Annotated in this window: 47 protein-coding genes and 1 pseudogene (2 of these 48 cut by a window edge); 29 read left to right on the top strand and 19 right to left on the bottom strand. The window is 60.0% G+C overall.

Features of this window, described 5'->3' with window-relative positions:
* Window positions 1-610: the beginning of a sodium/proline symporter PutP gene (gene putP, locus QMK58_RS02825; protein WP_320395844.1), read on the bottom strand. 875 nt of this gene lie to the left of the window's left edge; only the first 610 of its 1485 coding nucleotides appear in the window; its start codon is at window positions 608-610; its stop codon lies off the left edge, out of view.
* Window positions 611-888: 278 nt separating this feature from the next.
* On the opposite strand from putP, the gene QMK58_RS02820 reads away from it, so the two are divergent.
* The 3 genes from QMK58_RS02820 to QMK58_RS02810 all read left to right on the top strand — a co-directional run bounded on the left by QMK58_RS02820 (window position 889) and on the right by QMK58_RS02810 (window position 7060).
* Window positions 889-1020, top strand: coding sequence for a hypothetical protein (locus QMK58_RS02820; protein WP_256220552.1), 132 nt, complete (start codon window positions 889-891; stop codon window positions 1018-1020).
* Between the two features lie 51 nt (window positions 1021-1071).
* On the top strand, window positions 1072-5022 hold the full coding sequence (gene putA, locus QMK58_RS02815) for a trifunctional transcriptional regulator/proline dehydrogenase/L-glutamate gamma-semialdehyde dehydrogenase (RefSeq protein WP_320395843.1): 3951 nt from the start codon (window positions 1072-1074) through the stop codon (window positions 5020-5022).
* 235 nt (window positions 5023-5257) lie between these two features.
* Window positions 5258-7060, top strand: coding sequence for an acyl-CoA dehydrogenase (locus QMK58_RS02810; RefSeq protein WP_320395842.1), 1803 nt, complete (start codon window positions 5258-5260; stop codon window positions 7058-7060).
* Between the two features lie 139 nt (window positions 7061-7199).
* Here QMK58_RS02810 and QMK58_RS28860 read toward each other — a convergent pair whose 3' ends face one another.
* From QMK58_RS28860 to QMK58_RS02795, 4 genes and pseudogenes are all read right to left on the bottom strand, one after another.
* Window positions 7200-7931, bottom strand: a complete 732-nt coding sequence (locus QMK58_RS28860; protein WP_371259750.1) for a methyl-accepting chemotaxis protein — start codon at window positions 7929-7931, stop codon at window positions 7200-7202.
* 132 nt (window positions 7932-8063) lie between these two features.
* A pseudogene (locus tag QMK58_RS28855) lies at window positions 8064-9092 on the bottom strand (cache domain-containing protein); the annotation flags it as partial.
* A gap of 145 nt (window positions 9093-9237) precedes the next feature.
* Entirely contained in the window at window positions 9238-9537 is a 300-nt protein-coding gene (locus tag QMK58_RS02800) for a cell division protein ZapA (RefSeq protein WP_053153502.1), read from the bottom strand.
* Window positions 9534-9764, bottom strand: a complete 231-nt coding sequence (locus QMK58_RS02795; RefSeq protein ID WP_053153499.1) for a hypothetical protein — start codon at window positions 9762-9764, stop codon at window positions 9534-9536. Before QMK58_RS02795 ends, QMK58_RS02800 begins: the two co-directional genes overlap by 4 nt.
* A 528-nt stretch (window positions 9765-10292) precedes the next feature.
* Between QMK58_RS02795 and QMK58_RS02790 the strand changes: the two genes are divergently transcribed.
* From QMK58_RS02790 to trxC, 5 genes are all read left to right on the top strand, one after another.
* The gene (locus tag QMK58_RS02790; protein ID WP_156322295.1) at window positions 10293-10697 is read left to right on the top strand and encodes a hypothetical protein; all 405 of its coding nucleotides are present in this window, start codon (window positions 10293-10295) and stop codon (window positions 10695-10697) included.
* Between the two features lie 261 nt (window positions 10698-10958).
* The gene (locus QMK58_RS02785) at window positions 10959-12701 is read left to right on the top strand and encodes a potassium/proton antiporter (protein WP_053153494.1); all 1743 of its coding nucleotides are present in this window, start codon (window positions 10959-10961) and stop codon (window positions 12699-12701) included.
* Between the two features lie 34 nt (window positions 12702-12735).
* A complete protein-coding gene (gene mscK / locus QMK58_RS02780) occupies window positions 12736-16086 on the top strand; it encodes a mechanosensitive channel MscK (protein WP_053153491.1) in 3351 nt (1116 codons plus the stop codon).
* A 48-nt stretch (window positions 16087-16134) separates the two neighbouring features.
* Entirely contained in the window at window positions 16135-17598 is a 1464-nt protein-coding gene (selO, locus tag QMK58_RS02775) for a protein adenylyltransferase SelO (RefSeq protein ID WP_320395841.1), read from the top strand.
* Window positions 17599-17671: 73 nt separating this feature from the next.
* A complete protein-coding gene (gene trxC, locus QMK58_RS02770; protein ID WP_053153485.1) occupies window positions 17672-18106 on the top strand; it encodes a thioredoxin TrxC in 435 nt (144 codons plus the stop codon).
* A gap of 17 nt (window positions 18107-18123) precedes the next feature.
* Here the strand turns inward: trxC and QMK58_RS02765 are convergent, their stop codons facing one another.
* Window positions 18124-18894, bottom strand: coding sequence for a ParA family protein (locus QMK58_RS02765; protein ID WP_053153482.1), 771 nt, complete (start codon window positions 18892-18894; stop codon window positions 18124-18126).
* Between the two features lie 356 nt (window positions 18895-19250).
* On the opposite strand from QMK58_RS02765, the gene QMK58_RS02760 reads away from it, so the two are divergent.
* The 19 genes from QMK58_RS02760 (at window position 19251) to QMK58_RS02670 (ending at window position 36792) form a co-directional block, all read left to right on the top strand.
* Window positions 19251-19976, top strand: coding sequence for a beta-ketoacyl synthase chain length factor (locus tag QMK58_RS02760; RefSeq protein ID WP_320395840.1), 726 nt, complete (start codon window positions 19251-19253; stop codon window positions 19974-19976).
* Window positions 19952-20761, top strand: coding sequence for a lysophospholipid acyltransferase family protein (locus QMK58_RS02755; RefSeq protein ID WP_053153475.1), 810 nt, complete (start codon window positions 19952-19954; stop codon window positions 20759-20761). Before QMK58_RS02760 ends, QMK58_RS02755 begins: the two co-directional genes overlap by 25 nt.
* A complete protein-coding gene (locus QMK58_RS02750; RefSeq protein WP_053153472.1) occupies window positions 20742-21002 on the top strand; it encodes a phosphopantetheine-binding protein in 261 nt (86 codons plus the stop codon). Before QMK58_RS02755 ends, QMK58_RS02750 begins: the two co-directional genes overlap by 20 nt.
* A gap of 9 nt (window positions 21003-21011) precedes the next feature.
* Window positions 21012-21266, top strand: a complete 255-nt coding sequence (locus tag QMK58_RS02745) for an acyl carrier protein (protein WP_007992314.1) — start codon at window positions 21012-21014, stop codon at window positions 21264-21266.
* Window positions 21263-21808, top strand: a complete 546-nt coding sequence (locus tag QMK58_RS02740) for a hypothetical protein (RefSeq protein ID WP_053153469.1) — start codon at window positions 21263-21265, stop codon at window positions 21806-21808. The genes QMK58_RS02745 and QMK58_RS02740 overlap by 4 nt, the downstream gene beginning before the upstream one ends.
* Window positions 21805-23484, top strand: coding sequence for an AMP-binding protein (locus tag QMK58_RS02735; protein WP_320395839.1), 1680 nt, complete (start codon window positions 21805-21807; stop codon window positions 23482-23484). Before QMK58_RS02740 ends, QMK58_RS02735 begins: the two co-directional genes overlap by 4 nt.
* A gap of 137 nt (window positions 23485-23621) precedes the next feature.
* Window positions 23622-24356 carry a glycosyltransferase family 2 protein gene (locus QMK58_RS02730; protein WP_320395838.1) on the top strand — a complete coding sequence of 245 codons (735 nt, stop codon included), beginning with the start codon at window positions 23622-23624 and terminating at the stop codon, window positions 24354-24356.
* Window positions 24353-25294 carry a glycosyl transferase gene (locus tag QMK58_RS02725; protein ID WP_053153460.1) on the top strand — a complete coding sequence of 314 codons (942 nt, stop codon included), beginning with the start codon at window positions 24353-24355 and terminating at the stop codon, window positions 25292-25294. Before QMK58_RS02730 ends, QMK58_RS02725 begins: the two co-directional genes overlap by 4 nt.
* On the top strand, window positions 25275-26819 hold the full coding sequence (locus QMK58_RS02720) for an HAL/PAL/TAL family ammonia-lyase (RefSeq protein WP_053153457.1): 1545 nt from the start codon (window positions 25275-25277) through the stop codon (window positions 26817-26819). Before QMK58_RS02725 ends, QMK58_RS02720 begins: the two co-directional genes overlap by 20 nt.
* Window positions 26812-27237 (top strand): acyl-CoA thioesterase, encoded by a 426-nt coding sequence (locus tag QMK58_RS02715; RefSeq protein ID WP_053153454.1) that lies wholly within the window; start codon window positions 26812-26814, stop codon window positions 27235-27237. The genes QMK58_RS02720 and QMK58_RS02715 overlap by 8 nt, the downstream gene beginning before the upstream one ends.
* A complete protein-coding gene (locus tag QMK58_RS02710; protein WP_053153451.1) occupies window positions 27234-27938 on the top strand; it encodes an outer membrane lipoprotein carrier protein LolA in 705 nt (234 codons plus the stop codon). The genes QMK58_RS02715 and QMK58_RS02710 overlap by 4 nt, the downstream gene beginning before the upstream one ends.
* Complete coding sequence (locus tag QMK58_RS02705; protein WP_053153448.1) at window positions 27922-30261, top strand: MMPL family transporter; 2340 nt, start codon at window positions 27922-27924, stop codon at window positions 30259-30261. Before QMK58_RS02710 ends, QMK58_RS02705 begins: the two co-directional genes overlap by 17 nt.
* The gene (locus QMK58_RS02700) at window positions 30261-31418 is read left to right on the top strand and encodes a sodium:proton antiporter (protein ID WP_320396515.1); all 1158 of its coding nucleotides are present in this window, start codon (window positions 30261-30263) and stop codon (window positions 31416-31418) included. Before QMK58_RS02705 ends, QMK58_RS02700 begins: the two co-directional genes overlap by 1 nt.
* Entirely contained in the window at window positions 31405-32652 is a 1248-nt protein-coding gene (locus QMK58_RS02695) for an NAD(P)/FAD-dependent oxidoreductase (RefSeq protein WP_320395837.1), read from the top strand. The genes QMK58_RS02700 and QMK58_RS02695 overlap by 14 nt, the downstream gene beginning before the upstream one ends.
* Window positions 32649-33191, top strand: a complete 543-nt coding sequence (locus QMK58_RS02690; protein ID WP_082344398.1) for a hypothetical protein — start codon at window positions 32649-32651, stop codon at window positions 33189-33191. Before QMK58_RS02695 ends, QMK58_RS02690 begins: the two co-directional genes overlap by 4 nt.
* Complete coding sequence (locus tag QMK58_RS02685; RefSeq protein ID WP_053153437.1) at window positions 33188-34384, top strand: beta-ketoacyl-[acyl-carrier-protein] synthase family protein; 1197 nt, start codon at window positions 33188-33190, stop codon at window positions 34382-34384. The genes QMK58_RS02690 and QMK58_RS02685 overlap by 4 nt, the downstream gene beginning before the upstream one ends.
* On the top strand, window positions 34381-34845 hold the full coding sequence (locus tag QMK58_RS02680; RefSeq protein WP_053153434.1) for a hotdog family protein: 465 nt from the start codon (window positions 34381-34383) through the stop codon (window positions 34843-34845). The genes QMK58_RS02685 and QMK58_RS02680 overlap by 4 nt, the downstream gene beginning before the upstream one ends.
* Entirely contained in the window at window positions 34838-35566 is a 729-nt protein-coding gene (gene fabG, locus QMK58_RS02675; RefSeq protein WP_320395836.1) for a 3-oxoacyl-ACP reductase FabG, read from the top strand. Before QMK58_RS02680 ends, fabG begins: the two co-directional genes overlap by 8 nt.
* A complete protein-coding gene (locus tag QMK58_RS02670; RefSeq protein WP_053153424.1) occupies window positions 35566-36792 on the top strand; it encodes a beta-ketoacyl-ACP synthase in 1227 nt (408 codons plus the stop codon). Before fabG ends, QMK58_RS02670 begins: the two co-directional genes overlap by 1 nt.
* Before the next feature lie 94 nt (window positions 36793-36886).
* Here QMK58_RS02670 and QMK58_RS02665 read toward each other — a convergent pair whose 3' ends face one another.
* Window positions 36887-37150 (bottom strand): DUF6124 family protein, encoded by a 264-nt coding sequence (locus QMK58_RS02665; protein ID WP_320395835.1) that lies wholly within the window; start codon window positions 37148-37150, stop codon window positions 36887-36889.
* Window positions 37151-37659: 509 nt separating this feature from the next.
* Entirely contained in the window at window positions 37660-38562 is a 903-nt protein-coding gene (locus tag QMK58_RS02660) for a LysR family transcriptional regulator (protein ID WP_053153418.1), read from the bottom strand.
* Window positions 38563-38680: 118 nt separating this feature from the next.
* Between QMK58_RS02660 and QMK58_RS02655 the strand changes: the two genes are divergently transcribed.
* Window positions 38681-39955 (top strand): MFS transporter, encoded by a 1275-nt coding sequence (locus QMK58_RS02655; protein WP_053153415.1) that lies wholly within the window; start codon window positions 38681-38683, stop codon window positions 39953-39955.
* A gap of 131 nt (window positions 39956-40086) precedes the next feature.
* On the opposite strand, the gene hemE is transcribed toward QMK58_RS02655, so the two are convergent.
* From hemE to QMK58_RS02600, 11 genes are all read right to left on the bottom strand, one after another.
* On the bottom strand, window positions 40087-41154 hold the full coding sequence (gene hemE / locus QMK58_RS02650; protein ID WP_053153412.1) for a uroporphyrinogen decarboxylase: 1068 nt from the start codon (window positions 41152-41154) through the stop codon (window positions 40087-40089).
* 230 nt (window positions 41155-41384) lie between these two features.
* The gene (locus QMK58_RS02645) at window positions 41385-42803 is read right to left on the bottom strand and encodes an FAD-dependent oxidoreductase (protein WP_007975602.1); all 1419 of its coding nucleotides are present in this window, start codon (window positions 42801-42803) and stop codon (window positions 41385-41387) included.
* Between the two features lie 32 nt (window positions 42804-42835).
* Window positions 42836-47281, bottom strand: coding sequence for a glutamate synthase large subunit (gene gltB, locus QMK58_RS02640; RefSeq protein WP_320395834.1), 4446 nt, complete (start codon window positions 47279-47281; stop codon window positions 42836-42838).
* A gap of 349 nt (window positions 47282-47630) precedes the next feature.
* Window positions 47631-49223, bottom strand: coding sequence for an AAA family ATPase (locus tag QMK58_RS02635; protein WP_320395833.1), 1593 nt, complete (start codon window positions 49221-49223; stop codon window positions 47631-47633).
* A 10-nt stretch (window positions 49224-49233) separates the two neighbouring features.
* Window positions 49234-50334 carry a 3-dehydroquinate synthase gene (aroB, locus tag QMK58_RS02630; protein WP_320395832.1) on the bottom strand — a complete coding sequence of 367 codons (1101 nt, stop codon included), beginning with the start codon at window positions 50332-50334 and terminating at the stop codon, window positions 49234-49236.
* A 152-nt stretch (window positions 50335-50486) separates the two neighbouring features.
* A complete protein-coding gene (gene aroK / locus QMK58_RS02625) occupies window positions 50487-51005 on the bottom strand; it encodes a shikimate kinase AroK (protein WP_053153402.1) in 519 nt (172 codons plus the stop codon).
* Between the two features lie 4 nt (window positions 51006-51009).
* Complete coding sequence (gene pilQ / locus QMK58_RS02620) at window positions 51010-53058, bottom strand: type IV pilus secretin PilQ (RefSeq protein WP_320396514.1); 2049 nt, start codon at window positions 53056-53058, stop codon at window positions 51010-51012.
* A 13-nt stretch (window positions 53059-53071) separates the two neighbouring features.
* Window positions 53072-53596 carry a pilus assembly protein PilP gene (locus tag QMK58_RS02615; RefSeq protein ID WP_053153396.1) on the bottom strand — a complete coding sequence of 175 codons (525 nt, stop codon included), beginning with the start codon at window positions 53594-53596 and terminating at the stop codon, window positions 53072-53074.
* A complete protein-coding gene (locus QMK58_RS02610; RefSeq protein ID WP_053153393.1) occupies window positions 53593-54216 on the bottom strand; it encodes a type 4a pilus biogenesis protein PilO in 624 nt (207 codons plus the stop codon). Before QMK58_RS02610 ends, QMK58_RS02615 begins: the two co-directional genes overlap by 4 nt.
* Complete coding sequence (locus QMK58_RS02605) at window positions 54213-54779, bottom strand: PilN domain-containing protein (protein WP_053153391.1); 567 nt, start codon at window positions 54777-54779, stop codon at window positions 54213-54215. Before QMK58_RS02605 ends, QMK58_RS02610 begins: the two co-directional genes overlap by 4 nt.
* Window positions 54779-55843, bottom strand: a complete 1065-nt coding sequence (locus QMK58_RS02600; protein ID WP_053153387.1) for a pilus assembly protein PilM — start codon at window positions 55841-55843, stop codon at window positions 54779-54781. Before QMK58_RS02600 ends, QMK58_RS02605 begins: the two co-directional genes overlap by 1 nt.
* A 215-nt stretch (window positions 55844-56058) precedes the next feature.
* Between QMK58_RS02600 and QMK58_RS02595 the strand changes: the two genes are divergently transcribed.
* On the top strand, window positions 56059-57671 hold the 5' portion of the coding sequence (locus tag QMK58_RS02595; RefSeq protein WP_413817420.1) for a penicillin-binding protein 1A. The gene runs 826 nt beyond the window's last position; only the first 1613 of its 2439 coding nucleotides appear in the window; it begins with the start codon at window positions 56059-56061; its stop codon lies beyond the right edge, outside the window.

Raw genomic sequence — 57671 nt, 5'->3', positions numbered from 1 at the left:
TGATCGGCGTGAGCAGCAGGGCAAAGATCATCAATGTGGCTTGTACGGTGTCGGTCCAGCTCACTGCCAGGAAACCGCCTACGAAGGTGTAGGCAATCGTTGCCGCAGCACCGGCCCACAGCGCGGTCTCGTAGGACATGCCGAAGGTGCTCTCGAACAGACGGGCGCCAGCCACAATGCCGGAAGCACAGTAGATGGTGAAGAACACCAGGATCACCACGGCGGAGATGATCCGCAGCAGGCCGCTTTTGTCTTCGAAACGGCTGGAGAAGTAGTCCGGCAGGGTCAGGGCATCGCCGTTGTGCTCGGTCTGCACGCGCAGACGGCCGGCAACGAACAGCCAGTTCAGGTACGCACCGACGATCAGGCCGATGGCGATCCAGCTCTCGGACAGGCCAGACATGTAGATGGCGCCCGGCAGGCCCATCAACAGCCAGCCGCTCATGTCGGAAGCACCGGCAGACAGCGCAGTCACGACGCTGCCCAGGCTACGGCCGCCCAGAATGTAATCGGAAAGGTTGTTGGTGGAGCGATAGGCCATGAAGCCGATCAGCACCATTGCTGCGATGTAGATCACAAACGTGATCAGGGTTGGATTGCTTACGCTCATTGAGTTACGCCCTGGCTTTGTTTTTATGTAGCGGCGGCTGGTGAACCGCTCGCAAACGGTGACGTTTGACAGACGATCCGGGATGCCGCGCATTTATGACCGATGTTTCCCCAGGAAAGCCATCAGCCGGAGCACCTGCATTCGTTGCCGGTTGCACCTTGGGCGCGAATGCTATTCAACAAAGCAAATAAGGTGCAACCAGTTTCGCGAGAATAAGTTGCACCTAGTCGGAAATAAACTTCAAACCCTTGTTTTTGCTCCTTTTAGGAGCAAGAACCGTGACCAACCAAGCTAAAAAGCACCAAGCAGATGCAGCACCGACGTACCAGAATTTATTTCCTGACGAGCTGCTTATTATTCCGACAAAAAAAGGGTTGCACCAGGTTGCACCTCGCCAGTTGCACGGCTAATCTTGCCGCCAGCTGATGCCACGCAGTCGTGGCAAACATGAGGATAAAAACATGGCTACCACCACCCTTGGGGTCAAACTTGACGACCCAACCCGCGAACGCCTCAAGGCCGCCGCGACCTCGATTGATCGCACGCCACACTGGCTGATCAAGCAGGCAATCTTCAATTACCTGGAAAAACTCGAGGGTGGTGCAACCCTGTCCGAGCTGAACGGTTTGACCAAGGATTCCGACGATTCCGTCGACGCGCCTCTGGATCATGCCCACCAGTGCTTCCTCGAATTCGCCGAAAGCATCCTGCCGCAATCGGTCCTGCGCGCATCGATCACCGCCGCCTACCGTCGCCCTGAGCCGGAAGTGGTACCGATGCTGATCGAGCAGGCGCGCCTGCCGGCACCGATGGCCGAAGCGACCAACAAACTCGCGGCCTCGATTGCCGAAAAACTGCGCAACCAGAAGAGCGCTGGCGGCCGTGCCGGCATCGTTCAAGGCCTGCTGCAGGAGTTTTCTCTGTCGTCCCAGGAAGGCGTGGCGCTGATGTGCCTGGCCGAAGCGCTGCTGCGCATCCCGGACAAAGGCACTCGCGACGCACTGATCCGCGACAAGATCAGCACCGGTAACTGGCATCCGCACTTGGGCAACAGCCCGTCGCTGTTCGTCAACGCCGCGACCTGGGGCCTGCTGCTGACCGGCAAGTTGGTGTCCACGCACAACGAAGCAGGCCTGACGTCCTCCCTGAGCCGCATCATCGGCAAGAGCGGCGAGCCGATGATCCGCAAGGGCGTCGACATGGCCATGCGCCTGATGGGCGAACAATTCGTGACCGGTGAAACCATCGCCGAAGCGTTGGCCAACGCCAGCAAGTTCGAAGCCAAGGGCTTCCGCTATTCCTACGACATGCTGGGTGAAGCCGCACTCACCGAGCACGACGCCCAGAAGTACCTGGCTTCGTACGAACAAGCCATTCACTCGATCGGCAAAGCGTCCCACGGCCGTGGGATTTATGAAGGCCCGGGCATCTCCATCAAACTGTCCGCCCTGCACCCGCGCTACAGTCGCGCCCAGTACGAGCGCGTGATGGACGAGCTGTACCCGCGCCTGTTGTCGCTGACCCTGCTGGCCAAGCAATACGACATCGGCCTGAACATTGACGCCGAAGAAGCCGACCGCCTCGAGCTGTCGCTGGATCTGCTCGAGCGCCTGTGCTTCGAGCCGCAACTGACTGGCTGGAACGGCATCGGTTTCGTCATCCAGGCTTATCAGAAGCGTTGCCCGTACGTAATCGACTACGTGATCGACCTGGCTCGCCGCAGCCGTCATCGCCTGATGATCCGCCTGGTGAAAGGCGCGTACTGGGACAGCGAAATCAAGCGCGCCCAGGTCGAAGGCCTGGAAGGCTACCCGGTCTACACCCGCAAGGTGTACACCGACGTTTCCTACATCGCTTGCGCACGCAAACTGCTGTCGGTGCCGGAAGTCATCTACCCGCAGTTCGCCACGCACAACGCCCACACTCTGTCGGCCATTTACCACATCGCCGGCCAGAACTATTACCCGGGCCAGTACGAGTTCCAATGCCTGCACGGCATGGGTGAACCGCTGTACGAACAGGTTGTAGGCAAGGTTTCCGAAGGCAAGCTGAACCGTCCGTGCCGCGTCTACGCTCCAGTCGGCACCCACGAAACCCTGCTGGCGTATCTGGTACGTCGCCTGCTGGAAAATGGCGCGAACACCTCGTTCGTCAACCGCATTGCCGACCAGTCGATTTCCATCCAGGAACTGGTAGCCGATCCGGTAGCCAGCATCGAGCAAATGGCAACCGTCGAGGGTGGTTTTGGCCTACCGCACCCACGCATTCCGCTGCCGCGTGACCTGTATGGTTCGGAACGCGCCAACTCCAGCGGCATCGACATGGCCAACGAACATCGTTTGGCGTCCCTGTCCTGCGCCCTGCTCGCCACCGCGCACAACCACTGGAAAGCCGCGCCGATGCTCGGCTGCGCTTCCAGCAGCGAAGCGCCGGCACCGGTCTTGAACCCATCCGATCTGCGTGACGTGGTCGGCCATGTGCAGGAAGCGACCGTCGAAGACGTCGACAACGCGATCCAGTGCGCCCTGAACGCTGCACCGATCTGGCAGGCCACCCCGCCAGCCGAACGCGCCGCGATCCTGGAACGTGCCGCTGACTTGATGGAAGCCGAGATCCAGCCGCTGATGGGTCTGCTGGCTCGTGAAGCCGGCAAGACCTTCGCCAACGCCATCGCCGAAGTGCGTGAAGCCGTGGACTTCCTGCGCTACTACGCAGTGCAGGCTCGCAACGATTTCACCAATGACGCTCACCGTCCGTTGGGTCCAGTAGTGTGCATCAGCCCGTGGAACTTCCCGCTGGCGATCTTCAGTGGTCAAGTGGCTGCAGCCCTCGCCGCCGGTAACCCGGTATTGGCCAAACCTGCGGAACAGACGCCACTGGTCGCCGCTCAAGCCGTGCGCCTGCTGCTCGAAGCCGGCATCCCGGAAGGCGTGCTGCAACTGCTGCCGGGCCGTGGCGAAACCGTCGGCGCAGGCCTGGTTGGCGATGATCGCGTCAAAGGCGTGATGTTCACCGGCTCGACCGAAGTCGCTCGCCTGCTGCAACGCAACATTGCCGGCCGCCTGGACAGCCAGGGCCGTCCGATCCCGCTGATCGCCGAAACCGGTGGCCAGAACGCGATGATCGTCGACTCTTCGGCACTGACCGAACAAGTTGTGATCGACGTGGTGTCCTCGGCCTTCGACAGCGCCGGCCAGCGTTGCTCGGCCCTGCGCGTCCTGTGCTTGCAGGAAGATTCCGCTGACCGCGTGATCGAAATGCTCAAAGGCGCCATGGCTGAAAGCCGCCTCGGCAACCCTGAGCGCCTGTCCGTGGACATCGGCCCGGTGATCGACGCCGAAGCCAAGGCCGGCATCGAGAAGCACATCCAGGCCATGCGCGACAAAGGTCGCAGCGTGTACCAGGTGGCCATCGCCGACGCCGAAGAAGTCAAACGCGGCACCTTCGTGATGCCGACGCTGATCGAACTGGAAAGCTTCGACGAACTGCAACGGGAGATCTTCGGCCCGGTACTGCACGTGGTTCGCTACAAGCGCAAAGACATCGATCAACTGATCGCTCAGATCAACGCTTCCGGCTACGGCCTGACGCTGGGCGTGCACACCCGCATCGACGAAACCATCGCCAAGGTGATCGACAACGTCAACGCCGGCAACGTCTACGTCAACCGCAACATCGTGGGTGCCGTGGTCGGCGTTCAACCATTCGGTGGCGAAGGCCTGTCGGGTACTGGCCCGAAAGCCGGCGGCCCGCTGTACCTGTACCGCCTGTTGTCGACGCGTCCTACAGATGCAATCGAACAATCCTTCGCTCGCGGTGATGCCGAGGTTGCACCGGATGTGCGCTTGCGCGATGCCATGAGCAAGCCGCTGACTGCCCTGAAAGCCTGGGCCGACAGCAACAAGTTCGCCGACCTGAGCACTTTGTGCGCGCAGTTCGCCGCGCAATCGCAAAGCGGTATCACCCGCGTGCTGGCTGGCCCGACCGGCGAGCGCAACAGCTATGCAATCCTGCCGCGTGAACACGTGCTGTGCCTGGCGGAAGTCGAAGGCGATTTGCTGACTCAACTGGCAGCGGTGTTGGCTGTCGGCGGTTCGGCGGTCTGGCCGGAAGCTGACATGACCAAGGCCTTGTTCGCACGCTTGCCGAAGGAGATTCAGGCGCGCATCAAACTGGTTTCCGACTGGAACAAGGATGAAGTGGTGTTTGATGCGGTTCTGCATCACGGCCATTCCGATCAGTTGCGTGCGGTGTGCCAGCAGGTGGCCAAGCGTGCTGGTGCGATCGTTGGGGTTCAGGGCCTGTCGCAGGGCGAATCCAACATTGCGCTGGAGCGACTGGTTATTGAGCGTGCATTGAGCGTCAACACTGCAGCGGCGGGTGGTAATGCCAGCTTGATGACCATCGGCTAAATAGCGATGCAGTCACTGTAAAAATGGGCGCCCTCATCGGCGCCCATTTTTTTTGCCTTGTAGGAGCCGGCTTGCTGGCGATCAATACACTACGGTGCGTCTGATGCACCGCCATCGCCAGCAAGCCGACTCCTACAGGTCGGTGTTTTGCCCCTTTATCACCGACATCAATCATCCTGTTCAGCCTCTATTCCCCATCTTAGACTCGGCCCATTCCAACAAAAGGTAGGCCGCCATGTCAGAGACGTTGCTCAGTTCCCGCAATCTGGCTTTCGAGCTGTATGAAGTCCTTGATGCCGAGGGCCTGACCCAGCGTGAGCGTTTCGCCGAGCACAACCGCGAAACCTTCGATGCCGCCATTGGCACCGCCCGCAGCATCGCCGAGAAGCTCTTCGCCCCGCACAACCGCAAGGGCGACGAGAATGAGCCGCGCTATGAGAACGGTCAGGCGATTCTGATTCCGGAAGTAAAACCGGCAGTGGAAGCCTTCCTCGAAGCCGGTTTCCTCAACGCCGCTCGCAGTTTCGATGCTGGCGGCATGCAACTTCCTACATTGCTGTCCCAAGCCTGTTTTTCGCACTTCCAGTCAGCCAACGCCGCTTCGACGTCTTATCCGTTCCTGACCATGGGCGCGGCAAACCTGATCGAAAGCTTCGGCACTGACGAACAGAAGCAGCGCTTCCTGCAACCGATGATCGACGGCCGCTTTTTCGGCACCATGGCCCTCACCGAACCGCACGCCGGCTCATCGTTGTCGGATATTCGTACCCGCGCAGAACCTGCGTCTGACGGCACCTATCGCCTCAAGGGCAACAAAATCTTCATTTCCGGCGGTGATCACTCGCTGTCGGAAAACATTGTGCACATGGTCCTGGCCAAGCTGCCGGACGCGCCGGCCGGGGTGAAAGGCATCTCGCTGTTCATCGTGCCAAAAATCCTGGTCAACGATGACGGCAGCCTCGGCAAGCGCAATGACGTGTTGCTCGCCGGTCTGTTCCACAAGATGGGCTGGCGCGGCACCACGTCCACCGCGCTCAACTTCGGCGATAACGGTGACTGTGTCGGCTATCTGGTGGGCAAGCCGCATCAGGGCTTGAGCTACATGTTCCAGATGATGAACGAGGCGCGGATCGGCGTCGGCATGGGCGCGGTGATGCTCGGCTACGCCGGTTACCTGTACTCGCTGGAATACGCCCGCGAGCGCCCGCAAGGCCGCGTGCCGGACAGCAAAGACCCGAACACTGCTCCGGTGGCAATCATCAACCACGCCGACGTCAAGCGCATGCTGCTGACACAAAAGGCCTACGTCGAAGGCTCATTCGACCTCGGCCTGTATGCGGCGCGCCTGTTCGATGACACCACCACACTTGCGACCGAAGCCGAGCGCAAGCAGGCCCATGAGCTGCTGGACCTGCTGACGCCGATCGTTAAATCCTGGCCGTCTGAGTTCTGCCTGAAGGCCAATGAGCTGGCGATCCAGATCCTCGGCGGCCATGGCTACACCCGCGAGTATCCGGTCGAGCAGTATTACCGCGACAACCGCCTGAACCCGATCCACGAAGGCACCCACGGTATTCAATCGCTGGACCTGCTGGGGCGCAAACTGGCGCAGAACGGTGGTGCAGGACTGAAACAACTGATCCGCCTGATCGCCGACACTGGCGAGCGAGCACAGGCGTTTGATTCATTGACGCCACTGCGTGAACCGCTGGAAAAACTGGTGGCCCGACTGCAAGCCGTGACCATCGGCCTGCTGACCGATCTGGCCCAGGGCAAGGTCAACAGCAGCCTGGCGAACTCGGCGCTGTACCTGAAAGTGTTTGGTCACACGGTGATCGGCTGGCGCTGGCTGGAACAGGCGATCCGCGCCGAGGAAGGCTTGACCAAGGGGAATGCGGCGGATGTGAGCTTCTACAAAGGCAAGCTGCAGGCGGCGCGGTACTTCCTGACGTGGGAAGTGCCGGGTTGCCATCATGAGCTGGCGATTCTTGAGGCGCGGGATGATGTGTGCCTGGGGATGCAGGATGAGTGGTTTTGATCCGGGGCTTTTGCCGCCCTTGAGATCCAATCGCCGGCAAGCCGGCTCCTACAGGGATCCGGTCGTTCACGAATAATGTGTTCGACACAAAACCTGTAGGAGCGAGCTTGCTCGCGATGGCGTCAGAACAAACAACACATCACTTCAACTTGAACCCACCCATCTGCCGCGCCAGATCATCTGCCAACCGTTGCAACGTCTGACAATCATCCCGACAGCCCCTGACCTCTCCCGCCGTCGCCCGCGCCAGGTCGGAAATACCCTGCACGTTGCGATTGATTTCCTCGGTCACCGCCGATTGCTCTTCCGTCGCCGTCGCCACCTGGTGATTCATGTCGCTGATGCGTTCGACCTGTCCGGTAATGGCGGTCAACGAGGCTCCCGTGCGCTGGCTCGATTCGACGCCTGTCCCTGTCGCCGCTTGACCGCTATGCATCGAGGAAACGGCGTTCTCCGCGCCCTGCTTGAGACTACCAATCATCTGCTGGATCTCATCAGTGGACGACTGCGTACGTCTTGCCAAGGTGCGCACTTCATCGGCAACCACCGCAAACCCGCGCCCCATGTCCCCGGCCCGCGCTGCTTCAATGGCAGCGTTGAGCGCCAGCAGGTTGGTTTGCTCGGATATGCCGCGAATCACCGCCAGCACCTGATCGATGGATGCCACTTGATGGGCCAATTCGCCCACTGCGCTGGCGGCGACGCCTATTTCGTCAGACATGCTTTCGATATGCCGAATCGAGCCACCGACCGCTTCCCGCGCCTGCATCGCCTCATCCCGCGCCGTTTGCGACGCGACCGCCGCATTGCCTGCGTTCTGCGCGATTTCCTGAACCGTCAGGCCCATTTCGTGAACCGCCGTGGCGACCATGTCGGTCATCTCCTGCTGGCGTCCAGAGCGTTCAGCAGTGTTATCCACAACCTTGGCCACTTGCCCCACCGCCGTGCGCAGGCGTTCGCTGGTGGTGAGCACTTCGCCGATCATGTCGCGCTGACTGTCGAGGAAGCGATTGAACCCACGCGCCAGATCACCCAGCTCATCGGCGCGACTGGAATCTAACCGGTGGGTCAAATCTCCACCACCGCTACCGATGGCCACCAGCGCCGCTGTTACCTGACGAATCGGTCTTACCAACCCTCGTGCCAACAAGACGACCAGCAACAGGCACACCATTGCCACCGCCAGGCCAATGCCGCTGCTCATCCACATGGCGCGGCGGGCCTCGGCGTAGATTTGTGACTGCGGCACTTCGGCAACCAACGTCCAGCCGAGATCGCGCAGTGGCAGGCTCAACGCAAGAAAATCTTCGCCATCACGCTGGAAGCTATTGCTGGTGGCAGATTTTTGACCCATGACGGCGCGCGCCGCGACATCGCCGATCTGCTCGGTGAGGGTGCGTTTACCGCTGAATTGCGCCTCGGGATGAACCTGGATCAAACCGTCGGAACGCACGAGATAGACCTTGCCGCGCTCACCAAAACTGAAATTGTGGATAATCTCCGACAGCTCTTTCATGCTCAATCCAAGCCCTGCAACACCCACGACTTTACCGGCCTGTTCGACTTTGATGTCGATGAAAAGCGCCAATTCTCCGGTGGCCGTGTCGTTATCGATATTGAGGGTGCGCGGCTGGTGGCTGTCGAGAAATGCATAAAACCAGGCGTCTTTTGGATTGGAGCGGCTGAGGGTGCGGTCCAGGCCTTTTTCGCTGAAGTAATGGTTGGAGGCAGTGCCGACAATCAGCGCAGTAAAGGCTTTGTGCTCGCCTCGAATGCCTTCCAGATAAGTGGTGAAGGCACCGACCTGGGCACTGTCTTCACCTGCGGCCAGCCAGTCACGCACCATGCTGTTGCTGGCGATGTCCTTGGCGGCGGTGAGGGGTTGGACAAGGATGCGCTCGATGTCGTTGCGCATCGCTTCGATGCTCGACGGCAAGGCTTGCTCGACCAGGTAGCTCTGGGCGAGGCGGTTGACCACGAGGGTATAAATGCCAACCACAATCAGGATACTGACCAACAGGGCGCTGCCCATGCTCAGGATCAATTGCCATTGAATACTGCGTCGCCAGAACTGCATGGAGCACCCCCAAAGAATAAGAGGCTGAAACACTGCAACAGCCGTGCCGATTGTATACATCAAAATCGACAATTTATTCTTTGGTTGTGCGCAAAGCCGATCAGGCCTGATTGATCGTCTTGGAAATCACTTCAACCGTGGCGCTGACTTGCTCTTGGTAACGGTCGAGTTCGAGCTTGTGCTGCTTTTTCATTTCGATCTGCTGAGAGCACAGATTCATTGCGGCCAGCACCAGCAGTCGGTCACCGATCAGCGTCGGGTACTTCCTTTTGGTGTCGTCCAGGGCAGCTTTCAACATCATCGCAGCGTCGAGCAGGGTTTGTTCTTCCCCGGCCGGCGCCTTGATCGAATAGTCCTCCCCCAGAATCGAGACGACTTTCACCCCCGGACCGTAACTCATGCGCTGACAGGGCCAGCGCTGACGCGCTCAACCAGTGCCTGGATGCGAGCGGCGGTGGCGCCTTGCTTCTCTTCCTGTTCCATCAGGCTCAATTGCAGGCTTTCGTTTTCGTCTTTGGCCTGGGCCAGTTCTGCAGTCAGGGTCTGGTTGGTGCCGAGCAAAGCCTGGTTCTGTTGCACCAGGTCGCTGACCAGTTGTTCCAATTGGCTTAGGGATGCTTCCAACATTTTGATTTTCCGGGCATTTTCAAAGGGCGCGTACGATAAAGAAAAGTCACCCTGGATGCCAGGGTTATACCGGCGCAAAGCCTTGATTTTCCTGCCGGGCGACCTTCCTCGCGAGTTTTAAAGACTGTGAATGGCCGATCTGGTTCCTGCACTTCGTCGCCGAAGGGTGCAACTGGCTGAATGACAGAGGGTTCAATCGCTCAGATCGGCAACGCACAGGGCATTCATCTTCTATCGGCCGCCCGAGGTGCACTCCCTGATGGTAAGCACGGACGTTTACACGCCCCCCGAACAAACGCTATCAAACCACTCCATGTCTAAACCCAATAATGTGCAAGTGGCTAAAACTCGACAAACTCGATAAATCCAAAACACCACTTACACTTATTAAAAACAAGCGAAACACTCAGAACCAAACTCTCGCTCGCAAACATAATTACAACCATGGAATAATTTTAATTGCCGCCAATCTGCGGCCAACATTAAAACCCACCAGAATTTATTTATATAAAAGCGAGAACAACTACCATGTCAAACAATCAAGAAACACCGGCCTCCATGTCCGAACCCCGGAGCACTGCCACAACAAGCCAGAGCATCACCCTGACAACTAACGACAGGGGCGGCGTTACCTATGGCATTGAAGATTCCCTTGCAGCAATCAGCGAAGTGCAATACATCGCCAGTTTTGAAACGGGCAAAGACCGCATCGACATGTTGAAAGCATTGAAAAACCTCGGCGTGAACACGCTAAACTTCAATCTTTCCGACCCCTCCGAACTGAGGAACCCAGGCGATGCTTTTGTAAACTACACGCCTCACAACAACCAAAGCCAAATCATAGTAAAAATCCTCCACACCAAAACATTATTAGCCGTTACCGTAACAGGTTTTGTGCGCTTGGGAGATATCGCAGGCTCAGGCTGGTCTTGAGCCTTCAGATAAATTTGTTTGCACTTTCAAACCCATCTGAAAACCCGGCAAGACAAGAGCATCCTGTTCAAAACAAAATCTGATTATCATCCGTTGAATCTCTAATTGACTCAACAGTTAGCAAATCAGCAGGCACCACCAAAAACAGTCATCTTCAAAAGCTTTTTTGACAGCGACTCAATTCAACAGGTTAGAATCGCTGGCACGCAGACTGCATGGTCAGTCTGCGCCCCGCCTTTCAGCTTTTCTGGAGTACTGCCTTTGAATGCGACAACCATCAACAGCCTGTTCTTGATCGGCGCGTTGCTGGTGGGTGCTAGCATTCTGGTGAGTTCTCTCTCGTCCCGCCTCGGCATCCCGATTCTGGTGATCATCCTGGCCGTGGGCATGTCGGCCGGCGTCGATGGCGCCGGCATTATTTTCGATAACTATCCCACGGCTTATCTGGTCGGCAACCTCGCATTGGCCGTGATCCTGCTCGACGGCGGCTTGCGTACACGGGTCTCGAGCTTCCGTGTGGCGTTATGGCCAGCGTTGTCGCTGGCGACGGTCGGAGTGTTGATAACCACCGGGCTGACCGGTATGGCGGCCGCATGGCTGTTCGACCTGAACCTGATTCAAGGCCTGCTGATCGGCGCCATCGTCGGCTCCACCGATGCCGCGGCAGTATTCTCGCTGCTGGGGGGCAAGGGTCTGAACGAACGGGTGACCGCCAGCCTGGAAATCGAATCCGGCAGCAACGACCCGATGGCGGTGTTTCTCACCGTCACCCTGATCGATATGCTCGCCAGCGGCCAGACAGGCCTGCACTGGAGCCTGCTGACTCATCTGTTGCGCGAATTCGGCATCGGCGGCGTCATCGGACTCGGTGGCGGCTGGCTCATGCTGCAACTGGTCAACCGCATCAATCTGGCCACCGGTTTGTATCCGATCCTGGTCATCGCTGGCGGGCTGGTCGTCTTTGCCCTGACCAACGCCCTGCACGGCAGCGGCTTCCTGGCGGTGTACATCTGCGGTCTGGTGATCGGTAACCGCCCGGTACGCAGCCGTCACGGCATCCTGCACATGCTCGACGGCATGGCATGGCTGGCGCAGATCGGCATGTTCCTGGTGCTGGGCCTGCTGGTCACACCCCACGACCTGCTGCCGATTGCGCTGCCCGCACTGGCACTGGCGCTGTGGATGATTCTGTTTGCCCGGCCGCTGTCGGTGGTCGTTGGCTTGCTGCCGTTCAAGGCCTTCCATGGCCGGGAAAAAGCGTTCATTTCCTGGGTCGGCCTGCGGGGCGCGGTCCCGATCATTCTGGCGGTGTTCCCGCTGATGGCCGGCCTGCCTAACGCCCAGCTGTATTTCAACCTCGCGTTCTTCATCGTGCTGGTGTCGCTACTGGTGCAGGGCACGAGTTTGCCGTGGGTCGCCAAACTGTTGAAAGTGACGGTACCGCCGGAGCCCGCGCCGATCTCACGCTCTGCCCTGGAAGTACACGTCACCAGTGAGTGGGAGCTTTTCGTTTATCGACTCGGCGCGGAAAAATGGTGCATCGGTTCACCACTTCGTGAACTGAAAATGCCCGAAGGCACCCGCATTGCCGCCCTGTTTCGTGGCCAGCAATTGCTCCATCCGTCGGGTAGTACGGTGCTGGAAGTCGATGATTTACTGTGTGTTATCGGCCATGAACACAACCTGCCGGCCCTCGGAAAACTCTTCAGCCAGGCGCCGCAACGGGGCCTCGATTTGCGTTTCTTCGGCGACTTCGTACTCGAAGGAGACGCCCAGCTGGCGGCGGTTGCCGCCCTGTATGGCCTGAAAGTCGAAGGCATCGACCCGGACATGTCCCTGGGCCACTTCATTGCCCAGAAAGTGGGGGGCGCGCCGGTGGTTGGCGACCAGGTGGAATGGAACAACACCATCTGGACCGTTGCCGTCATGGAGGGGAACAAGATCGGCAAAGTGGGCGTCAGATTCCCCGAAGGAAGTCGCCCGGGTCCGGGACTCTTCCTCTAAACTCCATTTCTCGTCAGCTTTTTAATCGGTCTCTATGTCAAGCCTGCGCACCTTTTTCATCATGGCCCTGCTGGGCCTGAGTCTCTCCGTCGGCCCCTTGCAAGCCGCCGAACCGCCCACCCGCGAAGCCGTGCAGACGAGTCTGGACAAGATCGCTGATCGTAAACTGCCGGAGGCGGACCAAAAGGCTCTGCAATCCGTTCTGCAAGGCACGCTGACTCATCTCAACAATCAGCGTGATTACGAGCAGAAACTGGCCGAACTCAAGCAACAGCTGAGCAGCGCACCCAAACAGACCATCGAGAACCAGCGTGAGCTGACGCGGCTCAAAGCCACCAGTGTGGTGCCGGTGGCACAGCGTTTCGCCAAAGAAAACATCCAGCAGCTGGAGCAATTGCTCACCGAGCGCTCGACACAGCAAAGCGATCTGCAAAAAGCCCTTGCCGACGCCAACAGTCTGATCATCACCGCCCAGACCCGTCCGGAGCGCGCGCAGGCTGAAATCTCCACCAGCCAGACACGCATCCAGCAGATCAACAACATCCTCAAGGCCGGCAAAGACGCCGGCAAGACCTTGAGCGCCGAGCAACGCGACCAGCTCAATGCCGAACTCGCGGCGCTCAACGCCCTGATCCCGCTGCGTCGCCAGGAACTGGCCGGCAACACTCAACTGCAGGATCTGGGCAACAGTCAGCATGACCTGTTGTCGGAACGGTCCGATCGCCTGGATCATGAAATTCAGGAACTGCAGAACCTGATCAACCAGAAGCGCCTGGCGCAGTCTCAGGAGACCGTCACCCAACAGTCGATCGAAGCGCAGAAATCCGGCGGCAGCAGCCTGCTGGCGACCGAAAGCACGGCCAACCTGAAGCTCTCGGACTACCTGCTCAAAAGCACTGACCGCCTCAACGAAGTCACTCAGAAAAATCTGCAGACCAAGCAGCAACTCGACAGCGTGACCCAAAGCGACTCGGCTTTGGATGAACAGATCAACGTGCTCAAAGGCAGCCTGCTGCTTTCGAAGATTCTCTATAAGCAAAAGCAGGCCCTGCCGCGCCTCAAGGTCGACCGCGACCTGGCCGACCAGATCGCCGACATTCGCCTCTATCAGTTCGAAGTCAGCCAGCAACGGGAGTTGCTCAGCAACCCGGCCACCTACGTCGATAACCTGCTGTCGACCCAGCCGCCCGAGCAAGTCACCCCGCAGCTGCGCAAGAGCCTGCTGGAGCTGGCCACCACCCGTGCCGACCTGTTGGAACGTCTGAACCGGGAACTGAGTGCGGTCCTCAACGAATCCATCACCCTGCAGTTGAACCAGAAGCAATTGCTCAGTACCGCGCAAAGCCTGCGGGCCACGCTCGATGAGCAGATGTTCTGGATTCCCAGCAACAAGCCACTGGACCTGGAATGGATCCACAGCGTGCCGGATCGCCTGCAACGTCAGATCGACACACTGCCCCTGGCCTCAAGCCTGAGCGAACTGACCGATGGCCTGACCCAGCGACCGCTGCTGTTCCTGCCACTGGCTCTGTTGATCGGCGCCCTGCTGTGGCGCCGCAAGCAACTGTATGCCCGACTGAACAAGGTTCACCAGGATATCGGCCACTTCAAGCGCGACAGCCAGTGGCACACACCACAAGCCATTCTGATCAACATTTTGCTGGCGATGCCGGTGTCCCTTGGCCTCGCCTTGTGCGGGCTGGCCCTGCAAATCGATGCCCGCGGGCAAAACGCCAATATGGGCGCGGCGCTGCTGCAAATGGCTCAGGCATGGCTGGTGTTCTACACCGCCTATCGGATCCTCGCGCCGGGTGGCGTGGCCGAACTGCATTTCCGTTGGGAAAAGCCTCAGGTCGAATTCCTTCGCGGCTGGGTCCGCCGTCTCGGCATGGTCGTGATGGCGCTGGTCGCGGTGGTGGCCGTTGCCGAACTGCAACCGGCGGGGCTGGCCGACGACGTAATCGGCATGCCGGTGGTGCTCACCTGCTACGCCTTGATGACTTTGCTGCTCAGCCGCTTGCTGATCAGCAGCCCGACCCACGAAAACGCCTCGCTGTTCCGCAAGGTCGTGGGCATCCTGTTTACCGCCCTGCCGGTCGCGCTGTTCGTCGCGGTGTGCTTCGGCTACTACTACACCGCACTGAAACTCAGCGACCGCTTGATCAACACCCTGTACCTGCTGATGTTCTGGCTGGTAATCGAAGCCACCTTCGTCCGCGGCCTCAGCGTTGCAGCCCGACGCCTGGCCTATCAGCGTGCCCTGACCAAACGTCAGGCGGCGAAAGAGGCCGGCGACGGCGAAGCGGTCATTGAAGAGCCGACCCTGGACATCGAAAAGGTCAACGAACAGTCGCTGCGACTGATCCGCCTGGCCTTGCTCGGTGGTTTCATGGCGTTGCTGTACTGGGTCTGGGCTGACCTTATCACGGTGTTTTCGTACCTCGACAACATCACCCTTTACGAATACACCAGCGGCACCGGCGCCAACATGAGCATGGTGCCGATCAGCATCGGCGACATGCTGGGCGCACTGATCATCATCGGCATCACCTTCGCCCTCGCGCGAAACTTGCCGGGTCTGCTTGAAGTCTTCGTGTTGTCCAAGCTCAACCTCGCCCAAGGCAGCGCCTATGCCACGACTACGCTGCTGTCCTACGTGATTGCCGGTGTCGGTTTTGTCTCGACCCTGTCGACCCTCGGTGTGAGTTGGGACAAGTTGCAATGGCTGGTGGCGGCGCTGTCGGTCGGACTCGGTTTCGGCATGCAAGAGATCTTCGCCAACTTCATCTCCGGCATCATGATCCTGTTCGAGCGTCCGGTACGGATCGGTGACACCATCACCATCGGCAACCTGTCGGGCACGGTGAGCAAGATCCGCATCCGCGCCACGACCATCACCGACTTCGACCGCAAAGACATCATCGTTCCGAACAAGACGTTCATTACCGGGCAACTGATCAACTGGTCCCTCACCGACACCATCACCCGGGTAACACTCAAGCTCGGCGTCGACTACGGCTCGGATCTCGATCTGGTGAAAGAACTGCTGCTGAAAGCTGCCCGCGATAACCCGCGTGTGCTGAAAGACCCCGAACCTCATGTGTATTTCCTGAACTTCGGCGAAAGCACCCTCGATCACGAGTTGCGCATGCACGTGCGCGACCTCGGCGACCGCAACCCGGTGCTCGACGAGGTCAACCGCTTCATCAACCGCGAGTTCAAGAAGCAGCACATCAACATCTCGTTCCGGCAGATGGAGGTCTACCTCAAGAACCTTCATGGCCAGGAGTACAAGATGGTGCCCATCGAGCCGGAAGCGAAAACCATTGTGCCGATCGTTGATGGCCAGCCTCCGCAACAACCGCCGGCGGCCAAACTCGACTAACAGGCCATTCCCCAGCAGAATGCTCGGACATTCTGCTGGAGCCGGCACTTGAAAGCCCTCGACGAACTGACCTTCGATAATCGCTTCGACCGCCTGGGCGACACCTTTTCCGCCCATGTGCTGCCTGAGCCCATCGACAATCCGCGCCTGGTAGTCGCCAGCCCTGCTGCCATGGCGCTGCTGAACCTCGACCCGACCGTGGCCGAAACACCGGAGTTCGCCGAACTGTTCAGCGGCCACAAGTTGTGGGCCGATGCGGTGCCTCGGGCAATGGTTTATTCCGGCCATCAGTTCGGTTCGTACAACCCGCAACTGGGTGATGGTCGCGGCCTGTTGCTGGGTGAGGTGTACAACGAGGCGGGCGAGCACTGGGACCTGCATCTCAAGGGCGCCGGCCAGACACCGTTTTCACGCATGGGCGATGGTCGCGCCGTGCTGCGCTCCTCGATCCGCGAATTTCTTGCCTCCGAAGCCCTGCACGCGCTGAACATCCCGACCACCCGGGCGCTGTGCGTCATCGGCTCCGATACACCGGTGTGGCGCGAAAAACAGGAGCGTGCCGCCATGGTCCTGCGCCTGGCGCCGAGCCATGTGCGTTTCGGGCACTTCGAATACTTCTACTACACCAAACGCCCCGAGCAACAGAAAGTACTCGGCGATCATGTGCTGGCCATGCATTTCCCGGAATGCCTTGAGCAACCGGAACCGTACCTGGCGATGTTCCGCGAGATCGTCGAGCGCAACGCCGAACTGATCGCCAAATGGCAGGCCTACGGTTTTTGCCACGGCGTGATGAACACCGACAACATGTCGATCCTCGGCATCACTTTCGACTTCGGCCCATTCGCCTTCCTCGACGACTTCGACGCCAATTTCATTTGCAACCATTCCGATGACCAAGGCCGTTACTCCTTCAGCAACCAGGTGCCCATCGGCCAGTGGAACCTCAGCGCCCTGGCCCAGGCCCTGACGCCGTTCATCAGCGTTGAAGCCCTGCGTGAAACTCTCGGCCTGTACCTGCCGCTGTTCCAGGCCCATTACCTGGACCTGATGCGCCGCCGCCTCGGCTTGACAACGGCCGAAGAGGATGACCAGAAACTGCTGGAGCAGTTGCTGCAACTGATGCAGAACAGCGGCGTCGATTACAGCCTGTTTTTCCGGCGTTTGGGTGAAGAGGCGCCACAAGCTGCCACCGCTCGATTGCGCGATGACTTCGTCGACCTCAAAGGTTTTGATGCTTGGGCCGAGCTTTATCTTGCCCGGGTTACCCGCGATGGTGAGCTAGACCAGGAAAAACGACGTCAGCGAATGCATGCGGTCAATCCGCTGTACATCCTGCGCAACTATCTTGCGCAGAAAGCTATCGATGCGGCAGAGAGCGGCGACTATACGCAAGTCCGCCGACTGCACGCGGTGCTGAGCAATCCGTTCGAGGAGCAACCAGGGATGGAGAGTTACGCCGAGCGACCACCGGAGTGGGGCAAGCATCTGGAGATCAGTTGTTCGTCGTGAAGCGCTGCACAATTGAAAACCTGGAGTCATGTCTCCAGATAAGGATCATTCGCTTTCGACTGGACGATTTGTCATGACCGAGCCACTCCTCATCCCCTGCCCCCACTGTAACGGCCTCAACCGCATCCCGGCCGAACGTCTCAGTGACCACCCGAAATGCGGGCGATGCAAAGCTGAAGTGCTGCTGAACAAGCCCTTTGAGCTCAAGCAAGGCGACTACGCCAGCCAGATCAAGGGTGATCTGCCGTTGCTGGTGGACGTGTGGGCTGACTGGTGCGGGCCGTGCAAGTCGTTTGCGCCGGTATTCGAGCAGGCCGCGGCGCAACTGGCAGGCAAGTGCCGATTGGCCAAGCTGGACAGCGAGGCGAACCCGCAGTTGTCGGCACAGTTGGGGATTCGCTCGATTCCGAGCCTGATCCTGTTCAAGAACGGCCGGGAAGTCGCCCGGCAGAGCGGGGCCTTCCCGTTACCGCAATTGATGAGCTGGTTGCGCAGCCAAGGGGTTTGACACCGTTCTTTTGTTCTTCAGGCGTTTTCCAGCAGGTTGTGCAGCTCCACAAATTGCTGGGTCAACTTGTGCCGCGGATCAAGATGGATCAGCGGAGTGTTGGCCTGATGCGATTCGCGCATACGCACTGAACTGGCCAGGTACACCGGCAGCACTGGCAATCCTTCGGCTATCAGTTCGTCGAGGATCTGCTGTGGCAGGCTGGCACGGGCCTGGAACTGGTTGACGACGATGCCTTCGACTTCCAACCCCTCGTTGTGGTCTTCCTTCAACTCTTCGATCTCCGCCATCAGGCCATACAACGCCTGCCGGGAGAAACTGTCGCAATCGAAGGGAATCAGCACACGATCGGCGGCAATCAGTGCTGATACTGCGTAGAAGTTCAGCGCTGGCGGAGTATCGAGATAAATCCGGTCATAGTCCTCGCTCAACTCTTCGAGCAACTTTCGCAGTTTGTTGATCTTGTGCTTGGCTTCCAGCTTTGGCTGCAAATCCGCCAGTTCGGCGGTGGCCGTAATGACGTGGAGGTTGTCGAACGGTGTTTCGTAGATGTCGACCTGGTTTTTCTTGGAGAACGGTCCGGATGACAGGGTTTGCTTGAAAAAATCGGCGATCCCCATCGGGATGTCACTGCCGGTAAGCCCCGTCAGATACTGGGTGGAGTTCGCCTGGGCATCGAGATCCACCAACAGGGTGCGAAAGCCCTCGCTGGCACTGACCGCTGCCAGATTGCAGGCGATGCTGGATTTGCCAACGCCACCTTTCTGATTGAACACCACACGCCGCATGTCAAAACCTCCGCGTATCAAAGAATGACCGAGTGTAGTGGTCCTCGGTACTGCTTCGCTACCTCGCTGGGATCGGGACTACACAGTCAGTGGCGATCTCCTATCGAAAAAGCCGCAAGTACCACAATCAACAACCATAAGAGACGACAGACGGGCAGATTAAAATGCGAATAATTGGCAACCAACATGTATTTGCTCTCTAACCAGTCCGTCTGATTGAGCAAAATGCAACCGGCATTTGCTACACGTTCCCGGCACCGGGATAATGCGCACCACTCGGCGCCTGGCGCCACGTAGCGTGAGGCACGGTTTTCGACCACTTACCGCGTCAGGAAGCCCCTCAGGGGCGGGATGAAATGTCTGTGATCAATTTCAATATCGCCCAATGGCGCGCATGGGCTCCAGGGCTCGAAAGCGTGGACGATTGGCAAGCCTGGAGCCGACAACCTGTCGTGCTGCCGGTCAGCGATGCCGCTCCTGACGTCTCGTTCCTGCCAGCCATGCAGCGTCGGCGACTCAGCCGACTGGCACGGATGGCGTTCAGTGTCGGCTGGCCCTTGGCCGATGGTCTCCAGGACCTTCCGTTGGTCTTTATTTCTCGTCATGGCGAAACCCCGCGCACCTTCGACATTCTCAGCGATCTGGCCGTTGATCAGCCGCTGTCGCCGACCCAGTTCAGCCTTTCGGTGCACAACGCGATCATCGGCCTGTGGTCGATCATGCGCAATGAGACCAGCGAGATGACGGCCCTCGCCGCCGCTGGAGACGGCCTTGAACACGGTATGCTGGAGGCGGCGGCGCTGCTGAGCGAAGGCGCTCCGGCGGTGTTACTCGTTGTGACCGAGGAGCAACCGCCCGAGGCGTATTCGGCCTGGATTGATGATGTGCCATTTCCCTATGCCGTCGGCCTGTTGATCACTCCCGGCAATGACTGGCAGTTGACCCTGAACAGCCCTTCGAATGCGTTGTCCAAATCCCGCGGGCCCCATGCCTTGAATCTGTTGCGGGCGCTGCTTGACCAGCAAACAACCTGCCAACATGCCTGGAAAAATCGTGTATGGACCTGGCAACGCAATCCGTGACTGAAAAGAACCGCGACGCTTATTATTGGCGCCTGTTGGCGACCGCCGCGAGCTTCACCCTGTTCGGGTTGGGCGGTATGTGCCTGCGCCTGCTGGTTTTCCCGTTGTTGAGCTGTCTGCCGGGCGACGCCCAGACCCATCGGCTGCGTGCACGAAAAACCGTCAGTCGTTGCTTCTGGTTTTTCGTGCAGTTCATGGCCCGAACCGGTGTGCTGACCTACGATATCGAGGGTGCGGAAAAACTCGGCCGCCCGGGACAGATGATCATTGCCAATCATCCGTCGCTGATCGACGTGGTGTTCCTGATCGGGCTGGTGCGCCATGCCAATTGCGTGGTCAAGCAAAGTCTGTGGGAGAACCCCTTCACTCGCGGCCCGCTGCGCCGCACCGATTACATCAGCAACGACGGCAGCATGGACATGCTCGATACCGCCGCAGACGCACTGAAAAGCGGCCAGACCCTGATCATTTTTCCCGAGGGCACCCGCACACAACCCGGCCAGACACCGGCCTTTCATCGGGGTGGCGCGGCAATCGCCTTGCGCGGTGCGAAAATCCTCACTCCCGTGGTAATCAAGGTCAACCCGACGACATTGACCAAGGCCGAACCCTGGTATCGCATACCCAAACGGCGCGTGCATTTCAGTTTCCGTGTCGGGGCCGATATAGACCCACAGGCGTACGCCGTACAGGGGCCCGCCCCTCAAGCCTCGCGCAAGCTCAACGATTATCTGCATTCTTACTTTATCAAGGAGCTCGCCGAAGATGAGCGATCTACACCGTGAAATCAAAGACCTGATCATCGAAGCCCTGGGCCTTGAAGACATCAGCGCACAAGACATTGGCGATGACCAGACGCTGTTCGGCGAAGGACTGGGCCTGGACTCCGTCGATGCCCTGGAACTCGGCCTGGCCATTCAGAAAAAGTACGGCATCAAAATCGATGCAGACGCCAAGGACACGCGCAATCATTTCAGCAACGTGGCGAGCCTTGCAGCGTTCGTCACCGCAAAACAGGCAGCTTGAGACCGGACCATGCAAACTCGTGACGACATTTTCAACACCTTGCGCGATGCCTTGGTCGAGCTGTTTGAACTGGACCCCGAGCGCGTGAGCCTCGAATCCAACCTGTATCAGGATCTGGAAATCGACAGCATCGATGCGGTCGACCTGATCGATCACATCAAACGCCAGACCGGCAAGAAAATCGCCGCCGAAGAATTCAAGTCGGTGCGCACGGTCAGCGACGTGGTCGAGGCTGTCTACCGTCTTGTTCAACCGGCCGCATGAGCCGACTGATCGGCCTCGGCCTGTTGCTGGCAGGCCTGCTGTACCCCTTTGCGGTGTATTTCGGCATGGAACACTTCGCGCCGTGGCAGTTCGCACTGCTGCTGGGCAGCCTGTGGCTGGCCCGTGCGCTGACCGGCCGCAGACGCCCCGGCAGCCAGTGGATGGCTACAGCGGCCATTGGTTTCTGTCTGTTGCTGGCGCTGTTGGACAGCCCGGCGCTGCTGCGCTGGTATCCCGTATTAATCAGCGGGTTCATGCTGGGATTGTTCGGCCTGAGCCTCAAATTCGGCCCGCCGATGGTCGAACGCCTGGCCCGTCTGCGCGAGCCGCACCTGCCAGCCAAGGCCATTCGTTATACCCGCCAGGTAACCATCGCCTGGAGCGTGTTTTTTCTCTGCAACGGTTTGTGCGCCGCCGCCCTGACGCTGTGGGCGCCGCTGAGCTGGTGGATGTTGTACACCGGTCTGATTTCCTACGGATTGATAGGCCTGATGTTTGCCATTGAATGGCTGATACGCCAACGGGTACGAGGCCACCCATGAATTGGATAAAACTTGAGCATCTGTTGCTCAAGACGCAGCCGGAGCGCGCCGTGACGAGCGCTCCGACGCTGGACCATGCTCAGCTGTGCGACCGGGCGCTGCGCCTGGCTGCCGGCCTGCAAACCCAGGGCGTGCGCCAGATGGCCGTGCACCTTGAGGATGCCGCCGATCTGGCGGTCGCGCTGCTCGGCGCCTGGCGCGCCGGGGTCAGCGTACTGCTGCCCGCCGACCTGCAGCCACAGACCCGCCAGCGCTGGTCCAGGAACGTTGACCTGTGGCTCACCGATCAAACCGGCGATGCCCACCTGAGCGACTATCGCCATCCGCCATTGGATGGCGCCGCTCTGGATCTGGATCACTGCCAGCTCAATCTGTGCACTTCCGGTTCCAGTGGCGAGCCCAAGCGCATCGAAAAAAATCTGCGCCAACTGGCCAATGAAGTCGAAGCCCTGGAACAGTTGTGGGGAGCGGACCTGGGGCCAGCGTGCATCATCGGAAGCGTCGCCACCCAGCACATCTACGGCCTGCTGTTTCGGGTGCTGTGGCCGCTGTGCTCCGGGCGCCCGTTCGTGCGTCGGCAACTGGCCTTTCCGGAGGACCTGCAGCGCGCCAGCCGCGAACACCCCGCCTTTGCCTGGATCGCAAGCCCCGCGTTGCTCAAGCGTATGGGCGACAACCTCGACTGGCCTGCCTTGAGCGCGGTGCGTCGGGTGTTTTCTTCCGGCGGCGCCTTGCCGGCTGAAGCCGCACAGAACCTGCAGCAACGCCTTGGGCAATGGCCGACGGAAATCTTCGGCAGCTCGGAAACCGGCGGCATTGCCTGGCGCCAGGGCTCCGGACTCTGGCAGCCTTTCGCCGATGTTGTGCTGAGCCAGGACGGTGACGGCGCGCTGCTGATTGCTTCGCCGTATTTACCAATCGGCTATGTCGAACACACCGCCGACTCCGCGAGAATCACCGCTGATGGCCGGTTCGAATTACTCCGACGACTGGACCGGATCGTCAAACTGGAAGAAAAACGTATCTCGCTGCCGATGCTGGAACAGGCACTTGCAACCCATGAATGGGTCGCCGAAACGCGTCTGGGCGTCGTCCAGGAAAACCGCGCCTCGTTGGGGGCCTTGCTGGTACTGACCGAAACAGGTCTGCATGCCCTGCGCAATCAGGGTCGACGCAGCGTGACTGAGCAATTGCGCAAGCATCTGAGTCAACACTGTGAGGCCCTCGCCCTGCCACGTCGCTGGCGCTTGCTTCGACAACTGCCGCTCAATGCCCAGGGCAAACTGCCTCAAGCTGAAGTCGACGCCTTGCTGATGGCACCACGCCCCAAGGCGCCACAAGTACTGGAGCAAACCGAAACCGATGGCGAGTGGAGCCTGCAACTGGCCGTGCCACCGGATCTGGCCTACTTCAGCGGTCACTTCCCCACTGCGCCAGTTCTGCCCGGTGTGGTGCAGGTGGAGTGGGCGTTGAACCTGGGACAGCAACTGATGAACCTGCCGGAAAAATTCGCCGGCATGGAAGTACTGAAATTCCAGCAGCTGGTGCGTCCCGGTGATGAAATCCAGCTGCACCTGCGTTTCGACCCAACTCGCGGCAAACTGTATTTCGCCTATCGCAATGAGACTGCAACCTGCTCCAGCGGGCGGATCTTGCTGGAGGCTTTGAATGCATAACCTGTGGCGAGGGAGCTTGCTCCCGCTGGGCTGCGAAGCAGACCCAAAACCATCTCGCACCGGCGTCATGACGAGTGCTTCGCACTCGAACGGGAGCAAGCTCCCTCGCCACAAAAGTGTTGTAGAGGTTTCGGTCCATGCATAGCCCCTGCGCCGTCATCCCGGTCTACAACCACGAAACCGCCATCACCACGGTGGTCGATGCACTGATCGCCTGCAACCTGCCCTGCATTCTGGTGGACGATGCCAGCAGCCCGGCCTGTGCCCGGGTGCTCGATCGATTGGCCCGGCGCGAGATGGTGTACCTGATCCGCCTGGCCACCAATCAGGGCAAGGGCGCCGCGGTGATGACCGGGCTGCGTGAAGCCTCGCGCCTGGGTTTCAGCCATGCCCTGCAAGTGGACGCCGACGGCCAGCACGATCTGCAAGACGTGCAACGGTTTATCGAACTGTCACGCGCCCACCCGCAAGCGGTCATCTGCGGCTACCCGCAATACGACGACAGCGTGCCAAAAGGCCGTTTGTACGCCCGCTACCTGACCCACGTCATGGTCTGGATAAACACCCTGTCGCTGCAGATCCGCGATTCCATGTGCGGGTTTCGGGTTTACCCGTTGCCTCCAATGCTTGAACTGATCGAGTCGGCGAGGATCGGCAAACGCATGGATTTCGACTCTGACATTCTGGTGCGCCTGGCCTGGCGCAATCAGCCAATGCAGTGGCTGCAAACCAAGGTCCATTACCCTTTGGACGGTGTCTCACACTTTCGGATGTTCCACGACAACGTGCTGATTTCAAGCATGCACACGCGGTTGTTCTTCGGCATGTTGTTGCGTTCGCCGATGATCCTCTGGCGCCGGTGGCGACCATGACACCAGACAAGCAGCATTGGGCTGACCGCGAAGAACGCGGAAGCTTCTGGCTGATGAAGCTCACCGCGTTTGGCGCCAGGGTCCTCGGTCGCCGACTGTTGAGCCCGCTGCTGTACGGCATCGTCTTGTACTTTTTCCTGTTCGGACGAAGCGCCCGCCACAGTGCCTGGCAATACCAGCAACGGCTCGCCGACTGGAGCGGTCGCAGAGAGTTGCGGCCGAGCCATTGGCGCGTGTTCGGCCAGTTCATGGCCTTCGCCGATTCCATGCTCGACAAGCTTGACGTGTGGAACGGCAAGTTGAGCATCGAGCAGATCGAAATCATCGACCCGGCGCTCCTGCGTAATCAGTTGCGCGGTACACGCGGGCAGATGTTGGTCGGCGCGCACCTTGGCAACCTGGAAGTCTGCCGTGCGCTGGCAGAGATCGGTGAAAAGGTCACGATGAACGTACTGGTGCACACCAAGCACGCCGAGCAGTTCAACCGTTTGCTGGGCGAAGCCGGGGCGACCCATTTGCGCCTGATTCAGGTCAGCGAACTGGACCCGGTCATCATGCTGCAACTGCACGAACGCCTGGAGCGCGGCGAATGGTTGGCGATTGCCGGCGACCGCGTGCCTTTGCATGGCGGGCGCAGCGTAACCGTGGGCTTCCTCGGTCACCCGGCAAAATTCCCCCAGGGCCCGTGGCTGTTGGCCGGTCTGTTGAAATGCCCGGTCAATCTGCTGATGTGCCTGAAGAAGCCCGACGGTGGCTATCGCCTGACGATAGAACCGTTCGCGCAGGCGATCATCTGGAAACGCAGCGACCGAGAGCAGGTCATTCATCAGTGGGCTTCGCGCTATGCCGAACGCCTGAGCCACTATTGTCTCGAAGCGCCCCAACAATGGTTCAACTTTTATCCTTTCTGGAAGACCGATGACGACGCCAACGCTTGAGCCGGTAATCTTCGGCGAACGCCCTTTGCGCATCGAAGATGTGCTGGCCCTGGCCAACCGCAAGGTGCCAACGCAGTTGCAAAGCGATCCCGCGTACCGCGAGCGCATCGCCAAGGGTGCGCGATTCCTTGATTCCCTGCTGGACAAGGAAGGTGTGATCTATGGCGTGACCACCGGCTACGGCGATTCGTGCGTGGTTGCGGTGCCACTGCATCACGTCGAGGCGCTGCCGCGTCATCTGTACACTTTTCACGGTTGCGGACTGGGCAAGTTGCTCGATGCGCAAGCCACCCGCGCTGTGTTGGCGGCGCGTTTGCAGTCGCTGTGCCACGGCGTGTCCGGGGTGCGCGTGGAACTGCTGGAGCGGCTGCAAGCGTTCCTTGAACACGACATTCTGCCGCTGATTCCGGAAGAAGGCTCGGTGGGCGCCAGCGGCGATCTGACGCCGTTGTCGTACGTCGCCGCGACCTTGTCCGGCGAACGCGAAGTGATGTTCCGTGGCGAACGCTGGCAAGCCGCCGATGTGCACCGCGAACTCGGCTGGCAACCGCTGGTGCTGCGCCCGAAAGAAGCGCTGGCATTGATGAACGGCACCGCCGTGATGACCGGCCTCGCCTGCCTGGCTTTCGCCCGCGCCGATTATCTGCTTCAACTGGCCACACGTATAACGGCGCTGAACGTGGTCGCCCTGCAAGGCAATCCCGAGCACTTCGACGAGCGCCTGTTCGCGGCCAAACCGCACCCGGGACAGATGCAAGTCGCCACCTGGTTGCGCAAGGATCTGGCCATCGACGCACCGACCGCACCACTGCACCGCCTACAGGATCGTTACTCCCTGCGTTGCGCACCCCATGTGCTCGGCGTGTTGGCCGACAGTCTGAACTGGCTGCGTTCGTTCATTGAAATCGAACTCAACAGCGCCAACGACAACCCGATCATCGACGCCGAAGCCGAGCGGGTTTTGCACGGTGGGCACTTCTACGGCGGGCACATCGCGTTCGCCATGGACAGCCTGAAAAACCTCGTGGCCAACGTCGCCGATCTGCTGGACCGGCAGCTCGCGCTGCTGGTGGACGAGCGTTACAACCACGGCTTGCCGAGCAACCTGTCCGGCGCCAGCGCCGAACGGGCGATGCTTAACCATGGCTTCAAAGCCGTACAGATCGGCACCAGTGCCTGGACCGCCGAAGCGTTGAAGAACACCATGCCGGCAAGCGTGTTCTCGCGCTCCACCGAGTGCCACAACCAGGACAAGGTGAGCATGGGCACCATCGCTGCCCGCGACGCCATCCGCGTGCTGGAGCTGACCGAACAGGTCGCTGCCGCAACATTACTGGCGGCCAATCAGGGTGTCTGGCTGCGCGGTCAGGCCGAAGACGCCCGACCGCTGCCACCCGCCCTCGCCGCCATGCACGAGGCCTTGGGCAAAGATTTCCCGCCGGTCATCGAAGACCGTGCGCTCGAAGGCGAATTGCGCCTGTGCCTGCAACGTATCGCCGAACAACACTGGAGGCTGCATGCGTAGCAAGGGAGTGCTTCACACCGACACGGAAATCCTCGTGCCGTTTTTCGACGTCGACAGCATGCACGTGGTCTGGCACGGCCATTATGTGAAATACCTGGAAGTCGCACGGTGTGCGCTGCTGGACCGAATCGGCCATAACTACACGGCGATGAACGACTCGGGCTACGCCTGGCCGGTGATCGACCTGCAATTACGCTACGTGCGCGGTGCCGTATTCGGCCAGAAGCTCAACGTGCGCGCCAATCTGGTGGAGTGGGAAAACAGGCTGAAGATCAATTACCTGATCACTGACCAAAACACCGGCGAACGCCTGACCCGTGCCGTCTCGGTCCAGGTTGCCGTCGAGATCTCCAGCCGCGAAATGCAACTGGCTTCGCCCAAGGTGTTCACTGACGCGGTTGAGAGGGCCCTGCCATGAAGTTCTGCGCCCCCCGTTCCCCTGTAGGAGCAAGCTTGCTCGCGATGGTCGTTAACGATGACGCTGGGCACCTGACACTGCGCGGCGCTCTCAGGTCTTTCGCGAGCAAGCTCGCTCCTACAGTGTTCTGCGTGTTGCTGGGTATTCCTGGGCTGGCCCACGCATTCGACCTGCAACAGCTGAGCGATCAACTGGCCAGGCCCGATGTCATCCACGGCAACTTCATCCAGGAAAAGCACCTGCGTGCCCTCCCCCAGCCGCTGACCAGCAAGGGCACCTTCGTCCTGGCGAAAAAACACGGATTGTTATGGCTGCTGAAAACGCCGCTGCAACAGGATTACCGCATCACCGCCCAAGGCATTGCCCGGCGTGATGTCCATGGTTGGCAGATGCTGCCGGGCAAGAGCGCCGGCACCGAGCAGAACCGTCTGTTCCTCGCCGTGCTGCAAGGCGACAGCAGTGGGCTGCAACGAGATTTCGAACTGTCCCTGAGCGGCGACGCACAGAACTGGCAATTGACACTGGTGCCACGCTCGCTGCTGCTCAAGCAAGTGTTCAATCAGATCAATATCGCCGGCAGCGATCTGGTGCACAGCATCGAACTGCTCGAAACCCAGGGCGACAGTACCTTGTTGCGCATGCAGGACAGCACCAGCACCCAACCCCTGAGCGACGCGGAGCAACATGACTTTGCCGAGTGAACGCAAGCTGCCGTGGCTGTTTCTTCTCCTGCTGCTGGCGGTGCTGGCGCTCGCCGGCTGGCAATGGCGTGACGCCGCGCCGCTGTCGGCCAACCTGATGGAACTGGTGCCGGGCACGGCGCCGGACGCATTGGAACAGCGCGCCGAACAACGCATGCAAGAGCCGTTGAACCGTCAGATGCTGTTACTGGTTGGCCATAACAGTCGTGAGAAAGCCATCGCCATGGCACAGCAACTGGGCGATCAGTGGCAGGCCAGTGGCCTGTTCGAAAAGGTCCAGTGGAACCTGCAGGCTGATCTTCCGGCACTGCGCACACAATTGCTGCAAGGCCGTCTGGCGATGCTCTCGACCGAGGATCGTCAGCAACTGGTCGAACACCCTGACGTTTTTATCCAGCAGCGGGTGCAGGCGCTGTTTGATCCCTTCAGCGGTTTCACCCTGGTGCCGAGCCAGGATGACTGGCTGGGCCTGACCGGGCGCATCCAGAATAGCCAGCCACAACGCGGCTCGGTACAGCTCGACATTGGCAGCGGCGCCTTGATCGCCGATGCCGACGGCAAGAGTTGGGTGCTACTGCGGGCACTCACCACCGGCAATGCCTTCGACCTGAACCTTCCGCTGCGAGTGGCCGACCTGCTCCAGCAAAGCCGAGAAAAAGCCGCCCAGGCCGACGTGCAACTGCTCGCCGCCAGCGGTTTGCTGTACGCAGCCAGCGGACAGCGACAGGCTTCGCGAGAGATAACCTGGGTCGGCGGTGGCGCCACTGTCGGGATCCTGCTGTTGCTGCTGCTGGCTTTCCGACGTTGGCGCGTGTTGCTGGCATTCATTCCGGTGCTGGTTGGCATGCTTTTCGGAGCGGTGGCCTGCGTGGCACTGTTCGGCCACATGCACGTCATGACACTGGTATTGGGCTCAAGCCTGATCGGCGTCGCCGTCGATTACCCGCTGCATTACCTGTCCAAGAGCTGGAGCCTGAAACCCTGGCACAGTTGGCCGGCTCTGCGCCTGACCTTGCCTGGGTTGACCCTGAGCCTGATCACCAGCGCCATCGGCTACCTGGCCCTGGCCTGGACGCCGTTCCCGGCATTGACCCAGATTGCCGTGTTCTCCGCGGCCGGTCTGCTCGGCGCCTATCTGTCTGCGGTATGCCTGCTGCCCGCGCTGCTCAAAGGTGTAGAGCTGCGCCCGGCCCAATGGCCGTTACGCGTTTGCGAGTATCTGTTGAGCTCTCGTGAAGCGCTGCTCAAGCACGTCAGTACACCGGTATTACTGGCGCTGCTGATCGCCTTCTGCGTTGGCGGCCTGCTACAACTCGACAGCCGGAACGACATCCGCCAATGGATCAGTGCGCCACAGGCGTTGACCGACGAAGCGCGGAGCATCGCGCAAATAACCGGCTATCAACCCACCAGCCAGTTCTTCCTGGTGCGCGCCGCCAATCAGCAGCAGTTGCTCGAGCGATCAAGCGCCCTGAGCGAACGCCTGGATCAGTTGACCGGTCTGGATAAACTTCCAGGTTATCTGTCGCTCAACCAGCTGGTCAGCCCCCCGAACGAACAGCAGCAAGTGCGCGATGCGTTGAACAAACTGCCGCAGCACTGGCAACCATTGCTCGATGTCGGTGTGCCGGTCGAGGCGCTCCAGGCGGAATTGGCAACGTTGCAGTCGCTGCCCACCGAAGACATCGACACAGCACTCACCGGTCCATTGGCAGAGCCTTATCGCACCTTGTGGCTGGGGCCGACCGATGACGGCGTTGCGGCAATCGTCAGCCTGCAAGGCGTGAGCAACCCGACGTTGCTGCAAGTCCAGGCTGAGGATTTGCCCGGGGTGGTGCTGGTGGATCGGCTGGGCGAGTTGAACAGCGTCTTCGCCGCCACCCAGATCAGCGCCGCCGAACTGAAACTGGCCTCCTGTGTGCTGATCGTGCTGGTGCTGATCCTGCCGTTCGGTTTCGGTGGCGCGCTGCGCATCGTGTCGCTGCCACTGCTCGCGGCGTTGTGCAGCCTGGCCAGCCTCGGTTGGCTGGGGCAGCCATTAACCCTGTTCAGCCTGTTCGGCCTGCTGCTGGTGACGGCGATCAGCGTCGACTACGCCATCCTCATGCGCGAACAGATCGGCGGCGCCGCCGTGAGCCTGCTGGGTACGTTGCTGGCGGCAGTGACCACCTGGCTGTCGTTCGGTTTGTTGGCGGTGTCGAGCACCCCGGCGGTGAGCAACTTCGGGCTGTCGGTGAGCCTGGGCCTGGTCTTCAGTTTCCTGCTCGCGCCTTGGGCCGGTCGCCAGCCGCATGCAGCGCCCGTCGCGGAGACGCCAGCGTGATGGTGATTGTGTTCTGGGCAATGGCCTTGGCGTTGTTCGCCGTGGCGACTCGCGTCGGTCGGCATTTCGGCCTGATTCCGATTGTCAGCCAGTTGCTCCTGGCGACCCTTGGCCTGCCGCTGCTGATGTACTTCTGGATCGAACCGCAATGGCAACTGAGCGGCGCGGCGCTGGTGTCGGCGGACTGGCTGAAGAACCTCTACAGCCTGAGCTTCGCCCTGTTGCTGGGCTACATCCTCAGCGATGTGATCGACCTGCAACTGGACCGCCAGAGCCTGAAGATCGCCCTGCCGAGTTTCTGCATTCCGTTTGCCTGCGGACTGGCCACGGCGATCTGGCTATTGCCGCCACAACCCTGGATCAGTTCATTGGCGGTCGGCCTGCTGTTCGCCATTACCGCCATTCCGGTGTTGTATCTGTACCTGCAACACATCGATTACCCGCCCGCCGCTACCCGACGACTGGTGCAAACCGCGATCCTCATCGACCTCGCCTGCTGGACCGTGTTCGGCATCGCCCAAGGCAGCTTGCACCTGAGCAGTTTGTTGTTGCCGCTGGCCGGCGCTTGCCTGCCGGTGCTGCTGCGCCTGCTGGGCCTGCGTCAAGCGTGGCTCTACAGCGGATGTTTTTTTGCGTTGCTGGTGGTCGCCGAGCACTTCAAGCTCAATGCACTGATTTTCGGCATCGGTTATGTCCTGATCATGGCCGCACTGAAAGCGCCGCTGACATTGCCTTTTCCACTGCTGTGGATGAACCGTTTGCAGACGTACTTCGCCATTCCGCTGATCCTTACGTTCGGCATCGTGCAAATCAACGTGCACAGCGCCATGGACAGTCTTGGCTGGATACAACTGGCGGCATTGCTGCTGTTACCGATCAGCAGCAAACTGCTGGGCAACTGGCTCGGCCTCGGCTGGGCCGGCGCCTCGTTCAGCGGAGCCAGTCGCTGGCGAGAAAGTGTGTTACTGAACATTCGCGGTTTGAGCGAAATAGTCTTTCTCAACCTGCTGCTCCAACAACAACTCATCAGTCCGCCGCTGTACTTCGCGTTGATGCTGATGGGCCTGATTGCGACACTGCTGCCGGCCTTGACCGGCATGCACCGAATCCCGTTGAAAGCCGCCGCGCCGGCAAGGAGCCCTCATGCCAACCGTTGAAATGCAACGCCGCCAGGTCGTAGTGATCGGTGCTGGCCCTTCCGGCGCCATCGCCGCCGCGCTGCTCAAACGCAAAGGGCACGATGTGCTGGTGATCGAGCGTCAGCATTTTCCGCGTTTTTCCATCGGTGAGAGCCTGTTGGCCCACTGCCTGGATTTCGTCGAAGAAGCGGGCATGCTCGACGCCGTCAACGCCGCCGGTTTCCAGGTGAAAACCGGTGCCGCGTTTGCCTGGGGCGAGCGCTACAGCGCGTTCGATTTTGGCGACACCTTTACGCAAGGCAAACCAACGACGTTCCAGGTTCAGCGTGCGGATTTCGACAAGTTGCTGGCCGATCAGGCCGCGCTGCAAGGCGTGGAGATTCGCTACGGCGAGTCCATCGTCGGCGTCGATGTCAGTGGGGCCAAGCCGCAACTCGACGTACGCCGCGAAGACGGCAGCCAATACCGCATCGAAGTCGAGTTCATGCTCGATGCCAGCGGCTACGGGCGCGTCCTGCCACGTTTGCTCGACCTTGAGGCGCCGTCCAACTTCCCGGTGCGCCAAGCCGTGTTCACCCACGTCGAAGACTGCATCGACAACCCGAATTTCGACCGGACCAAGATTCTCATTACAACCCACCCGACAAAACGCGATGTCTGGTTCTGGACCATTCCGTTCAGCAATGGACGCAGTTCGGTCGGTGTGGTCGCCGCCCAGGAACACTTTGAAGGTCGCACCGACAACCTGGACGACTGCCTGCGCGGATTCATCGCCGAAACGCCAAGCCTGGCCGGCGTGATGGGCAACGCCGTGTGGGACACCGAAGCCCGGACCATTGGCGGTTATTCAGCCAACGTCAAATCCTTGCACGGTCCCGGTTTTGCCCTGCTGGGCAATGCGGCGGAGTTCCTTGACCCGGTCTTCTCCTCCGGCGTCACCATCGCCATGCGTTCGGCCAGCATGGCCGCCGCTGTGCTGCACCGCCAGCTGCAAGGTGATTGCGTCGACTGGCAGAGCGAATTCGCCGATCCACTCAAGCGCGGCGTCGACACCTTCCGCTGCTACGTCGAAGGCTGGTACACCGGGACCTTCCAGGACGTCATCTACCACGAGGGCGGCTCGCCGGAAATCCGCCGGATGATCTGCTCCATTCTCGCCGGATATGCCTGGGACGAACGCAACCCGTTCGTCAGCGAAGCCAAGCGACGGTTGAAGGTCATTTCAGAACTCTGTGCAAGAGAGGCGACATGAGCGTCTTCAGCGACAGCCAGGGCCGCTCCGGGAGCCAAGCCCGTTGGCCAGCAGGCTTTGTGCGATTGCTGCCAGTGGCCGCTGCCCTGTTGCTGAGTGCTTGCGCCAGTCGCGCTCCGCTGCCCGAGCAAAACCCCAATCTTGCGCTTCCAATGCAACTGCACATCCAGCGCTTGCAGGATGACCAGCGCCAGGATTGGGTGCTGGTGATCCAGCGTGAAGACCAAGGCATTCGCTGGTCGATGATGGACCTGTTGGGCATTCCCCAAGCACGCCAGAAACTGATCGATAAACACTGGCAATCCGATGGTTTTTTGCCACCCAATCCGCAAGCCCGGGAGCTGTTCGCCGCGTTGCTGTTTGCGCTGACGCCCAAAGATGAACTCGTCGCCAACTATCCTGGGGCCTGGCAGCACGGCACACAACGGTCCCTCCCCGAACGCTGGGACATCCGCTACACACAACCACAGAATTTTCAATTGCAGCTACCGAAAGGTCCGACCTACCAAGTCACTCCACTGAGTGGTGACGCGCCATGACCGCCTACCTCAATGCCCTCGGGGTGGTCTGCGCCCTGGGTCGCGACAAACAGGAAGTCACCCGAAACCTGTTTGCTGGCGATTGCTCCGGCATGGTCGACGACGCTGTGCGGGTACGCGAGCGGTCATTGCCGGTCGGTGCAGTCCGCGGTGAGTTGGCGGCGATTCCAGACGACATGTCGCTGCATCGTAGCCGCAACAATCAGCTGTTGCTGGAAGCTGCGCTGCAAATCCGTCAGGACATCGATAGCGTGATCCAGACCTACGGTCGCCACCGTGTCGGTGTGGTGCTGGGCACCAGCACCTCGGGTATCGACGAGGCCAGCCAGGGCCTGACCCATTACATCCGCGAAAAGCACTTCCCCGCCGAATATGACTACCAGCAGCAGGAACTCGCGGCCCCGGCGAATTTTCTCGCCGACTGGCTGCAACTGAGCGGTCCGGCCTACGTCATTTCCACGGCATGCACCTCCAGCGCCCGTGCATTGATGAGCGCCCAGCGCCTACTGGATCTGGGCGTGTGCGATGCGGTGTTGTGCGGAGGTGTCGATACCCTGTGCAAGCTGACGCTCAATGGTTTTTCGGCACTGGAAGCGGTCTCGGGGCAACGCTGCAATCCGTTCTCGGTGAACCGCAACGGCATCAACATCGGTGAGGCAGCTGCGTTGTTTGTGATGAGCCGACAGGCGGACAACGCTCCATCGATAGCCTTGCTCGGCAGCGGCGCCAGTTCCGATGCACACCACATTTCCGCCCCCGAGCCCACCGGCCGTGGCGCCTTGCAGGCCATGAACAAAGCCTTGAGCCGTGCGCACCTGAACCCGCAGCAGATCAATTACCTGAACCTTCACGGCACGGCCACCCAGCACAACGACGCCATGGAAAGCCAGGCTGTCGCGACGCTCTTCCCTGAAGGCGTACCCTGTTCTTCCACTAAACCCATGACCGGCCACACCCTCGGCGCCGCGGGTGCCCTGGAGGCCGCGTTCTGCTGGTTGAGCCTGAGCCCGGTCAATGTCGATCATGCCCTGCCACCGCATGTCTGGGATGGCCAACCGGACCCCCAGTTACCCGCGCTGAATTGGGTGACCCCGGCCGCTCGCCTGGCGTCCATTGCTCCACGCTACCTGATGAGCAATTCCTTTGCCTTTGGGGGCAACAATGTCAGCCTGATTATCGGAGACGCACCATGATTGACTGGCCGCTCGCCGAACTGCTGCCACACGCCGGCGACATGATCTTCATCGAGCAGATCCTGGCGTTCGATGAAGAGCAGATTCATACCCGCCTCACCGTCAGACCCGATGGACTGTTCAGCCGTCCCGACGGTAGCCTGCCGGCCTGGGTCGGCATTGAATTGATGGCCCAGAGCGTCGCCGCCTTCGCCGGTTGCCATGCGCGCCAGCGCGGGGATGACGTGGAATTGGGCTTCCTGCTCGGCAGCCGCAAATTCGAGAGCAACGTCGAAAGCTTCCCGGCGGGCACCGAGCTGACCATCCATGGCATCCGTTCCCTGGAAGACGACAACGGCATGGGCGTGTTCGAATGCCATATCAACGGTACGGGCATTCACGTGACGGCGCGTCTGAACGTATACCGCCCGCCCCACGCGGCTCAATATCTTCATGAATCCCAGGAATCCAGTGATGACTGAATCCGTATTGGTCACCGGTTCCAGCCGTGGTATCGGCCGCGCCATCGCATTGCGCCTGGCCCAGGCCGGGCATGACATCGTGCTGCATTGCCGTAGCGGCCTGGCCGATGCGCAAGCCGTCAAAGTCGAAATCGAAGCCCTGGGGCGCAATGCGCGCATCCTGCAATTCGACGTGTCCGACCGCGCCAGCTGCAAAGCCATCCTTGAAGCCGATGTGGAAACCCACGGTGCTTATTACGGCGTGGTGCTCAACGCCGGCCTGACCCGCGACGGTGCTTTTGCGGCGCTGAGCGAGGATGATTGGGACGTGGTGATGCGCACCAACCTCGATGGTTTCTACAACGTGCTGCACCCGGTGATGATGCCGATGATTCGCCGTCGTGCGCCGGGGCGGATCGTCTGCATCACCTCGGTGTCCGGCTTGATCGGCAACCGTGGCCAGGTCAACTACAGCGCCTCCAAGGCCGGACTGATCGGCGCCGCGAAAGCATTGGCGATCGAGCTGGGCAAGCGCAAAATCACCGTTAACTGTGTCGCACCCGGCCTGATCGACACAGCCATGCTCGATGAAAACGTGCCGGTGGAAGAGCTGATGAAAATGATCCCCGCACAACGCATGGGCACCTCTGAGGAGGTAGCCGGTGCGGTGAATTTCCTGATGTCGGCGGAAGCTTCGTACATTACCCGGCAGGTTCTGGCCGTCAACGGAGGCCTGTGCTGATGAAGCGCGTCGTCGTCACCGGCATGGCCGGCATCACCTCACTGGGCAGCGATTGGGAGACCATCGCCGGCAACTTCGTGGCCAACCGCAGCGGTATCCGCCGGATGGACGAGTGGGACCGCTTCACCGAACTCAACACACGCCTGGCCGGCCCCATCGATGACTTCAAGGTCCCGAGTCACTGGACCCGTAAACAACTGCGCAGCATGGGCCGGGTATCACGGCTGGCCGTTGGCGCGTCGGAACTGGCACTGGCCGACGCCGGATTATTGGGTGACGAATCAATCAAGGACGGACGCATGGGCGTCGCCTGCGGCTCCTCCACCGGCAGCACCGACGAGATCAAGGCCTTCGGCAACATGCTGCTCAACTCGGTGGCCGAGGGGCTGAACGCCAATTCCTATGTGCGGATGATGCCGCACACCACGGCGGCGAACATCAGCATCTTCTTCGGCCTCACCGGGCGCCTGATTCCGACGTCCAGCGCCTGTACCAGCGGCAGCCAGGGCATCGGCTATGCCTACGAGGCGATCAAGTTCGGCCGCTTGCCGCTGATGCTCGCCGGCGGTGCCGAGGAGCTGTGCCCGACCGAGGCCATGGTCTTCGACGCGCTCTACGCCACCAGCCTGAAAAACGACACCCCGCAACGCAGCCCCCGCCCATACGACACCGCACGCGATGGCCTGGTGATAGGTGAAGGCGGCGGCATGCTGGTGCTCGAAGAACTGGAACACGCCTTGGCCCGTGGCGCGCGCATCCATGCCGAGATCGTTGGTTTCGGCAGCAACGCCGACGGCCAGCACACCACCCGCCCCGAACAGATCACCATGCGTCGGGCCATGGAACTGGCCCTGGAAGATGCCGGACTTGCACCTTCCGACATCGGCTACGTCAACGGCCACGGCACTGCCACCGAGCAGGGCGACATCGCCGAAACCCTGGCCACCAGCAGCCTGTTCGGCGAACACATGCCGATCAGCTCGCAGAAAAGCTTCCTCGGCCACACCCTCGGCGCCTGCGGTGCGCTGGAGTCGTGGTTCAGCATCGAAATGATGAACCGCGACCTCTACGCCCACACCTTCAACCTCGACAATGTCGACCCGCACTGCGGCAAACTCGACTACCTGCGCGGCGAGTTTCGGCAGATGAGCAACCAGTACGTGATGAACAATAATTTTGCGTTTGGCGGGGTGAATACTTCGCTGATATTCAAGCGCTGGTCGTAATTTAAGCCAAAAGATCGCAGCCTTCGGCAGCTCCTACAGTGATTGGTGTAGGAGCTGACGAAGGCTGCGATCTTTTGTTTTTGCGGTACGGTGATCAGGGCGGATCAAGATTATCCAGCACCCGATTCACTGCCAGCTCCCCCAGCATGATCGACTGCTGGATGCCCAGCAGTGTGTGGCCCTGTGAGCCCTTCAGGTCTCTGGCGAAGTCACTTGCCATGACGTTTGCCGAGGCTAGCGACACGCAGGCGTATTCCAGCAGGGTGTGGTTGTCGACGTCGGGGGCGATGAGGAATAGGGGGCTGGGTTGGTGTGGCACGTCCGGATCGGTATCCGGTGGGTTTGGCGCATGGGTCATGATTCAGCGTCCTGAAAATGGCGGCCACACCAAATTGCTACTGATCAATAGGGTGGCAGCTGTACGCAGGTTAGCAGACCGGACGAAGCGAAACCGGCGCGCCCGAAGGCGCCCTGCGCACAGCTACCGTCAAGGGCAGGTATGGACATACCTGCCTATCAGGAGCGCAAATGCGCTTTACTTCGATACAGGCTGCTAAACCCGATCACTGACAATCAGTGACGCGAATCAAGCTACCGACAGCCCCAAAAGCGCACAAGCCGGCGGATTCTGGAGTAGCTGTAGGCAGCGCCGCAAGACGCTGTAGCTTTTGGGAAGGATTTCGGAAATGTCCCACAGGAGGGGGTGAAGTTTCCCGCCAGGTTGGCATGCAGAGGGTCTTTTGGGAGTACTTGCGGACGCCTTCGCTGGCAAGCCAGCTCCTACAGGGTTCCGTGGTGTGGCAAGCAGGGTGTGCACAGCGCTGAACACTGTAGGAGCGAGCATGCTCGCGATTGACTGCGCAGCAGTCACGCCTGTAACGGTTCCACCTTCCTCGTCAACAACTCCACAAACGCCCTCGCCATCGCTGACTTCTGGTCCTTGCGCTGCACCAGCCACACCGCCGATACCGCTGCCGGATCGAGCAGCGGCCGATAGACCACGCCGTCGATACGCATCCGCTGATATGACGCCGGCATTACCGAAACCCCGAGCCCCGCCGCGACCAAGCCAATGATGGTCATGGCCTCACCGGCCTCTTGGGCAAAGTGCGGGCTGAAGCCGGCGTCCCGCGCCAGGCTGAGCAACTGCGCATACAGACCGCTGCCGTAACTGCGTGGGAAAAAGACGAAAGGTTCGAGGGCCAGGGCTGACAGAAACAGGCCCTCTTCACTGCCGTTGACCAGCGGATGTTTGGAGCTGAGGACCGCGACCAGCGGCTCGCGCATCAATTCGACCACGCTGAGACTGTCCGGCAACCCGAGCGGGCGCATGATGCCGACTTCAATCGACTCGTCCACCAGCGCATCGGCCACCTGGGTGCTGCTCATTTCCCGCAGATTCAGGTGCACGGCCGGGAAGCGCTGGCGGAAAGAGAAAATCGCCTGGGGAATGGTCGAGTTGAAGGGTGCCGACGAGGTGAAGCCGATTTTCAGTTCGCCCAACTCGCCCAACTGTGCCCGCCTCGCGACATCCGCCGCTTTGGCGACCTGCGCCAGCGCCAATCGCGCCTCTTCGAGGAACAGCCGACCGGCTTCGCTCAGTTCGACCCGACGATTGGTACGTTCAAAAAGCCGTGCGCCGACTTCCTGTTCCAGCGCTTGAATTTGCTGGCTCAGCGGCGGCTGCGAGATGCCCAGCACCTGTGCAGCGCGGCCGAAGTGCAGTTCTTCGGCGACGGCGATGAAGTAGCGCAGATGACGCAATTCCATGGAAACCTCATTAGGTCGTAAAAGCTATCAAACAGGTCGAACAATATATTGGATTGAATCATTAGCCAGCTATATGCTTTTTTTCATTGCCTGACCGGCTGCGTCCTCCGAGGTCCCTGTGAAAACTGTTGTTGCCCCACTCGCCCATGAAGTTCCACCCGCCGCGCCGGGTGCTATCGCTGTTGAGTTGGCGGAAATCTACATCGAAAAAGGTACGCCGGCGTTCATGCGCACGGTGCTGGCGTTGTTCTGCGGCGGCTTCGCGACTTTTGCCCTGCTCTACTGCGTGCAGCCGATGATGCCGCTGCTGTCCCACGAGTATTCCATCAACGCGGCACAGAGCAGCCTGATCCTGTCGATCGCCACCGGCATGCTCGCCATTGGCCTGCTGATCACTGGCCCGATTTCCGACCGTATCGGGCGTAAGCCGGTGATGGTGGCGGCCCTGTTCGCCGCCGCGCTGTGCACCATGGCCAGTGCGATGATGCCGAGCTGGCACGGTGTGCTGCTGATGCGTGCGCTGATCGGGTTGTCGCTGAGCGGCCTGGCAGCAGTTGCAATGACTTATTTGAGCGAAGAGATTCACCCACAGCACATCGGCCTCGCCATGGGTTTGTACATCGGTGGCAACGCAATTGGCGGAATGAGCGGACGCTTGATCACCGGGGTGTTGATCGACTTCGTCAGCTGGCACACGGCGATGCTGGTGATCGGTGGCCTGGCGTTGATTGCCGCGGCGGTGTTTTGGAAAATTCTCCCCGAGTCGCGCAACTTCCGCGCCCGCTCGCTGCACCCGCGCAGCTTGCTCGACGGTTTCACCATGCACTTTCGCGACGCCGGGTTGCCGCTGTTGTTCCTCGAAGCCTTTGTGTTGATGGGCGCGTTCGTCACGCTGTTCAACTACATCGGCTATCGCCTGCTGGCCGCGCCGTACCATATGGAACAGGCGTTCGTCGGGTTGCTGTCGGTGGTGTACCTGTCGGGCATCTACAGCTCGGCGAAAATCGGCTCGCTGGCCGACAAACTCGGCCGCCGTAAAGTGCTCTGGAGCACCATCGCGCTGATGATTGGTGGCCTCGCCCTGACGATGTTCACGCCATTGCCGCTGGTGATCATCGGCATGTTGGTGTTCACCTTCGGTTTTTTCGGCGCCCATTCGGTGGCCAGCAGCTGGATCGGTCGCCGCGCCACCCGGGCCAAGGGGCAGGCATCGTCCTTGTACCTGTTCAGCTATTACGCCGGGGGGAGCATCGCCGGTACGATGGGTGGCGTGTTCTGGCATTTGGGTGGATGGAACGGGATCGGGCTGTTCATCGGCACGCTGCTGGTGATTGCGTTGCTGGTGGCGTTGAAGCTGGCGAAGCTGCCGCTGCTGGGTGGCGTCAAAGTCTGACCCAAACCAATGTGGGAGCAAGCCTGCTCGCGATTGCGGAGTGTCAGCCAAACATTTGCTGACTGTTCCACCGCTTTCGCGAGCAGGCTCGCTCCCACATTTTTTACCGGGCGTTTTTTATTGGGCAGCTATCACTCGTGATACTGCGCCGACAACTCATGCACGGCACGCAAGAAGGCGCCAGCATGCTCCGGATCGACTTCCGGGGTGATGCCATGGCCAAGGTTGAACACGTGGCCACTGCCTTTGCCATAGCTGGCAAGGATGCGCCCGACTTCGGTACGGATGGCTTCCGGTTTTGCGTAGAGCACGGTCGGGTCCATGTTGCCTTGCAACGCGACTTTGTCACCCACGCGGGCGCGGGCACTGCCGATGTCGCAGGTCCAGTCCAGGCCCAGTGCGTCGGCGCCGGCATCGGCGATGCTCTCCAGCCACAGACCACCGTTCTTGGTGAACAGGATGACCGGCACCTTGCGACCTTCGTGTTCGCGGATCAGGCCGCTGACAATTTTCTTCATGTAGGCCAGGGAGAATTCCTGGTAAGCCGCCGCCGAGAGGGCACCGCCCCAACTGTCGAAGATCTGTACCGCTTGCGCACCGGCCATGATCTGGCCGTTGAGGTAGCTGGTGACCGTCTGCGCGAGCTTGTCCAGCAGCAGGTGCAAGGCTTGCGGGTTGTCGTAGAGCATGGTTTTGGTCTTGCGGTAGTCTTTCGACGAGCCGCCTTCGACCATGTAGGTGGCCAGGGTCCATGGGCTGCCGGCAAAGCCGATCAGCGGCACGCGGCCGTTCAGTTCGCGGCGGATGGTGCTGACCGCGTCCATGACGTAGCCGAGGTCTTTGTGCGGATCGGGAATCGGCAAGGCTTCGATGTCGGCCAGGGTGCTGACGACTTTCTTGAAACGCGGACCTTCGCCGGTTTCGAAGTACAGGCCTTGGCCCATGGCATCGGGGATGGTCAGGATATCGGAGAAGAGGATCGCCGCATCCAGTTGCGGGTAGCGGTCGAGCGGTTGCATCGTGACTTCGCAGGCGAACGCCGGATTCATGCACAAGCTCATGAAGTCGCCGGCCTTGGCACGGCTGGCGCGGTATTCAGGCAGGTAGCGACCGGCCTGACGCATCATCCACACAGGGGTGACGTCTACGGGTTGCTTGAGCAGGGCGCGAAGGAAACGGTCGTTCTTCAGGGCAGTCATGTCGGCATCCGGAAAAAAAGTGCGGGCATTTTCTCAGAGCGCGACGCAAAAGGCACGGTTGCAGGTCAGCCTTTTGTCTATCGGGTCAATTTGTCGCGGGGGAATATTTCTTTGCAACACCGAAAACACTGTAGGAGCCGGCTTGCTGGCGATGCAGACGACGCGGTGATCAGGTACACCGCGTTAACGTTCATCGCCAGCAAGCCGGTTCCTACAGGGTGAGGCGTCGATCAGACGCCCAGGTAATCCAGGATCCCTTCAGCCGCATTACGGCCTTCGAAGATCGCCGTCACTACCAGGTCGGAACCGCGCACCATGTCGCCACCGGCAAAGATTTTCGGATTGCTGGTCTGGTGCTTGTACTGACCTTGCTCAGGCGCAACAACGCGGCCCTGGCTGTCGGTCTGGATTTCGAACTGTTCGAACCACGGCGCCGGGCTCGGACGGAAACCGAACGCGATGACCACGGCGTCGGCCGGGATGATCTCTTCGGAACCCGGGATCGGCTCAGGGCTGCGACGGCCACGGGCGTCCGGCTCGCCGAGACGGGTCTCGACCACCTTCACGCCTTCGACCTTGTCTTCACCGACAATGGCGATCGGCTGGCGGTTGTAGAGGAACTTCACGCCTTCTTCCTTGGCGTTCTTCACCTCTTTGCGCGAGCCCGGCATGTTCGCTTCGTCACGACGATAAGCGCAGGTCACCGACTTGGCGCCCTGGCGGATCGACGTACGATTGCAGTCCATCGCCGTGTCACCACCGCCGAGTACCACAACCTTCTTGCCTTTCATGTCGACGAAATCTTCCGGCGACTTTTCAAAGCCCAGGTTGCGGTTGACGTTGGCGATCAGGAAGTCCAGCGCGTCGTACACGCCCGGCAGGTCTTCCCCGGCAAAGCCGCCCTTCATGTAGGTGTAGGTGCCCATGCCCATGAATACCGCATCGTATTCTTCGAGCAGTTGCTCCATGGTCACGTCCTTGCCCACCTCGGTGTTGAGGCGGAACTCGATGCCCATGCCAGTGAAGACTTCGCGACGATTGCTCAGCACAGTCTTTTCCAGCTTGAACTCGGGAATGCCGAAGGTCAGCAGACCGCCGATTTCCGGGTTCTTGTCGAACACCACCGGAGTCACGCCGCCACGCACCAGCACGTCGGCACAGCCCAGGCCCGCAGGCCCGGCACCGATGATCGCGACACGCTTGCCGGTCGGTTTGACCTTGGACATGTCCGGGCGCCAGCCCATGGCGAACGCGGTGTCGGTGATGTACTTCTCCACCGAACCGATGGTCACCGCGCCGAAGCCATCGTTGAGGGTGCAGGCACCCTCGCACAGACGGTCCTGCGGGCACACCCGGCCGCAGACTTCCGGCAGGGTGTTGGTCTGGTGCGACAGTTCGGCGGCCTGGAGGATGTTGCCCTCGGCCACCAGCTTCAGCCAGTTGGGAATGAAGTTGTGCACCGGGCACTTCCATTCGCAATACGGGTTACCGCAACCCAGGCAGCGGTGGGCCTGGTCGGCCGACTGCTGGGGTTTGAAGGGTTCGTAGATTTCCACGAACTCTTTCTTGCGTTGACGCAACAGTTTCTTCTTCGGATCCTTGCGCCCGACCTCGATGAACTGGAAGTCATTATTCAGACGTTCAGCCATTTTAAAACCTCATCAAACTCTTCAGGCGCATATCACTGCGGGTTGGCACGGGTGCTGGAAAGCAACGATTTCAAGCTGGCAGCCTTGGGCTTGACCAACCAGAAACGGCGCACGTAATCATCGAGGTTCTCGGCGAGTTCACGACCCCACTCGCTGTCCGTTTCCTCGACGTACTCGTTCAGCACGCGTTGCAAATGGCTGCGGTAGGCTTCCATCGCCTCGCCGCTGATCCGCTGGATTTCCACCAGTTCGTGGTTGACCCGGTCAACGAAGGTGTTGTCCTGGTCGAGCACGTAGGCGAAACCGCCGGTCATGCCAGAGCCGAAGTTGTATCCGGTCTTGCCCAATACGCAGACGAAACCACCGGTCATGTACTCGCAGCAGTGATCGCCAGTGCCTTCCACAACGGTGTGGGCACCGGAGTTACGCACGGCAAAACGCTCGCCCGCGGTGCCGGCAGCGAACAGTTTGCCGCCGGTGGCGCCGTACAGGCAGGTGTTACCGATGATGGCACTGTCCTGGGTGCGGTAGACGCTGCCCTTCGGCGGAACGATGACAAGCTTGCCGCCGGTCATGCCCTTGCCGACATAGTCGTTGGCATCGCCTTCCAGGTACATGTTCAGGCCACCAGCGTTCCACACGCCGAAGCTCTGACCGGCAGTGCCCTTGAAGCGGAACGTGACCGGCGCGTGGGCCATGCCCTGGTTGCCGTGCTTGCGCGCGATTTCGCCGGAGATCCGTGCGCCGATGGAACGGTCGCAGTTGCAGATATCCAGGGCGAATTCAGCGCCGCTCAGGTCGTTGATCGCCGAGGTGGCCATGTCGACCATTTTCTCGGCCAGCAGGCCTTTGTCGAACGGCGGGTTGCGTTCAACGCCACAGAACTGCGGCTTGTCCGCCGGCACGTGGTCGCTGCCCAACAACGGGGTCAGGTCCAGGTGTTGCTGCTTGGCGGTCTGGCCTTCGAGGACTTCCAGCAGATCGGTACGACCGATCAGCTCTTCGAGGGAGCGCACGCCCAGCTTGGCCAGCCACTCACGGGTTTCTTCGGCGACGTAGGTGAAGAAATTCACCACCATGTCGACGGTCCCGATGTAGTGATCCTTGCGCAGTTTCTCGTTCTGAGTCGCGACGCCGGTGGCGCAGTTGTTCAGGTGGCAGATACGCAGGTATTTGCAGCCCAGCGCGATCATTGGCGCGGTGCCGAAGCCGAAGCTTTCTGCGCCGAGGATCGCAGCCTTGATCACGTCGAGGCCGGTTTTCAGGCCGCCGTCGGTTTGAACCCGCACTTTGCCGCGCAGGTCGTTACCGCGCAGGGTCTGGTGGGTTTCGGCCAGGCCGAGCTCCCACGGAGCGCCCGCGTATTTGATCGAGGTCAGCGGCGATGCGCCGGTGCCGCCGTCGTAGCCGGAGATGGTGATCAAGTCTGCATAGGCTTTGGCCACACCGGCGGCGATGGTGCCGACGCCCGCTTCTGCTACGAGTTTCACCGAGACCAGCGCCTTCGGGTTGACTTGTTTCAGGTCGAAGATCAGCTGCGACAAGTCTTCGATCGAGTAGATGTCGTGGTGCGGCGGTGGCGAAATCAGCGTCACGCCCGGCACTGCGTAACGCAGCTTGGCGATCAGACCGTTGACCTTGCCGCCTGGCAGTTGACCGCCTTCGCCCGGCTTGGCGCCTTGAGCGACCTTGATCTGCAGCACTTCAGCGTTGACCAGGTATTCCGGGGTCACACCGAAACGGCCGGTCGCCACTTGCTTGATTTTCGAGCTCTTGATGGTGCCGTAGCGCGCCGGGTCTTCACCACCTTCGCCGGAGTTGGAACGCGCACCGAGTCGGTTCATGGCTTCGGCCAGGGCTTCGTGAGCTTCCGGCGACAGGGCGCCCAGCGAGATACCGGCGGAGTCGAAGCGCTTGAGCACCGATTCCAGCGGTTCGATTTCGCTGATGTCCAATGGCGTGTCGAGGGTTTTGACTTTCAGCAGGTCGCGGATCATCGACACCGGGCGGTTGTCCACCAGCGACGTGTATTCCTTGAACTTGCTGTAGTCGCCCTGCTGCACAGCGGCTTGCAGGGTGTTGACCACGTCAGGGTTGTACGCGTGATATTCGCCACCGTGGACGAACTTCAGCAGACCACCCTGCTGGATCGGCTTGCGCGGGCTCCAGGCTTCGGTGGCCAGGGCTTTCTGCTCGGCTTCGATGTCGACGAAACGCGCACCCTTGATACGGCTTGGCACGCCACGGAAGCTCAGGTTGCAGACTTCCTCGGACAGGCCGATGGCTTCGAACAACTGCGCACCACGGTACGAAGTGATGGTCGAGATACCCATCTTCGACAGGATCTTGAGCAGGCCTTTGGTGATGCCTTTACGGTAGTTCTTGAACACCTCGTAGAGGTCGCCCAGCACTTCACCGGTGCGGATCAGATCGCCCAGCACTTCGTAGGCCAGGAACGGGTAAACGGCAGAGGCGCCGAAACCGATCAACACGGCGAAGTGATGCGGGTCACGTGCAGTCGCGGTTTCAACAAGGATGTTGGAGTCGCAACGCAGGCCTTTTTCGGTCAGGCGGTGGTGCACCGCGCCGGTGGCCAGGGATGCGTGGATCGGCAACTTGCCCGGGGCAATGTGACGATCGCTCAGCACAACCTGGGTACGACCGGCGCGCACAGCTTCTTCAGCCTGATCGGCAACATTGCGGATCGCCGCTTCAAGGCCGACGCTTTCGTCGTAGTTCAGATCGATGATCGCGCGCTCGAAGCCCGGACGATCGAGGTTCATCAGCGAGCGCCACTTGGCCGGGGAAATGACCGGCGAGCTGAGGATCACACGCGAAGCGTGTTCCGGCGACTCCTGGAAGATGTTGCGCTCGGCACCGAGGCAGATCTCCAGCGACATGACGATGGCTTCACGCAGCGGATCGATTGGCGGGTTGGTAACCTGCGCGAACTGCTGGCGGAAATAGTCGTACGGTGTACGCACGCGCTGGGACAGCACGGCCATCGGCGTATCGTCGCCCATCGAGCCAACGGCTTCGTAGCCCTGCTCACCGAGCGGACGCAGCACCTGGTCGCGCTCTTCGAACGTGACCTGATACATCTTCATGTATTGCTTGAGCTGATCGACGTCGTAGAACGCCGAACCGTGGTCGTTGTCTTCCATGGTCGCCTGGATGCGCAGGGCATTCTTGCGCAGCCATTGCTTGTACGGATGACGGGACTTCAGGCGGTTGTCGATGGCATCGGTGTCGAGGATCTGACCGGTTTCGGTGTCCACGGCAAAAATCTGGCCCGGGCCAACGCGGCCCTTGGCGATCACGTCTTCAGGCTGGTAGTTCCAGACACCGATTTCCGAAGCCAGGGTGATGAAGCCGTTGGTGGTGGTGACCCAACGCGCCGGGCGCAGACCGTTACGGTCGAGCAGGCACACCGCATAACGACCGTCGGTCATTACTACACCAGCCGGGCCGTCCCACGGCTCCATGTGCATCGAGTTGTACTCGTAGAATGCACGCAGATCCGGGTCCATGGTCTCGACGTTCTGCCACGCAGGCGGAATGATCATCCGCACGCCACGGAACAGGTCGATGCCGCCGGTGACCATCAACTCCAGCATGTTGTCCATGCTCGAGGAGTCGGAACCCACGCGGTTGACCAGCGGGCCGAGTTCTTCCAGGTCCATCAGATCGTTGCTGAACTTGGTGCGACGGGCCACGGCCCAGTTGCGGTTACCGGTGATGGTGTTGATCTCGCCGTTGTGCGCCAGGAAGCGGAACGGTTGAGCCAGCGGCCATTTCGGCAGGGTGTTGGTGGAGAAGCGCTGGTGGAACACGCAAATCGAAGTTTGCAGGCGCTCATCGCTCAGGTCTGGATAGAAGGCGGTCAAGTCCGCCGGCATCATCAGGCCTTTGTAAATGATGGTCTTGTGGGAAAAGCTGCACACGTAGTGGTCGGTGTCGGCGGCGTTGGCCACGGACGAGCGACGACGGGAGGTGAACAACTTGACGGCCATGTCCTGATCGCTCAGGCCTTCACCGCCGATGTACACCTGCTCGATTTGCGGCAGGCGCTCAAGGGCCAGGCGGCCGAGCACGCTGGTGTCGATTGGCACTTTGCGCCATCCGATCAATTGCAGGCCGGCGGCCAGGATCTCGCGGTTCATGTTCTCGCGAGCGGCCTGGGCTTTGACCGGGTCCTGGTTGAAGAAGACCATGCCCACAGCATATTGCTTGGGCATTTCGACGCCGAAAGTTTCCTGGGCGATGGCTCGCAGGAATACGTCCGGCTTTTGAATCAGCAGACCGCAACCGTCACCGGTCTTGCCGTCGGCATTAATCCCACCGCGGTGGGTCATGCAGGTCAGGGCCTCGATGGCCGTTTGCAAAAGGGTATGACTGGGCTCGCCCTGCATATGGGCTATCAGGCCGAAACCGCAGTTATCCTTGAATTCATCTGGTTGGTACAGACCTGCTTTCATAGACACTTTCTCACCAGGCTGCCTCTGATCGAGGCAAATTTCTTTTCAATTCAACCACTTGCCATCCGCGCCGAACGTACGCCAGCTTTGCGGGGGCAAAAGGGAGGTCATTGTACACACCGACACAGAGGCTCACAAATTTGACGACGAAATGTCGTAAATCTATGTCGCATTTGTGAAAGGTTTAAAACGATACGCTGTGCTAGTCAAAACCTTTTTGATTCTGACCGCAACGACTCAAAGACTACTCTGACGCAGACACCACAAGGCACGCAGCCTGGAAGGCGGCGCGCACTTGCAGAAATTTTGAGGTGCCTGGAGAGGCGGCCTGGGTAAGGCCGCCGAATCTTCAGCGAGTTGTTGCCAGTTCCTGTTGGACGCTGGCGACAGTGCGAGGCCAAGGTTTACCAGCCTGAACCTTCGCTGGCAAGGCCTTGATGGCGGAAACGGCTGCATCACGATTGGCGAAGCTGCCATAAGTGATGACGTAAAGCGGCTTGCCATTGAGGACTTTCTTGAAATAACGGTAATCGCCGCCCTGCTCTTTCACGAAGCTTTGCGCACTCGCTTCAGAGCTGGTGCCGAGGATCTGCACCACGTAATTGCCCGGCGCCTGACCGGAATACCAGGTACCGCCAGCGGCCTTGGCAGCAGGCGCTGGCTTCTCGGCTGGCTTGGTTGCGGCAACGGCCGGTTTGGCTGGCGCCGGGGCAGGCTTGGCGGCAGGCGCAGGGATCGTTGCAGGTTTGGCCGTAGCGACTTGAGTCGGTGCAGGGGTCGGTTTGACCGCAGGTGCAGGCGCTGGACCGGCCGGGACGCCCGCAGGCGGCGCAGTCGTAGTCACTGTCGGTGGCGTCTGGCTCGAACCTTCAAGCGGCACGCCGTCATCACCTTCGGTAATACCACCCGCGGCTTCCGCCAATGGGCCACGCATGACCGGTTGCGAATTACCGACCAACGGCAAAGGCATCGGCTGCGTGTTACCAGCGAATTCAACGGCTGGCGCACCGCCGTTCGGCTGAGGCGCGCCCTGGCCGAGCGGCAATTGCGCCTGTTCGTTGGTCGGTGCACCGGTGGTCGGTGTCTTGCTGCGACCCGGCATCAACCAGGCGGCGGCTACCGCGACCACGACAACGGCGGAAATCGCCAATACGTGTTTCTTCGGCATATTGAACCCCATTTTTGGACGCTTCACCGCTGAGCGGCTGGCAATCATGGCTTCGATCATTGCATCGCGGGCAACCTGGTTGATGTTGCCAGGCCAACCGTCGGAGCTTTCGTGAATATCAGAGATCTGATCTGCGGTGAAAAGTTCTATACCCCGACCCGCCCCCTCGAGCCGCTGGTCCAGATATTCGCGGGTTTCTTCTTCGGTGTAGGGTTGCAACTCGATAACGTGGAAGCGCTCTTCCTCTAGATGCAAAGCGTCAAGCTGAGCGATCAGCGACGACTCACCAAACAGGAACACATGTGGACGACCTTCCGGCGCACCGGCAGCCAGTGCCATCAAGGCTTCGAGCGCGGACTCGTCGAGCTGCTCGGCATCATCCACCAGCAGATACACTTCCTGCCCGGTGAGCGCCAGCTGAACCACTTGAGCCAGAATGGCGTCGATTTCGGCGCGAGCGACGTCCAGCGCCTGCGCTACCTGACGCAGAACACCCGCAGCATCCCCGGCACCGCGAGCCGAAACCACCACGCTCTGCACCGATTGCTTATTGGTGCTGGCCACGAGGGCCTGGCGCAGCAGGGTCTTGCCACTACCCTGAGGGCCAGTGACCACCAACAGCAGCTGGCTATAACGCGCCAGGTGATGCAGTTGCCCCAGGACCGGCTTGCGCTGGGCCGGGAAAAATTTGAAGCCAGGAACCCGTGGAGCAAAAGGGTCATGATTCAACTGGTAATGGCCGAGGAAAGCCTCGTCGGCATGCAGACTAGTCATCGCGTTCTTATTAACCTTTAAGCTGAGCCAGGGCGCGGTAGTCCGCTCCCAGCGTGGCCTGTAAAACCTCTTTCGGATAATCGTCGGTCACCACTGCTTCGCCCATATGGCGCAGCAGCACCAGGCGCAAACGACCGTCGATCACTTTCTTATCAATTGCCATGTGTTCCAGGAAATCGGCTTCGGCCATCTCTTCAGGCGGGACAACCGGGAGCCCGGCGCGCTGGAACAGACGGATACCTCGATCGCGCTCCTGCTCACTGATCCAGCCAAGGCGCGTGGACATTTCCAGAGCCATTACGGTGCCAGCAGCGACCGCTTCTCCGTGGAGCCAGACACCATAGCCCATGTGGGTTTCAATGGCGTGGCCGAAAGTGTGCCCCAGGTTCAATGTCGCACGAACGCCGGTCTCTTTTTCATCGGCGCCGACCACCGCAGCCTTGGCCGCGCAGGAGCGCTCGATGGCATAGGTCAGGGCTTGCTGATCCAGATTACGCAGGCGGTCGACGTTGTCTTCGAGCCAGGTCAGGAACGGCTCATCGCAGATCAAACCGTATTTGATGACTTCAGCCAGGCCGGCGGACAGTTCGCGGGCGGGCAGGGTATTGAGGCTGGCGGTATCGATCAGCACCACGTTCGGCTGATAGAAGGCCCCGACCATGTTCTTGCCCAGCGGATGATTGATCCCGGTCTTGCCGCCCACCGAGGAGTCGACCTGCGACAGCAGCGTGGTCGGAACCTGGATGAAGTCGACGCCGCGCTGGTAGCAGGCGGCCGCAAAACCGGCCATATCGCCGATCACACCGCCGCCGAGGGCGATCACCGTGGTACGACGGTCATGGCGCGCAGTCAGCAGGCCATCAAAAATAAGCTGCAGGGTTTCCCAGGTCTTGAAGGCTTCACCATCCGGGAGCACAACGGAAATCACCGAGAACTGCGCCAGGCTGCGGGTCAGACGTTCAAGATAGAGCGGCGCAACGGTTTCGTTGGAGATGATCGCGACTTGCCGTCCGCGAATGTGCGGGGCCAGCAGCTCAGGCTGGTCCAACAAACCTTCGCCAATGTGAATCGGGTAGCTGCGCTCGCCTAGATCGACCTTGAGTGTCTGCATGTGTCCCCACAGTGAAGATTGTTATCAGGCATCTTGCCTTGAATTAACCAATGTCCGCGGCCTCGGCTGATGTGACGCCGTTCGATAGCCATCTGCCACAACCTTGCACGGTCATGGCAGGACGCCGAGGATAGCGCATTTCGTGCGGCGCTTTAACGGGGCGGCAGCTGCTGCAATCGTTCGAGAATATCGAGCACGACCATTCGCGGCGGCCGCTCATCGGTTTCCACCACCAGATCGGCGATTTCCCGATAAAGCGGATCGCGGATCGCCAGCAGATCCCGAAGCGTCTTGGCCGGATCGGCGGTACGCAAAAGCGGTCGATTGCGATCACGGGCCGTGCGGCCGACCTGCTGCTCGACAGAGGCATGCAGATAAACCACTCGCCCACCGGCGTGCAGTGCCCGCCGATTGGCTTCGCGCATGACTGCACCGCCGCCGGTCGCCAGCACCACGCCGTCGTAATCACACAATTCGGCAATCATTGCCTCCTCGCGATCACGAAAGCCCGGTTCGCCTTCTTTATCGAAGATCCATGGGATATTGGCGCCCGTGCGTAATTCAATTTCCTTATCGGAATCTTTGAATGGCAAGCGCAGCTCTTTGGCCAGCAATCGGCCGATGGTGCTTTTTCCAGCACCCATCGGACCTACAAGAATCAAATTTCGCACAGAATCAACGACTCACAGCAATCGCCTGGTTATTCATGATACGCGGTGTGAGAAACACCAACAGCTCGGATTTTTTCTCCGAAACCACGTCACGCCGGAAAAGGCGGCCAAGATACGGCACATCGCCAAGAAATGGCACCTTATCTACAACCTTGGCCTGAGTATTTGAAAAAACCCCTCCGATGACGATGGTCTCGCCGTCATTGACCAAGACCTTGGCGTTGACCTCGTTTTTCTTGATTGGCGGAACCTCCTGGACCTTGTTCAGGTAGTCCGGCTCGTCCTTGGTGACCTTGACCTCCATGATGATCCGGTTGTCCGGCGTGATCTGCGGCGTGACCTCCAGTGACAGCGAAGCCTCCTTGAATGAGACCGAGGTAGCGCCGCTGGAGCTGGCTTCCTGATAGGGAATCTCGGTGCCTTTAAGGATCTTTGCGGTTTCCTTATCGGACGTGACTACCTTAGGCTGCGAGACGATTTCCCCATTGCCGGTTTTTTCCATCGCCGTCAGTTCCAGATCCAGCAAGACGTTGTCGGTGATGAATGCCAACCCGATTCCCGACGTTTTGTCCGCCACCCCCAGGTCGACGAACGGTGAACTGCTGCTCGTACCCCCGAGCGCACCGACGGCATCTTTGCTAACGCCCGAGGCGTTCCAGTTGCCCTTGTGGATGGAACCGCCCCAACGTACGCCCAGACTCTTGTCATAGTCGACGTTGGCTTCGACGATCCGCGCCTCGATCATCACCTGGCGTACCGGAATATCCAGTTGTGCGACGATTCTGCGCAGCTCGTCGAGACGATCCTGGGTCTGGTAGGCAATGATGTTGTTGGTCCGCTCATCGACGGTGATCGAGCCCCGCTCGTCAGCTTTTGCCTCGGCATTGGTCACCGACTGGAACAACTTGGCAATATCGGCCGCCTTGGCGTAATTGACCTGCAACAGCTCCCGCCGAAGCGGCGCGAGATCGGCGATCTGCTTTTGTGATTCGAGCTCCTGACGTTCGCGGGCAGCAATTTCGTCGGCCGGCGCGACGAGCAAGACATTACCGACCTTGCGCTTGTCCAGCCCCTTGGTTTTCAGCACCAGATCCAGCGCCTGATCCCACGGTACGTTCTGCAGGCGCAAAGTAATACCACCCTGTACCGTGTCGCTGGCCACCAGATTGAGGTGGGTGAAGTCGGCGATCAGTTGCAGGACCGAACGCACATCGATGTCCTGAAAATTAAGCGAAAGCTTCTCCCCGCTGTAAGCTCGAACGGCATCGCGCTTTTGCAAATCGTCGACGCTCATCGGACGGACGCTGACCGTGAGCTTGTTATCGGTTTGATAGGTGGAGTATTCGAAGGCACCGCCCGGCTCGATGCTGACGATGGCCCGATCACCGGTCGCGCTGGCCTTGACGAACTGCACCGGCGTAGCGAAATCCTTTACATCCAGCCGCACGCGCAGAGACTCAGGCAGTCGGGTCCTGGCAAAACCGAGAACAATCTTGCCTTCTCGCTCTTGAATCTCGGGAGCCATCGTCGGATCCGACAGATCGATCACGACATTGCCTTCACCCTGACTTCCGCGCTGAAAATCCACGCCACGAATAGCTCTGCCCGCCGGCACAGTATTTCGCGCAGGACGTGAGACAGCAGAAGCTGCCCGGCTTGCCACTGGGCTCTTGGCCTCTTGTCCGACCACGACAAACAGATCATTGCCTTCAATGCGCGACTCGTACGCAGACAGCTGGTTCAGGTTGATGATCAACCGCGTACGATCTTTGACTTGGACTACCGTGGCGCTGCGAGCATTGCCGCGCCCCAGATCCTGAGTCTTGGTCGCGAGCAGACTGACAACGCCAGGCATGTCCAGCGCAATTCGGGCGGGTGCTTGTGTGGTGTAGCCATGAGGTTCAGGGGGAGGCTTGTCGAATGACAACTTCAACTCAACACGATCCCCCGGTAACGTTTCGACATCCAGCGCTTTGAGATTGGCCGCTTGTACCATCGGCGACAACATCGCTATCCATAGCGAAAGACCGATGGTGGAGAAAATCCTGTTCATCATTTTTGTTCCACTATGAGTGCTCTTTCAATGAGATGGTCCGGGGTCGCTCCAGCCAAGCGCCGTCCCCATCCGGGACGATTTCGACCACTTCGACTTGCGAGCTGCTGATGGAGACTATTCGTCCGTCGTTGCGCCCCAGGTAATCGCCGACGCTCAGTCGGTGCACACCTCCCGCCCCGCGCAGCAAAGCAAATGAGCCAGTCGCATTGGAGAGGGTGCCGACCATTTCGAATTGCTCGATGTTGAAACCTTCGAGGTATTGCCTGACCCGATCGGGGTCCGGGCCGACATTGCGAGAACCAGGCTTGTGACCCTCCCGATCGATTCGGATCTGCTTCGAAAACGGACTGCGCAGGTTCGCTGCGCTGTAAGTGAATGTCGGGTAAGACCGGAATGCCGGCGTTGGTTCAATCTTGTCCGGCGCACGCAAGCGCATCCGGCTCATGTACGCATCCAGGTCACCCACGTCATCGCCGGCACCACAGCCGCCGAGCACACCCATCAACAGGACAACCGTCAGGTTTCGCCGGCTCATTGCGCCAGCCCTTTGTCGTTGTAGCGATAAGTCTTGGCCAGGATACTCATGCGCAATTTTGCCCCGAGCTCGGAATTGACCGGCGCGAGATCGAAATCGTGCAACGTGACGATTCGAGGCAACCCTGCGACGCCACTGACGAACGTCGCGAGGTCGTGATAGCCGCCCGTGACGGTGATCTGGATAGGCAATTCGATGTAGAACGGCCGAGAGACTTCTGGCAACAGCTTGATCTCCTCAAACACCAGGCCACTGCCAAGCCCCGTGCGGGTGATGTCTTCAAGCAAACCCGGCACTTCGGTGTCGCTGGGCAACTGTTGCAACAACACGCTGAAGGCGTTCTCCATTTCATCCATCTGCTGCGTGTAGGCCTCCAGATTCGCGGCCATTCGCATCTTGGTCGCAAACTGCTCCTTGAGCGCCGACTCTTCCTTACGCTTGAGATCGAGCTGGCCTTCCCGCTCGCTGATGGAAACGCTGTAGCCCAGAGCAAGCACCGCAACCATCAACAGGCAAGCCACTGCAGCTTTGACGGCAGATGGCCAGGAGCCAATATTGCGGGTGTCCAGGTCGTGAATGTCGATCTTGCGCAAGCCGTCGTACCATTCGGAGGGGCTCATTCATCCATCTCCGGCACCGGGGGGCGAACCTGACGCACTGTCAGCTGGAAAATGTTGGCCTGATTCACCTGATCGACAGCGCTTGCCTTGACCTCGGTAAGACTCGGCTTATCGAACCAGTCCGAAGCCTCCAGATTGCGCATCAGGTCTGAAACCCGATTGTTGGACTCCGCCGCGCCTGTCACGGACAGGACTTTGTCCGTCATTTTGACTTCGGTGAAAAAAACACCATCTGGCAAGGTACGGGCCAATTGGTCGAATATTCGTCCACTGATTGGACGGTTACTCTGCAGATCCTGGATGATTCTCATGCGGTCCAGCAGTTGCTGGCGACGCTCCTTGAGATCGCTGATCTGCTTGATTCGCCCATCCACCACTGCTATCTGCTTGCCGAGGTAATCGTTGCGGGCGACTTGTCGATCAATGGCACCACCAATCACCTGATTCGCAATCATTACCGCACCCATCGCCCCGACCAGCACAGCCGCCAGAACCACAAAAAAGTGTTTGCGACGCAGTTCACGCTGCTCTTCGCGCCAGGGCAAAAGATTGATTCGCGCCATCAGTCAAAGCTCCTGAGGGCCAGGCCACAAGCAATCATCAACGCTGGCGCATCATTCGCCAGGGCAACGCCATTGACCTTGCTGCCCAGAATCATGTCGGAGAAAGGATCGGCAACCTGGGTCGGCGTCTTCAACTGTTGTTCGATCAACCCCTCCAGCCCGGGGATCGATGCGGTGCCACCCGCCAGCAATATGTGATCGACCGAGCTGTACCGACCGGAGCTGAAGAACAATTGCAAGGAACGGAAAACCTGCTGCGCCAATGACTCACGGAAGGGCTGCAGCACTTCATTGACGTAGCCATCCGGCAGCCCGCCGTGCTTTTTCGCCTGACCTGCCTGCTCCATGGTCAGGCCGTAGCGGCGCTGGATTTGCTCCGTCAATTGGCGACCGCCGAACAGTTGCTCACGGGTGTAGATGATCCTCCCGTTGTGCAGCACGCTCAGGGTCGTCATGGTGGCACCGATATCTATCACCGCTACCGTCATGCGCTCCGGGGACGCCGACAACCCGCTGACGAGCAGGTCATAGGAACGCTCCAGGGCATACGCCTCGACATCGACCACTCGCGCTCTCAGACCTGCCAGGGACAGGGCCGCTTCGCGCACTTCGACATTCTCCTTGCGGCAGGCGGCGAGCAGCACATTCACACGCGCGGGATTGCGGGCTGCAGCGCCCTGAACCTGGAAGTCGATGGCGGCTTCCTCCAAAGGGTAGGGAACGTATTGGTCGGCTTCGATCTTCAGTTGGCTTTCCATTTCATCATCCGAAAGACCGGCGTCCATTTCGATGGTTTTGGTGAGCACCGCTGAACCGGCCACCGCCACGGCGACATTCTTCAAACCGCTTTTGGATTTGACCCGTGCACGAGCGAGTGCAAGCCCGACCTCCTCGAGTTCGGTGATGTTCTTTTCGGTCACGGCACCGACCGGCAGCGGCTCGATCGCGTAAGATTCGACCTTGTAGCGCTCGCCCAGGCGGCTCAATTCCAGCAGCTTCACCGAGGTGGAGCCGATGTCGATCCCTAGCAGCGTTTTGGCTTTTTTGTTGAAGAGTCCTGGCACTACAAATTCCCTATGACTATCCGTGAGTTACGGACTGTGCAATGTCCATTGCGTTCAACCCGCCCGTCTTGACAGCAGCGCAAATGACGCTACCCAGCAGAAAAATGCTTATAATGCCCAGCGTTTTTTTCCGCATTTGCTCAAGCGCGGGTCGTTTCCTTTTGCCTGACCCTGATGCCTAATTCATTTTTTGCCCTGGATATCCCAAAGCCTTGATTCGTCTGCTGAAGTTTTTCGGTTGGTCCATCGTCGCGGTTTTCTGCGGACTCCTTCTGGGTCTGAGCGGGGCGTACCTCTACCTTAGCCCCGGATTACCGTCCGTTGAGGCCCTGCGAAGCATCCAGTTGCAGATTCCCTTGCGGGTTTACAGCAGCGACAACAAGTTGATTGCAGAGTTTGGCGAAATGCGCCGTACTCCGATCCGTTTCGCCGACATTCCCCCCAATTTCATTAATGCGTTACTAAGTGCTGAAGACGATAACTTCGCCAACCACTACGGCGTCGATCCGAGCAGCCTGATGCGTGCCGCCACGCAACTGGTCAAAAGCGGGCACATTCAGTCCGGCGGCAGCACCATCACCATGCAGGTCGCGAAGAACTTCTTCCTGACCAGCGAACGCAGCTTTTCGCGCAAAACCACTGAAATCCTTCTGGCACTGCAGATCGAACGACAGCTCACCAAGGACGAGATCCTTGAGCTGTACGTCAACAAGATCTATCTGGGTAACCGCGCTTATGGCATCGAGGCAGCGGCGCAGGTCTATTACGGCAAGTCGATCCGCGACGTCAGCCTGGCACAGATGGCGATGATCGCCGGCTTGCCCAAGGCACCGTCACGCTTCAACCCGCTGGCCAACCCCGCACGCAGCAAGGAGCGTCGCGACTGGATCCTGGGACGCATGTACAAGCTCGGCAAAATTACCGAGGCCGACTACACCACTGCGGTCAACGAGCCACTCAACGCCAGTTATCACGTGCCGACACCAGAGGTTAACGCGCCATACATCGCTGAAATGGCCCGTGCCGAAATGGTCGGTCGCTACGGCAGCGATGCATACACTGAAGGATTTCGTGTCACCACCACAGTGCCAAGCAATCTTCAGGAACTGGCCAATACTGCCCTCCACGAAGGCTTGATGACCTACGACCAGCGCCATGGCTATCGCGGTCCGGAATCGCGTTTGCCGGGCAAGACCCGCGAGGCATGGGTAACGGAGTTGACCAAGCAGCGCACCATCAGCAGCCTCGAGCCAGCCATCGTTACCCAGGTCGACAAGAACGGTTTGCAAGTCCTGACCCGCACCGGCCAGGAGCATGTCAGCTGGGACACCATGAAATGGGCTCGTCCGTTCCTGAACACCAACAGCATGGGGCCAAATCCGAAGCAGCCTTCGGACGTGGCACAGGTCGGCGACCTGATTCGTGTACAGCGCCAACCGGACAACTCACTGAAGTTCAGCCAGATTCCTCAAGCCCAGGGTGCACTGGTTTCCCTTGACCCGCAGAACGGTGCAATCCGCTCGCTGGTCGGTGGCTTCGCCTTCGAGCAGAGCAACTACAACCGCGCCCTTCAGGCCAAGCGCCAGCCCGGATCGAGCTTCAAGCCGTTTGTCTACAGCGCAGCACTGGATAGTGGCTACACCGCCTCCAGCCTGGTCAACGACGCACCGATCGTGTTCGTCGACGAGTACATGGACAAGGTCTGGCGCCCGAAAAACGACACCAACACGTTCCTTGGCCCGATCCGTCTGCGTGAAGCGCTCTACAAGTCGCGCAATCTGGTGTCGATCCGCTTGCTGCAAGCAATGGGCGTCGGCAAGACCATCGA

This window comes from Pseudomonas sp. P8_241 (assembly GCF_034008315.1).
GTDB lineage: Bacteria > Pseudomonadota > Gammaproteobacteria > Pseudomonadales > Pseudomonadaceae > Aquipseudomonas.
Note: the sequence above shows the minus strand (reverse complement) of the source record. Positions and strands in the feature narration are given on the sequence as shown.

What these genes read in the sequence shown, in the direction of transcription:
- putA (WP_320395843.1), top strand. Translation starts at nt 1,072, where the DNA reads ATGGCTACCACCACCCTTGGGGTCAAACTTGACGACCCAACCCGCGAA.
- QMK58_RS02810 (WP_320395842.1), top strand. Translation starts at nt 5,258, where the DNA reads ATGTCAGAGACGTTGCTCAGTTCCCGCAATCTGGCTTTCGAGCTGTAT.
- QMK58_RS28860 (WP_371259750.1), bottom strand. Translation starts at nt 7,931, where the DNA reads ATGGTCGCCACGGCGGTTCACGAAATGGGCCTGACGGTTCAGGAAATC.
- QMK58_RS02800 (WP_053153502.1), bottom strand. Translation starts at nt 9,537, where the DNA reads ATGAGTTACGGTCCGGGGGTGAAAGTCGTCTCGATTCTGGGGGAGGAC.
- QMK58_RS02795 (WP_053153499.1), bottom strand. Translation starts at nt 9,764, where the DNA reads ATGTTGGAAGCATCCCTAAGCCAATTGGAACAACTGGTCAGCGACCTG.
- QMK58_RS02790 (WP_156322295.1), top strand. Translation starts at nt 10,293, where the DNA reads ATGTCAAACAATCAAGAAACACCGGCCTCCATGTCCGAACCCCGGAGC.
- mscK (WP_053153491.1), top strand. Translation starts at nt 12,736, where the DNA reads ATGTCAAGCCTGCGCACCTTTTTCATCATGGCCCTGCTGGGCCTGAGT.
- trxC (WP_053153485.1), top strand. Translation starts at nt 17,672, where the DNA reads ATGACCGAGCCACTCCTCATCCCCTGCCCCCACTGTAACGGCCTCAAC.
- QMK58_RS02765 (WP_053153482.1), bottom strand. Translation starts at nt 18,894, where the DNA reads ATGCGGCGTGTGGTGTTCAATCAGAAAGGTGGCGTTGGCAAATCCAGC.
- QMK58_RS02760 (WP_320395840.1), top strand. Translation starts at nt 19,251, where the DNA reads ATGTCTGTGATCAATTTCAATATCGCCCAATGGCGCGCATGGGCTCCA.
- QMK58_RS02755 (WP_053153475.1), top strand. Translation starts at nt 19,952, where the DNA reads ATGGACCTGGCAACGCAATCCGTGACTGAAAAGAACCGCGACGCTTAT.
- QMK58_RS02750 (WP_053153472.1), top strand. Translation starts at nt 20,742, where the DNA reads ATGAGCGATCTACACCGTGAAATCAAAGACCTGATCATCGAAGCCCTG.
- QMK58_RS02745 (WP_007992314.1), top strand. Translation starts at nt 21,012, where the DNA reads ATGCAAACTCGTGACGACATTTTCAACACCTTGCGCGATGCCTTGGTC.
- QMK58_RS02740 (WP_053153469.1), top strand. Translation starts at nt 21,263, where the DNA reads ATGAGCCGACTGATCGGCCTCGGCCTGTTGCTGGCAGGCCTGCTGTAC.
- QMK58_RS02735 (WP_320395839.1), top strand. Translation starts at nt 21,805, where the DNA reads ATGAATTGGATAAAACTTGAGCATCTGTTGCTCAAGACGCAGCCGGAG.
- QMK58_RS02730 (WP_320395838.1), top strand. Translation starts at nt 23,622, where the DNA reads ATGCATAGCCCCTGCGCCGTCATCCCGGTCTACAACCACGAAACCGCC.
- QMK58_RS02725 (WP_053153460.1), top strand. Translation starts at nt 24,353, where the DNA reads ATGACACCAGACAAGCAGCATTGGGCTGACCGCGAAGAACGCGGAAGC.
- QMK58_RS02720 (WP_053153457.1), top strand. Translation starts at nt 25,275, where the DNA reads ATGACGACGCCAACGCTTGAGCCGGTAATCTTCGGCGAACGCCCTTTG.
- QMK58_RS02715 (WP_053153454.1), top strand. Translation starts at nt 26,812, where the DNA reads ATGCGTAGCAAGGGAGTGCTTCACACCGACACGGAAATCCTCGTGCCG.
- QMK58_RS02710 (WP_053153451.1), top strand. Translation starts at nt 27,234, where the DNA reads ATGAAGTTCTGCGCCCCCCGTTCCCCTGTAGGAGCAAGCTTGCTCGCG.
- QMK58_RS02705 (WP_053153448.1), top strand. Translation starts at nt 27,922, where the DNA reads ATGACTTTGCCGAGTGAACGCAAGCTGCCGTGGCTGTTTCTTCTCCTG.
- QMK58_RS02700 (WP_320396515.1), top strand. Translation starts at nt 30,261, where the DNA reads ATGGTGATTGTGTTCTGGGCAATGGCCTTGGCGTTGTTCGCCGTGGCG.
- QMK58_RS02695 (WP_320395837.1), top strand. Translation starts at nt 31,405, where the DNA reads ATGCCAACCGTTGAAATGCAACGCCGCCAGGTCGTAGTGATCGGTGCT.
- QMK58_RS02690 (WP_082344398.1), top strand. Translation starts at nt 32,649, where the DNA reads ATGAGCGTCTTCAGCGACAGCCAGGGCCGCTCCGGGAGCCAAGCCCGT.
- QMK58_RS02685 (WP_053153437.1), top strand. Translation starts at nt 33,188, where the DNA reads ATGACCGCCTACCTCAATGCCCTCGGGGTGGTCTGCGCCCTGGGTCGC.
- QMK58_RS02680 (WP_053153434.1), top strand. Translation starts at nt 34,381, where the DNA reads ATGATTGACTGGCCGCTCGCCGAACTGCTGCCACACGCCGGCGACATG.
- fabG (WP_320395836.1), top strand. Translation starts at nt 34,838, where the DNA reads ATGACTGAATCCGTATTGGTCACCGGTTCCAGCCGTGGTATCGGCCGC.
- QMK58_RS02670 (WP_053153424.1), top strand. Translation starts at nt 35,566, where the DNA reads ATGAAGCGCGTCGTCGTCACCGGCATGGCCGGCATCACCTCACTGGGC.
- QMK58_RS02665 (WP_320395835.1), bottom strand. Translation starts at nt 37,150, where the DNA reads ATGACCCATGCGCCAAACCCACCGGATACCGATCCGGACGTGCCACAC.
- QMK58_RS02660 (WP_053153418.1), bottom strand. Translation starts at nt 38,562, where the DNA reads ATGGAATTGCGTCATCTGCGCTACTTCATCGCCGTCGCCGAAGAACTG.
- hemE (WP_053153412.1), bottom strand. Translation starts at nt 41,154, where the DNA reads ATGACTGCCCTGAAGAACGACCGTTTCCTTCGCGCCCTGCTCAAGCAA.
- QMK58_RS02645 (WP_007975602.1), bottom strand. Translation starts at nt 42,803, where the DNA reads ATGGCTGAACGTCTGAATAATGACTTCCAGTTCATCGAGGTCGGGCGC.
- gltB (WP_320395834.1), bottom strand. Translation starts at nt 47,281, where the DNA reads ATGAAAGCAGGTCTGTACCAACCAGATGAATTCAAGGATAACTGCGGT.
- QMK58_RS02635 (WP_320395833.1), bottom strand. Translation starts at nt 49,223, where the DNA reads ATGACTAGTCTGCATGCCGACGAGGCTTTCCTCGGCCATTACCAGTTG.
- aroB (WP_320395832.1), bottom strand. Translation starts at nt 50,334, where the DNA reads ATGCAGACACTCAAGGTCGATCTAGGCGAGCGCAGCTACCCGATTCAC.
- pilQ (WP_320396514.1), bottom strand. Translation starts at nt 53,058, where the DNA reads ATGAACAGGATTTTCTCCACCATCGGTCTTTCGCTATGGATAGCGATG.
- QMK58_RS02615 (WP_053153396.1), bottom strand. Translation starts at nt 53,596, where the DNA reads ATGAGCCGGCGAAACCTGACGGTTGTCCTGTTGATGGGTGTGCTCGGC.
- QMK58_RS02610 (WP_053153393.1), bottom strand. Translation starts at nt 54,216, where the DNA reads ATGAGCCCCTCCGAATGGTACGACGGCTTGCGCAAGATCGACATTCAC.
- QMK58_RS02605 (WP_053153391.1), bottom strand. Translation starts at nt 54,779, where the DNA reads ATGGCGCGAATCAATCTTTTGCCCTGGCGCGAAGAGCAGCGTGAACTG.